At 61.7% G+C, this 57,671-nt stretch carries 45 protein-coding genes and 3 pseudogenes (1 of these 48 running past the window's edge); 26 read left to right on the top strand and 22 right to left on the bottom strand.

All coding sequences use genetic code 11. The features are described 5' to 3' along the window. From HV770_RS26355 to HV770_RS26340, 4 genes are all read left to right on the top strand, one after another. A protein-coding gene (locus tag HV770_RS26355) for an ABC transporter substrate-binding protein (RefSeq protein WP_175164518.1) crosses the window boundary here: on the top strand, window positions 1–1,196 show its 3' portion. Its footprint begins 70 nt before the window's first position; the window shows 1,196 of its 1,266 coding nt (coding positions 71–1,266); its start codon lies off the left edge, out of view; the stop codon is at window positions 1,194–1,196. A gap of 156 nt (window positions 1,197–1,352) precedes the next feature. Next, on the top strand, window positions 1,353–2,228 hold the full coding sequence (locus tag HV770_RS26350; RefSeq protein WP_175164516.1) for a branched-chain amino acid ABC transporter permease: 876 nt from the start codon (window positions 1,353–1,355) through the stop codon (window positions 2,226–2,228). Window positions 2,229–2,268: 40 nt separating this feature from the next. Beyond that, complete coding sequence (locus tag HV770_RS26345; protein WP_175164514.1) at window positions 2,269–3,195, top strand: branched-chain amino acid ABC transporter permease; 927 nt, start codon at window positions 2,269–2,271, stop codon at window positions 3,193–3,195. Beyond that, a complete protein-coding gene (locus HV770_RS26340; RefSeq protein ID WP_175164512.1) occupies window positions 3,192–4,706 on the top strand; it encodes an ATP-binding cassette domain-containing protein in 1,515 nt (504 codons plus the stop codon). The genes HV770_RS26345 and HV770_RS26340 overlap by 4 nt, the downstream gene beginning before the upstream one ends. 208 nt (window positions 4,707–4,914) lie before the next feature. Here the strand turns inward: HV770_RS26340 and HV770_RS26335 are convergent, their stop codons facing one another. Next, window positions 4,915–5,325, bottom strand: a complete 411-nt coding sequence (locus HV770_RS26335; protein ID WP_175164504.1) for an SDR family oxidoreductase — start codon at window positions 5,323–5,325, stop codon at window positions 4,915–4,917. Between the two features lie 107 nt (window positions 5,326–5,432). Here HV770_RS26335 and HV770_RS26330 point away from each other — a divergent pair, with 107 nt between their 5' ends. The 3 genes from HV770_RS26330 to dctA all read left to right on the top strand — a co-directional run bounded on the left by HV770_RS26330 (window position 5,433) and on the right by dctA (window position 8,067). Beyond that, window positions 5,433–5,678, top strand: coding sequence for a hypothetical protein (locus HV770_RS26330; RefSeq protein WP_175164426.1), 246 nt, complete (start codon window positions 5,433–5,435; stop codon window positions 5,676–5,678). A 161-nt stretch (window positions 5,679–5,839) separates the two neighbouring features. Beyond that, on the top strand, window positions 5,840–6,769 hold the full coding sequence (locus HV770_RS26325) for a LysR family transcriptional regulator (protein ID WP_175164502.1): 930 nt from the start codon (window positions 5,840–5,842) through the stop codon (window positions 6,767–6,769). Next, complete coding sequence (gene dctA / locus HV770_RS26320) at window positions 6,766–8,067, top strand: C4-dicarboxylate transporter DctA (protein ID WP_175164501.1); 1,302 nt, start codon at window positions 6,766–6,768, stop codon at window positions 8,065–8,067. Before HV770_RS26325 ends, dctA begins: the two co-directional genes overlap by 4 nt. Window positions 8,068–8,082: 15 nt before the next feature. Here the strand turns inward: dctA and HV770_RS26315 are convergent, their stop codons facing one another. The 5 genes from HV770_RS26315 to HV770_RS26295 all read right to left on the bottom strand — a co-directional run bounded on the left by HV770_RS26315 (window position 8,083) and on the right by HV770_RS26295 (window position 16,336). After that, on the bottom strand, window positions 8,083–8,865 hold the full coding sequence (locus tag HV770_RS26315) for a substrate-binding domain-containing protein (protein ID WP_175164499.1): 783 nt from the start codon (window positions 8,863–8,865) through the stop codon (window positions 8,083–8,085). Between the two features lie 44 nt (window positions 8,866–8,909). Continuing rightward, on the bottom strand, window positions 8,910–10,208 hold the full coding sequence (gene tcuC / locus HV770_RS26310; RefSeq protein ID WP_175164497.1) for an MFS transporter: 1,299 nt from the start codon (window positions 10,206–10,208) through the stop codon (window positions 8,910–8,912). A gap of 139 nt (window positions 10,209–10,347) precedes the next feature. After that, window positions 10,348–13,047 (bottom strand): CoA-binding protein, encoded by a 2,700-nt coding sequence (locus HV770_RS26305; protein ID WP_175164495.1) that lies wholly within the window; start codon window positions 13,045–13,047, stop codon window positions 10,348–10,350. Window positions 13,048–13,057: 10 nt separating this feature from the next. Beyond that, complete coding sequence (locus tag HV770_RS26300) at window positions 13,058–14,356, bottom strand: ATP citrate lyase citrate-binding domain-containing protein (RefSeq protein WP_175164492.1); 1,299 nt, start codon at window positions 14,354–14,356, stop codon at window positions 13,058–13,060. 1,053 nt (window positions 14,357–15,409) lie between these two features. Next, a complete protein-coding gene (locus HV770_RS26295; protein ID WP_175164490.1) occupies window positions 15,410–16,336 on the bottom strand; it encodes a LysR family transcriptional regulator in 927 nt (308 codons plus the stop codon). 101 nt (window positions 16,337–16,437) lie between these two features. Between HV770_RS26295 and HV770_RS26290 the strand changes: the two genes are divergently transcribed. The 10 genes and pseudogenes from HV770_RS26290 to HV770_RS26245 form a co-directional block, all read left to right on the top strand. After that, window positions 16,438–17,958, top strand: a complete 1,521-nt coding sequence (locus HV770_RS26290) for a CoA-acylating methylmalonate-semialdehyde dehydrogenase (protein WP_175164488.1) — start codon at window positions 16,438–16,440, stop codon at window positions 17,956–17,958. 639 nt (window positions 17,959–18,597) lie between these two features. Next, entirely contained in the window at window positions 18,598–19,503 is a 906-nt protein-coding gene (locus HV770_RS26285) for a LysR substrate-binding domain-containing protein (RefSeq protein WP_175164486.1), read from the top strand. A gap of 270 nt (window positions 19,504–19,773) precedes the next feature. Continuing rightward, a complete protein-coding gene (locus HV770_RS26280; protein WP_175164484.1) occupies window positions 19,774–22,272 on the top strand; it encodes a CoA transferase in 2,499 nt (832 codons plus the stop codon). A 186-nt stretch (window positions 22,273–22,458) separates the two neighbouring features. Then, window positions 22,459–23,550 carry an ABC transporter ATP-binding protein gene (locus tag HV770_RS26275; protein ID WP_175164482.1) on the top strand — a complete coding sequence of 364 codons (1,092 nt, stop codon included), beginning with the start codon at window positions 22,459–22,461 and terminating at the stop codon, window positions 23,548–23,550. 35 nt (window positions 23,551–23,585) lie between these two features. Beyond that, entirely contained in the window at window positions 23,586–24,623 is a 1,038-nt protein-coding gene (locus tag HV770_RS26270) for an ABC transporter substrate-binding protein (RefSeq protein ID WP_175164480.1), read from the top strand. Window positions 24,624–24,640: 17 nt separating this feature from the next. Then, window positions 24,641–25,903 carry an ABC transporter permease gene (locus HV770_RS26265; RefSeq protein WP_175164478.1) on the top strand — a complete coding sequence of 421 codons (1,263 nt, stop codon included), beginning with the start codon at window positions 24,641–24,643 and terminating at the stop codon, window positions 25,901–25,903. A 4-nt stretch (window positions 25,904–25,907) separates the two neighbouring features. Further along, a complete protein-coding gene (locus HV770_RS26260; protein ID WP_175164476.1) occupies window positions 25,908–26,747 on the top strand; it encodes an ABC transporter permease in 840 nt (279 codons plus the stop codon). An 89-nt stretch (window positions 26,748–26,836) separates the two neighbouring features. Further along, window positions 26,837–28,552 carry a GMC family oxidoreductase gene (locus HV770_RS26255; RefSeq protein WP_175164474.1) on the top strand — a complete coding sequence of 572 codons (1,716 nt, stop codon included), beginning with the start codon at window positions 26,837–26,839 and terminating at the stop codon, window positions 28,550–28,552. Window positions 28,553–28,779: 227 nt separating this feature from the next. Beyond that, window positions 28,780–30,231: a purine-cytosine permease family protein gene (locus HV770_RS26250; RefSeq protein ID WP_175164472.1), complete on the top strand. Its 1,452-nt coding sequence runs from the start codon at window positions 28,780–28,782 to the stop codon at window positions 30,229–30,231. Window positions 30,232–30,614: 383 nt separating this feature from the next. After that, window positions 30,615–30,877: pseudogene (locus HV770_RS26245) on the top strand (IS6 family transposase); the annotation flags it as partial. A gap of 558 nt (window positions 30,878–31,435) precedes the next feature. Here the strand turns inward: HV770_RS26245 and HV770_RS26240 are convergent. The 8 genes from HV770_RS26240 to HV770_RS26205 all read right to left on the bottom strand — a co-directional run bounded on the left by HV770_RS26240 (window position 31,436) and on the right by HV770_RS26205 (window position 40,915). After that, window positions 31,436–32,680 carry a D-amino acid dehydrogenase gene (locus tag HV770_RS26240; protein WP_175164470.1) on the bottom strand — a complete coding sequence of 415 codons (1,245 nt, stop codon included), beginning with the start codon at window positions 32,678–32,680 and terminating at the stop codon, window positions 31,436–31,438. A gap of 29 nt (window positions 32,681–32,709) precedes the next feature. Beyond that, on the bottom strand, window positions 32,710–34,764 hold the full coding sequence (fusA, locus tag HV770_RS26235; RefSeq protein ID WP_175164468.1) for an elongation factor G: 2,055 nt from the start codon (window positions 34,762–34,764) through the stop codon (window positions 32,710–32,712). A 96-nt stretch (window positions 34,765–34,860) separates the two neighbouring features. Beyond that, window positions 34,861–35,706: an urea carboxylase-associated family protein gene (locus tag HV770_RS26230; protein ID WP_175164466.1), complete on the bottom strand. Its 846-nt coding sequence runs from the start codon at window positions 35,704–35,706 to the stop codon at window positions 34,861–34,863. Window positions 35,707–35,725: 19 nt separating this feature from the next. Continuing rightward, the gene (locus HV770_RS26225; RefSeq protein ID WP_175164464.1) at window positions 35,726–36,199 is read right to left on the bottom strand and encodes a ferritin-like domain-containing protein; all 474 of its coding nucleotides are present in this window, start codon (window positions 36,197–36,199) and stop codon (window positions 35,726–35,728) included. Between the two features lie 27 nt (window positions 36,200–36,226). Further along, window positions 36,227–36,988, bottom strand: coding sequence for an ABC transporter ATP-binding protein (locus HV770_RS26220; protein ID WP_175164462.1), 762 nt, complete (start codon window positions 36,986–36,988; stop codon window positions 36,227–36,229). Beyond that, a complete protein-coding gene (locus HV770_RS26215; protein WP_175164460.1) occupies window positions 36,976–38,784 on the bottom strand; it encodes a branched-chain amino acid ABC transporter ATP-binding protein/permease in 1,809 nt (602 codons plus the stop codon). Before HV770_RS26215 ends, HV770_RS26220 begins: the two co-directional genes overlap by 13 nt. A gap of 3 nt (window positions 38,785–38,787) precedes the next feature. Next, window positions 38,788–39,687 (bottom strand): branched-chain amino acid ABC transporter permease, encoded by a 900-nt coding sequence (locus tag HV770_RS26210; protein WP_175164452.1) that lies wholly within the window; start codon window positions 39,685–39,687, stop codon window positions 38,788–38,790. A 25-nt stretch (window positions 39,688–39,712) separates the two neighbouring features. Next, window positions 39,713–40,915 (bottom strand): branched-chain amino acid ABC transporter substrate-binding protein, encoded by a 1,203-nt coding sequence (locus HV770_RS26205; RefSeq protein WP_175164450.1) that lies wholly within the window; start codon window positions 40,913–40,915, stop codon window positions 39,713–39,715. Between the two features lie 281 nt (window positions 40,916–41,196). Here HV770_RS26205 and HV770_RS26200 point away from each other — a divergent pair, with 281 nt between their 5' ends. Beyond that, window positions 41,197–41,973 (top strand): maleate cis-trans isomerase family protein, encoded by a 777-nt coding sequence (locus HV770_RS26200; protein WP_175164449.1) that lies wholly within the window; start codon window positions 41,197–41,199, stop codon window positions 41,971–41,973. Between the two features lie 16 nt (window positions 41,974–41,989). Here HV770_RS26200 and HV770_RS26195 read toward each other — a convergent pair whose 3' ends face one another. Further along, window positions 41,990–44,758, bottom strand: coding sequence for a UPF0182 family membrane protein (locus tag HV770_RS26195; protein ID WP_175164447.1), 2,769 nt, complete (start codon window positions 44,756–44,758; stop codon window positions 41,990–41,992). Between the two features lie 541 nt (window positions 44,759–45,299). Between HV770_RS26195 and HV770_RS38880 the strand changes: the two genes are divergently transcribed. Next, window positions 45,300–45,497, top strand: coding sequence for a hypothetical protein (locus HV770_RS38880; RefSeq protein WP_121324087.1), 198 nt, complete (start codon window positions 45,300–45,302; stop codon window positions 45,495–45,497). Window positions 45,498–45,520: 23 nt separating this feature from the next. On the opposite strand, the gene HV770_RS26190 is transcribed toward HV770_RS38880, so the two are convergent. Further along, entirely contained in the window at window positions 45,521–45,730 is a 210-nt protein-coding gene (locus HV770_RS26190) for a hypothetical protein (protein ID WP_175164445.1), read from the bottom strand. 27 nt (window positions 45,731–45,757) lie between these two features. After that, the gene (locus tag HV770_RS26185) at window positions 45,758–46,003 is read right to left on the bottom strand and encodes a hypothetical protein (RefSeq protein ID WP_175164443.1); all 246 of its coding nucleotides are present in this window, start codon (window positions 46,001–46,003) and stop codon (window positions 45,758–45,760) included. 43 nt (window positions 46,004–46,046) lie between these two features. Between HV770_RS26185 and HV770_RS26180 the strand changes: the two genes are divergently transcribed. From HV770_RS26180 to HV770_RS26160, 5 genes are all read left to right on the top strand, one after another. Continuing rightward, a complete protein-coding gene (locus HV770_RS26180) occupies window positions 46,047–46,283 on the top strand; it encodes a hypothetical protein (protein WP_217468647.1) in 237 nt (78 codons plus the stop codon). Between the two features lie 27 nt (window positions 46,284–46,310). Continuing rightward, window positions 46,311–46,631 carry a hypothetical protein gene (locus tag HV770_RS26175; protein ID WP_175164439.1) on the top strand — a complete coding sequence of 107 codons (321 nt, stop codon included), beginning with the start codon at window positions 46,311–46,313 and terminating at the stop codon, window positions 46,629–46,631. 132 nt (window positions 46,632–46,763) lie between these two features. Beyond that, window positions 46,764–46,949: a hypothetical protein gene (locus HV770_RS26170; protein WP_175164438.1), complete on the top strand. Its 186-nt coding sequence runs from the start codon at window positions 46,764–46,766 to the stop codon at window positions 46,947–46,949. Beyond that, a complete protein-coding gene (locus HV770_RS26165) occupies window positions 46,946–48,571 on the top strand; it encodes a response regulator (RefSeq protein WP_175164436.1) in 1,626 nt (541 codons plus the stop codon). Before HV770_RS26170 ends, HV770_RS26165 begins: the two co-directional genes overlap by 4 nt. Next, on the top strand, window positions 48,568–49,200 hold the full coding sequence (locus HV770_RS26160) for a response regulator (protein WP_175164434.1): 633 nt from the start codon (window positions 48,568–48,570) through the stop codon (window positions 49,198–49,200). The genes HV770_RS26165 and HV770_RS26160 overlap by 4 nt, the downstream gene beginning before the upstream one ends. Before the next feature lie 31 nt (window positions 49,201–49,231). Here HV770_RS26160 and HV770_RS26155 read toward each other — a convergent pair whose 3' ends face one another. After that, window positions 49,232–51,649, bottom strand: coding sequence for an ATP-binding protein (locus tag HV770_RS26155; protein WP_246291167.1), 2,418 nt, complete (start codon window positions 51,647–51,649; stop codon window positions 49,232–49,234). Window positions 51,650–51,796: 147 nt separating this feature from the next. Between HV770_RS26155 and HV770_RS38875 the strand changes: the two genes are divergently transcribed. Then, a complete protein-coding gene (locus HV770_RS38875) occupies window positions 51,797–52,078 on the top strand; it encodes a hypothetical protein (RefSeq protein WP_246291166.1) in 282 nt (93 codons plus the stop codon). On the opposite strand, the gene HV770_RS26150 is transcribed toward HV770_RS38875, so the two are convergent. Beyond that, on the bottom strand, window positions 52,051–53,184 hold the full coding sequence (locus HV770_RS26150) for a substrate-binding domain-containing protein (RefSeq protein WP_175164430.1): 1,134 nt from the start codon (window positions 53,182–53,184) through the stop codon (window positions 52,051–52,053). The genes HV770_RS38875 and HV770_RS26150 overlap by 28 nt on opposite strands. 183 nt (window positions 53,185–53,367) lie before the next feature. Here HV770_RS26150 and HV770_RS26145 point away from each other — a divergent pair, with 183 nt between their 5' ends. Continuing rightward, a complete protein-coding gene (locus HV770_RS26145; protein WP_246291165.1) occupies window positions 53,368–54,267 on the top strand; it encodes an iron-containing redox enzyme family protein in 900 nt (299 codons plus the stop codon). A gap of 177 nt (window positions 54,268–54,444) precedes the next feature. Here HV770_RS26145 and HV770_RS26140 read toward each other — a convergent pair whose 3' ends face one another. The 3 genes and pseudogenes from HV770_RS26140 to HV770_RS38870 form a co-directional block, all read right to left on the bottom strand. Next, window positions 54,445–56,928 carry a phospholipase D-like domain-containing protein gene (locus HV770_RS26140; RefSeq protein WP_175164428.1) on the bottom strand — a complete coding sequence of 828 codons (2,484 nt, stop codon included), beginning with the start codon at window positions 56,926–56,928 and terminating at the stop codon, window positions 54,445–54,447. A 98-nt stretch (window positions 56,929–57,026) separates the two neighbouring features. Continuing rightward, window positions 57,027–57,416 (bottom strand): annotated as a pseudogene (locus tag HV770_RS26135) (MmyB family transcriptional regulator); the annotation flags it as partial. A 107-nt stretch (window positions 57,417–57,523) separates the two neighbouring features. Next, window positions 57,524–57,671: pseudogene (locus HV770_RS38870) on the bottom strand (3-oxoacyl-ACP reductase); the annotation flags it as partial.

Here is a 57,671-nt window from a genome sequence, read left to right as displayed (position 1 = left end):
GGTTCACGGCAAGCGCATATGCAGCGGGGGACCCCATCAAGATCGGGGTAATCAGCGAGGAGTCGGCGGTTGCAGGCGCCTCCATCAGCAAGTCCGCGCAACTTGCCGCGGACGAGATCAACGCCAACGGCGGCGTCAACGGCCGGCCTATCCAGATCATCGCGTATGACGATCATTCGTCGGCGTCCGACGGTGTTCGCGCGTTCCAGCGGGCTGCGAATCAAGACAAGGTAGTGGCCGTGATCGGCAGCTACATCAGTGAAGTGGCGCTCGCGATGGAGCCCTGGTCCGCCCGGCTAAAAATGCCGTTCATTACGCCGGGTGCGGCGAGTAACGACATTTCGAAGCATGTTCATGACGACTACGACCACTACAAGTACACCTTCCACGGCTGGATGACATCGGCTTTCATCGCGCAATCGATCTGCGATTTTTCGCACGATGTTCTGGTTGGCCAGTTCAAGATGAAAACGACCGTCGTGATGAGCGAAGACGCGGCGTGGACCAAACCGCTCGACGAGCGCTTCCTCGAATGTCTGCCCAAAGCAGGCTTGCAAGTGCTCGATCACATACGCTTCAATCCGGACACGTCCGATTTCACGCCGATCTTCAATCAGATCGAGGCAAAGCATCCCGATACGATCACGACGGGCATCAGCCATGTCGGCGTCCAGCCGACGGTGCAATGGCATGACCAGCAGGTGCCGATTCCGATGACGGGCCAGAGTTCGCAGGCCACCACCACGAGCTTCTGGAAGGACACGAACGGCGCGACAGACGGCGTGATCACGGCTTCCGCGGCAGCGCCGGGCGTTGCGATGACGCCGAAGACCGTGCCGTTCGTCGACGCGTATCAGAAGAAATTCGGTGTATCGCCGGCCTATTGCGGCTTCACGAGCTATGACCTCATCTACATTCTTGCGGATGCGATCAAACGCAACAAAGGCTCGACCGACCCAGACCAGATGGTCGATGCGCTCGAAAAGACGGACTATGTCGGTACGATCGGCCGCTGGCAGTTCTACGGCAAAAGCGATCAGTTCACGCATGCGCTGAAGTACGGGCCCGGCTATATCACGGGTATCAACCTGCAATGGCAGGGCGGCAAGCAGGTTGCGCTCTGGCCGAAATCAGTAGCGAACGGCACGGCCAGGTTCCCGGCTTTCGTCAAGGTGCAGCACGCCGCCGCGAACTAGACACACGCCGGGAAATGCCGGAAGTGCCCAGTGCCTGCCGTCGCGCGGATTCAACCGTGCCGGCGGCTGATACTGTCCGAAGCTGTCTGGGCCCGCATGGGCGTGCGTCCAGATAGCCCGTGCATCGATATCCACCATCGACATGAAGGGCGGGGCATGCTGCTACTGCAGATTCTTATCGACGGCTTTGCGATCAGTTCCCTCTACGCGTTGGGCGCCATCGGCTTCACGCTGATCTTCGGCGTGTCAGGCGTGCTCAATCTGGCGCACGGTGGCGTCATGCTGGTGGCGGCATTGATGGGCTGGATGCTCGCCGGCGAAGCCGGCCTCGGCACGTATCTCGGCACGCCGCTCGGCGTGCTCGCCGGATTGATTACGGCATACATCACGTATTTGATGGTGGTGCGCCCGATTCAGCGCTCGGCCGCGATTCCCCGCGAGGAGAAGGAAATCTTCGTGCTTACGGGCACGCTTCTGTGGGGCATCATGATCCAGCAAGGCATGGCCTGGCTCTTCTCCGACAATCCCGTGACCATGCGCCCTCTGATTACCGGCGTCGCAAGCATCGCGGGGGTGCGCGTCCCGTTCAACGAGATTATGATCGCGGTGCTCTGCTGGGTGGTGATCGGATTGCTGTGGCTGTTCGTGAACCGCACGCGCCTCGGCAAGGCGCTGCTCGCGGCGTCGATGAACCCGCGCGGTCTCACGCTGCTTGGCTTCGAACTGTCGCGCATCTATTTGCTCGCGTGGACGATTTACGGTGTGCTGGCGGGCATCGCCGGCGTGCTGCTCGCATCGTTTCTCGGCGTGAGCACCAACAACACCGGTCAGCTCACGGCGAGCGCATTTTCGATAGTCGTGCTCGGCGGACTCGGCAGCGTGTCCGGGTCGTTGATGGCCGCTTATGTGGTCGGGTATCTTGAGACCGTCACCGCCTATCTCGTCGCGCCGACGCTGCGGCCATTGCCGGCGTTGCTGCTGCTGGTGCTGGTCGTGTACGTTCGCCCGCAAGGTTTCCTTGGACGGCGTTAGCCCGGCACATCAACGCGGCGCATCAACGGAGCACATCGTCATGACCGTCCTTCTGCGTTCGCGAGCGATATGGGTTGCCATATTGCTCGCCATGGCCGCGACGACATTGCCCTGGTGGTTGTCCGGCTACATCCTCGGCGTGCTGACCGTCGCATATTATTTCGGCGTCTTTGCGATGTCATGGGACCTACTGTTCGGTTTTGCCGGCGAAGTGAATTTCGGTCCAACTTTTCTGATCGGACTGGGCGCCTATTCTGCCGCGATGATCGATGCCAGATGGGGCCCGCCAATACCCGTGTGCGTGATTGCAGGCGGGTTCGTCGCGCTCATCGGCGGGCTGCTGCTCGCGGTGCCGGCGCTGCGGCTGCGCGGGCCATACTTCGGTCTCGTCACCCTGGTTGCCGTGCTGCTGTTGCAGAACGCCATCGTGATCTTCGCGGGCGTGACGGGCGGCGAGATTGGCATGATGGTGCCGGACGTGATGTCTATCGATGCCCGGTATAACTACTGGATCGCGCTCGCCTTTCTGGTGGTGTGCGCAATCCTGTTGTTCGGCCTGTCGCGCTCGGCAATCGGCCTGATTTTGCAGGCGAGCGGCCAGGACACGATCGGCGCGCAGGCGCTCGGCTTCAATGTGACCAAACACAAGCTCGCGGCGTTCTGCATCAGCGCTGTCTTTTCGGGAGTGGCGGGCGCGATGCTGGTCTTCTATCAGGGCACGGCTTCCGTCAGTACCGTAGTGGATCTCGGCGTGGGGGTTCAGATCATCATCGCGGCGGTGCTCGGCGGACGCCGCACGATACTCGGCGCCGTGCTCGGATCCATTTTTCTCATCGTCGCCGGTGAGTTCCTGCGTCCGCTCGGCCAGATCAACACCTTCGTGGTCGCGGCCGTGGCGCTCGCCGTCATTCTGTTCTTCCCCGACGGCCTGCTCGGTAACCTGCTGCGCGTGGGGGAAAAAGAATGAACGACTCGCCTCTTCTCGCAGTGCGTGGGCTCACGAAGCGCTTTGGCGGACTCGTCGCCGTCAAGGATATTGGCTTCGATATCCGGCCCGGCGAAATTTTGGGGCTGATCGGCCCAAATGGGTCGGGGAAGTCGACGGTGATGAAGCTCATCATGGGCATCGAGCGGCCGAATGCGGGATCGGTGAAGGTAGACGGCGTCGAGACGGCCGGATGGGCGCCGCACCGGATTGCGCGCGCGGGGGTGGGCATCGTGTTCCAGCACTCGCGACCGCTGCACCGGCAGACGGTGCTGGAACATATCAAGCTTGCGCTGCTGCCCGATTCGCTAACGAAGCTCGCCGCCGATCCGCACGTGAACCAGCGTGCGCGCGTGATTGCGGAACGTGTCGGCCTGAGCGCCGTCATGCATCGACATCCGGCGACGCTGCCGTTTGCCGATCTGCGCCGCATGGAGATGGCCAAGGCGATCGCGCGCGATCCGCGAATCGTACTAATCGACGAGCCATTCGCGGGCCTGACTGCGGCGGAGTCGGCGGCATTTTCGGAACTCATCCGCGGCTTTCGCGAGGAGGGCCGCGCGGTGCTGCTCGTGGATCACAACGTGAAGAGCCTGGCGGCGTTAGTCGATCGCGTGCTCGCCATGTATCTCGGCGAGCATGTTGCGGAAGGCACCGCCGACGAGGTGATGCGAAACGAAACGGTGCGCCGCGTTTATCTTGGCGGCAAGCTCGAGGTGCGGGAACGCGCGCCCGCCAACGGGATCAGCAGGCCCGTTCTTCTAGAGCTGGAAGAGGTAGGCGTGCAGTACGATAAGGCGAGGGCGCTCGATGGAGTCAATCTACATGTGGGCGAGGGAGAATTCGTTTCGATCGTGGGACTCAACGGCGCAGGCAAGACGACGCTGTTCAACGCCATCTCCGGTCTCGTACCTTATCAAGGGGGAATCCGCTTCGGCGAACAGAATCTCAGGGGTCTGAGCGGCGCAGCGATCGCCCGCGCGGGCATCGTGCAGTGCCCGGAAACGCGCGAGCTTTTCAGCGATATGACGGTTCGCGAAAACCTCGACCTGGGTGGCTACCATCTCGCCGACAGCGTCCGCGCGGATCAGCTCGCGTGGCTGTTCGATCTCTTCCCGATACTGAAATCTCGCCAGAGCCAGGCCGCCAGAACGCTGTCTGGCGGCGAGCAGCAGATGCTCGCGATTGCCCGGGCACTGATGATGCAGCCGAAGCTGCTGATTCTGGACGAGCCGACACTCGGTCTTGCGCCCGTGATTCTGGAGCATTTGTCAAAGGCGCTGGAATCGATGCAGAAGTCCACGCCGATCACAGTGCTACTCGGCGAGCAGAACGTCACGTTCGCGTTACCGCACGCAGATCGTGTGTATGTGCTCGAACACGCGCGAATCATCTGGGAGGGCACGCCGTTGCGCTTCGAGCGCGAGATGGGGCGCGGCTTTCTGGAGGCGTTGCCGTCATGCCCGCCGCACTCAGTGCAGGCGCGCGCATAAGCGTCCGGGTGAATACCTCCGGGCTCGCAGTGTCGTGCGCGGACAGGAAGCTGCTGCATCCGCAATCGTAGAACTCTTAGGTTGAGCATTGAGTTTTGCGGTGCAGTTCATTTGCAGTAGCGTGCCGGACGTTAGTCGCGGCTGACGGACAAGGCGCGTGCGTTCATGCTGGCCAGACAGCGCGTCAAGGGCGCCGGCTGACGCCTGATTACGGGCGAAATCGGACTCCGCTCACATAGCCGCCGTCTATCGGCAAAGTCGCGCCGGTAATGAACGAAGCTGCCGGCGAAGCCAGAAACAAAGCGGCACCAACCAGATCGTCGACCTCGCCCCAACGTTTGAGCACGCTGCGCGCTGCAATCTTGTTGGCGCTTATGGGGATTTCCCGAAGTGCACGGGTCATCCCGGTCCGATGGTATCCCCGAGCAATCGCATTGACGCGCACTTTGGCCATACCGAAGGTAAGCGCAAGCGCGCGGGTCAGACCGAGTATGCCGGTCTTGCTCGCGCAGTATGCCGGCACCTCGGCATCGCCGATATAGCTGGGCATGGAGGCGATATTGATGATGGAGCCTTCCGAGCGTTCGAGGATGTTCCGGCATGCCATCGAAACGCGCATCGCCGCCGTAGCCAGGGAGAAACTGATCCCTCACTGAATCAGTTGCTCCGTTTGCTTCCGCGACCACCTGTCAGGTGCAGTCCAGGCTAATACACCTCGAGACGTCGATGAGGGAGAAACTCGCGATTCTTTGGCCGAAGGCACCGATGGTCGAAGCGATCGGCTACTCTCTGAACCGCTGGGAGCGTCAGATAGTACTTGAGCAGGTCACCCCGCGCGGCCGTATTGATGGGCACGGCGACAGCGCCAGGCTTACCGGCTGCAAAACACAGAAACAGCTGCTCGGTGCAGTTTTCGATCACCACGGCTGCATGCGAGCGCGACCAATGCCTCGGGCGGATCTGTCAAGTTGATGACGTGTTCGACTATCGCGTCTCGTCGAATTATCGTATCGGGTCGACCCCTTGATCCGACTTCGGTACCCCTCGCGAGCTAATCACCGGGTGTTCTCCTCGATGGGCGCTTTCACCCGCATCATGCAAAATAGCCGCATCGATAATGCGGAGGATGTCCCGTGGGTGTCAACTTCGACCTGAACGATCTGCAGGCGTTTCGAGCTGTCGTGGAGTTGGGGAGCTTCCGCAAAGCGGCCGAGGCCGTCAATATTTCGCAGCCAGCGCTAAGCCGGCGCATCGAGAAGCTCGAAGCGGCGCTCGGCGTGCGGCTCTTCGAGCGGACCACCCGCAGCGTGACGCTCACCACCATAGGTCGCGTATTCGCCCCAAGCGCGGAACAACTTCTCGACGATCTCGATGTTGCATTGCTCGGCATCCGCGACGTCTCCACCAGCCGCCTCGGTCACGTAACCATCGCATGCGTGCCGTCGGTCGCCTACTATTTCCTGCCGAGCGTCGTCGCCGCCTATCACAGCCGCTATCCGCGGATCCGGGTAAAGCTGCTGGACTCGAGCGCCAACGATGTGCTCGGCTCGGTCATCAGCGGTGAAGCCGATTTCGGCGTCAGCTTCATGGGCAGCCAGGAAACCGAGGTCGAGTTCAAGGTCCTGCTGCAGGAACGGTTCGTCGCCGCGTGCCGTCGCGATCATCCCCTTGCCCGGAAAAAGCAGGTGACCTGGAGCGAGCTTTATGAACATGAATATGTATCCGTGGACAAGACTTCCGGCAACCGCCTGCTGCTCGATCAGGCGTTGACCAACGTGGCGCCGGCAGCGCCGAGCGTCTGCGAGACACGCCATGTCACCACCATGCTCGGCCTGATCGAAGCGGGACTCGGTGTGGCAGCGGTGCCTTCGATGGCAATGCCCATGCGCGACCATCCGATTTTGACCAGCGTGCCGCTCGTCGATCCGGTCGTAACGAGGCGAGTCGGTATTGTCAGGCGCCGGGGGCGTCCGCTTGCGCCGGCCGCGCAGCAGTTTTATCAGACGATTCTCGACACGAAGCGCAGCGGCATGGTGCGCGCGGCGAAGAAGACCTCGACATGACACTGCCAAGGCCATTGCGGCTGCTCTACGTCCAGGTCCTGCTTGGAATGGGGCTCGGCATGACCGTCGGCCACTTCTGGCCACAGCTCGGCGCGTCGCTGAAACCGCTCAGCGATGCGTTCGTCGCGCTGGTTCGCATGATGATCACGCCAATCGTCTTCTGCACGATCGTCATCGGCATCACGTCGCTTGCGAGCGGTTCGAAGATCGGCCGGACCATCCTGAAGGCGCTCGCGTTGTTCTACGTTCTCACCATTGTTGCGCTCGTTCTGGGCCTCGCGACCGCGTTTGCGCTGCATCCGGGTGCGGGACTGCACATCGACCCGCATCATCTGGACACGGCCGTCCTGGCGCAGTATTCGACGCGCACGCAGTCGCACGGGCTCACCGAGTTCGCACTGCATCTGATTCCGGAGACGCTCGTCGGCGCCTTCGACAAAGGCGAGGTTCTGCCGGTCCTGCTGCTTGCCCTTCTGTTCGGCTTCGCATTGAACGCCAGCGGAAACGCCGGACGGCGAGTGCAGGAATTCATCGATAGCGTCGCACACGTGCTGTTCCGCATCCTCGCGCTGATCATGCGGCTTGCCCCCGTGGGGGCATTTGGCGCGATGGCGTTCACGGTGGGCCGTTTCGGCATCCATTCTATTGGCTCGCTCGGCATGCTGATGTTGTCGTTCTATGCGGCGTGCCTGCTGTTCGTCGTCTGCGTGCTCGGCCTCCTCGCACGCCTGCATCGCTTCTCCCTGTGGCGTTTGCTGCGCTACATTCGCGAGGAACTCGTCATCGTGCTCGCGACGTCGTCGACCGAACCGGTGCTGCCGCGCCTCATCGTCAAGCTCGAAGCGCTTGGCTGCGACAAAGGCATCGTGGGTCTCGTGCTGCCTGCCGGCTATTCCTTCAATCTCGACGGTACGGCGATCTATCTGACGCTCGCCTCCATGTTCATCGCGCAAGCGTGCGATGTACACCTTTCGGGCGGCCAGATCGCCACGATGCTCGCGGTCATGCTGCTCACCTCGAAGGGCGCGGCGGGCGTGTCGGGCAGCGGACTGGTTGCGCTCGTCGCGACGCTCGCCGTCATTCCCGATCTGCCGGTTGCAGGCGTCGCGCTACTGGTCGGCATCGATCGCTTTATGTCCGAGGCGCGTGCCCTCACGAGCGTAATCAGCAACGCCTGCGCGGTGATCTTCGTATCGATGTGGGAGCACGCCTGCGACCGCACGCGTCTGAAGGATGCATTGAGCCTGTCGCATGAGCCCGAAGAAGCTTTCGATCAGCCCGCCGACCTGCCGGGCTGAATCGTTGCCGTCGTCTCAATGCGTGGCGACGGAATCGAGCCCGGTCGATGTCACCTCCGGCTGCACGGCGGGCGACGCGAGATAGTCGAGCAGCGCTTTTGCTTCCTTCGGATGCTGCGCGCCGACCGGGATGCCGGCTGCAAAGCGCGTGACGGACTGCATCGACTCCGGAATCTTGCCGACGTAAGCCGCGCCCTTCACCGGGAGCAACTCACTCACCTGCTGAAATCCCACTTCATAGTCGCCGGTTGCAACCACTGACGCCACCGGGATCTTCGGGATCATCTTCGCCTTGGTCTTCACCTGGTCCTCGATGCCGAGCCGCTTGAACAACTCGCGCTCGATATAGACGCCGCTCGCGCTATCCGAGTAGGCGATCGACCGGGCATGCAGCAAGGTTTCCTTGAGCGCCGCCTCAGATCCGATGTCGGGCTTCGGCACGCCATCGCGCACGACCATCCCGATGCGCGAATCCGCGAGCTCGACGCGCGAATCGGGGATTACCTTGCCCTGCTTGATGAGGTCGTCGAGTGCATAGCCGACCATGATCACCACGTCGGCAGGCTCGCCGCGCTGAAGCCGGTTCGGAATGGCCTCCGGCGACTTGCCCATCGACGGTCCGAGCGCGGTATCGAGCGTGTTGCCCGTGGACGCCGCGAATTTCGGGCCGAGCAGCTTGTAGGCGGCGGTGAAGCCGCCAGAGCTCATCACGTGCAGATCGGCGGCCTGCACATTCGCCGCAGCGGCGGCGCTGCCGAGGAGCGCCGCAGTGCAGATTTTCAGAAGGATGGATTTCATGGTTGAAAGAACGTCACGCTAAGTTCGAGGAGCGAAGCGATGCTTCAGGAAGCCGCATGCAGCGGAACGGAACGGCGCCGATACAGTGCGAGCGTGGCACCGAGCCCGCACACCGCGGCGAAGCTCATCCAGTAGCCCGGCGCGGCTTTGTCGCCCGTCACGTGAATGAGGGCGGTCGAGATAACGGGTGTGAAACCGCCAAAGACCGCCGTTGCGAGGCTGTAGGCCAGCGAGAATCCAGCGACGCGCACTTCGACCGGCATCACTTCGGTGAGCGCGACAATCATCGCGCCGTTGTACATCCCGTACATGAACGAAAGCCAGAGCAGCACAAGCAGCATGTTGACGAAGCTCGGCGCGTGAGCCAGCAGCGATAGCGCGGGATAGGCGGTCGCAATTGCGAGGATCGTCATTCCGAGAAGGAGTGGACGGCGTCCGATCCGGTCCGACAGGGCGCCACCAATCGGCAGCCAGATGAAGTTGGAGATCCCCACGCACAGCGTGACGAGCAGGCTATCGGCGGTGCTCAGATGCAGGACCGTCTTGCCAAACGTCGGCGCATACACCGTGATCAGATAGAAGCTCGTCGTGGTCATTGCGACCAGCAGCACGCCCGCGATCACGACATTCCAGTTCTGCACGAGCGTCGTAAAGACTTCTTTCATGCTCGGGCGATGCTGGCGCTGTTTGAAGTCCTGCGTTTCCTCGAGATTGCGCCGCAAGATGAAGATGAACGGCACGATCATGCAGCCGACGAAGAACGGCACGCGCCATCCCCACGCGGCGATCGCCGCCGTGTCGAGCCAATGATTCAGCGCGAAGCCGAGCGCGGCAGCGATGACGATCGCCACTTGCTGGCTCGCCGACTGCCAGCTCGTGAAGAAACCCTTGCGGCCCGGCGTCGCCATCTCGGCGAGATAAACCGATACGCCGCCCAGTTCCGCACCCGCGGAGAAACCCTGCAGCAGACGGCCAATGAGAACCAGCGCCGGGGCGAATAGTCCGATCGTCGCATAGCCGGGCACGAACGCGATCAGGATGGTGCCGCTCGCCATGATCGACAGCGTGACAATCAGGCCCTTGCGGCGACCGACATCGTCGATATACGCGCCGAGGATGATTGCGCCGAGCGGCCGCATCAGGAAGCCCGCGCCGAACACTGCGAACGTCATCATCAGTGAAGCGAACTCGCTCCCCGCCGGGAAAAAGACCGCGCCAATCTTCGTGGCATAGAAGCCGAACAGGAAGAAGTCGAACTGCTCCAGGAAGTTGCCTGCCGTCACGCGTAGCACGGCGGATGCCTTCGATTGCCCGGGGGCCAGCGGGGGTGAGGAGGGATGCATTGAGGTGTCTCCAGAAATTTTGAACTTGCAGTGTTCGGGCGATTTGTTGTTTGTCGAATATTCGCCCGAAGCACACGAAACGATAAGTGCTATTTTCGAAACGATTGATGTCCGCTGGTTATCAGCGTGGGCGAAGCGCTCAAGCTACGAAGCGGCACTGGGACGCGGGCGTTCGGGTGTCCATGTTGCGCCCCCGGTTCAGGTGATCGTCGATTTCCGCCGCGCATCCGAGCATGCGGGGATAAAGGAAGATCGTGAATGCGGCGGTTTCCAGATCGGTCTCAGTCAATTCACCACGTTGCAGCGGCTGCCACAGCATCTTCAGCAGCAGCGCCGCGATCACGGCATCGACGTTTACGCAGTACACGTTGCGGGAGACGCCGGCATCAAACAACGCCTGCGCCATTTCGCGATAGAAAGCATGGAACACGTTATATTCCCCACGCTTCTCGCACAGTTCCGCGATGAACACTTCGCGTGGATCGTAGTTGACCGGCCTGTCCTTGAAGACGGGATGGTTCACGCCCGGCAGCTTCGCGATATCGAGGCTGCCGGCATGCTTCTGTCGTGCCTTGTACTGCGCATAGCGCTCGACCGAGCGCTCGGCCAGCGAGCGCAGGTCTACGCCGTGCGCGGGGTCGGACGGATCGGCAAGCCCGCTGTCCCTGAACGCTTCGATCAGGAAAGCGATGCCTTCATAGCCATTGCCGCCGTGCGTATAGCCTGTATGGGTGAGAAAGCCGACCAGCGCCTTGTTCAGTTGCACGCGCTCGGGGCTTTCCGGGCCGTCAGCGGATACCGCGCCCTTTGCTCCCTGCGCCGAGATGGCTCCCGGACCGTTGGTGAGCAGCAGTCCGACGAGCGTCTTGAAGGCGAACAGATCGTTGGGCTCCGGCGCGAGGTTGAGCAACGCGGCGAAACAGATTTCTGTCAGGCTGCGTTCGTTCAGCAGCGCTTGCGTCGTAAAGCCGCAAAAGCCGTCGGGACGGTGTCGCGAGGCGTCCGCCGATGCACCGATCAGCGTCCCGAACAACATGGTCCACCAGGGCAGGCTTTCGGCCGTGACGCGCGAGATGCGCTTGCGCATCAGCGGTCCCCACGCGAGCGTCATGGAGATCGCGGCCAGAACAGCGTCTGCTGTCGGGTGAGCGGGCTGAGACGTGAGCCAGCGCACGAGGACCGATCTGACTCGGCGCTCGGCGAGTCCCGCGAGCATCCCTTCGGCGCGCAAATCGCGTGTGTCGGCAAAGAGCGGCTCGCAGCCGCTGAGGTCGATCAGGGCAATGTCGAAGTTCTCGTCGAGCGCACTCGTAAGGCCGGCTGCCGAGAAGCGTTCGATCATCCATTTCGCGGCATCCCGCGCCGCCCGCTGACGATTCGGCCCGATGATCGAGGCCGCGGCGGCCAGGATGGCGTTGGGTGCATTGCCGGCCTCGCGTGCGGCTTGCGCTGCCGCGAGTTCCGGCGTTCCGTGCAGATTGACGCACGCAGCGATCGCGACATCGATGAGCTTCTCGTCGTTTTCTCCGCCGAACTCGTGAAGCAGGGCAAGGCTGACGTTCGCTTCGAGCGAATGCGTCGCCGCGTCGAGCATCGAGGCGCCATACAGGCTGCTCACTTGCGTTTTCGCATCCATCTGCGATGCTCCCGACGCATCCTTTAACGCCTGACGTGGCGCAACTGCACCGACTTGCCGATTGAGCTGCAGGACTTGCTCGTCGTAAGGCGCGACTGCTCCCACTACAGGGATGGCAAGGTCGGACGGAAGCTGAATTCCCTGGTCGGAGCCGAACCACGGCTTGAGCGCAAGGCTGCCTTCGGGTTCGAAGTCAGGCATCGTCGCGTTGGCGCGCATGATGGCGGTCAGCGCCGCCGGGATATGCGCGATGTTCGTGACGACCGCGCCCTTGGCGGAGCAGCACGGATCGTCAGGCGTGAAGAGGCAGTCCACGCCAAACTTTTCCATGAACCAGCGCTCCTTGGCTTGCGCGTCGTCGGAGCCGCCGGCCATCGCGCCCGCATGGCCTACCGCACGCGTGAGGCGGCTCTTCCACCGGCCCACCACACAGGCGACCACCGGTTTCGTGAAGACCGCATCGGCCTCATAGTAGCCACCCGGTTCGCAATAGAGCACAGCGGCCTTGCTTCGAGCATCGTTGGCAAGTGCGAATGCAAATTCCGGCGCGGCATAGTGAATGTAGACGTCCTTGCCGCTCGAGATGACGGTCGACGTGCCCCAGCCGCTCATGCGCAAGTATTGCGCGATCGTCGTACTGAAGCCGCCGGAGTTCGAGAAGATGGCGATCGATCCCTTGCGCAATGAATCGTCCGGACTATCGCCGCCGAGTGCTCCGCCAATTCTCACGCGATTCCACGAGTCAGCGACGCCGAGCCCGTTCGCACCAAAGATGTCGATGCCCGCTTGCTGACCCATCGCGCGAATTTCGCGGGCGTCGTGTACGGCGATCTTTTCGGTGATGATGAAAATCTTTTTCAGATCGGGATTGACGCGAATCAGTTCGGCGACGCCGTCGCGAGCCGCCGATGGCGGCAGATAGACCACGCCGCAGTTGAACCGATGCCCCGCTTCCAGACCCTCGCGGACGTTGTTGTAGACCGGGATATCTCCGATCGATGTGGTGAGCACTTGCCCGCCTTTGCCCGGCGCCGTGCCGAAGACAATATTCCCGCCTGAGAACGCATGACTGACGGGCGTCACGTCCGAGGACTCACCGCCCAGGATATTGAGCACGCACACGCGATCGTCACGCGTGGCGATCTGCGCCAGCGAGTTGACGCCGACGAAATACTTGAACTGGCTGCTGTTTTGCTTATACATGTTGCTCTCCTCAGGCTTGAGCCGTTTCGGTTTCCGTCGCGGGTACGCCGATCCGTGCTGCGATCTCGGCCCGGCCACCGGCGCGCATCCAGGCATCCGCCTCGCGCGCGTACTGGATGACCTCGCTGATGTCAGAGTCGAATCCGAAGAGCCGATAGGGCAGACCGAGCGACTCGCATGTGTCTCTCAGCGCGGCCATCCCACGCACGAGGTTCGGGCCTCCCCGGCCCAGCACCACGTAAAGCGGCGTCGGCCCATACTCGCTGAAGTGTTCGCGAAGAGCGTCGGCCATCGCTCGCAGCGTCTCGAAGATGTCGGTGTTGTTCGACTTGCCGCCGATGATGAAGAGCACATTCGACTGCTTGAGCCAGTGTTTGAAGCAGATACGGGCCACTTCCTTCATCTTCGCGTACGGCGGATTGCCGCCGAAATCCGACGAAATGATCGCGGCGTCGCCGAGCATTTCCGTCACGAGCGAGTTGGCGCCGCCGCCGAACGTCGGCGCGAGAATCGTGCCTTCCTCGTTGATCACATACACGTCGCTCTGGCCCTGGTGTGTGCGCAACTGATTGATCTCCTGCTCGAAGTCGGAGTAGTCCGCGGCGAACAGGTGTTGCGGCAGCCCGAGGCGCGTCCATCGCGGATCGTCGCGATCGAAGCCGCACTTGAAGTCGCAGGCGACGGCTGTGAGTCGTCCGTTCTTGTCCTCGCGCATGCGGATCGGATTCAACTCCAGTGTCGTCATGCCGAAATCGTGAAAGAGCTCCCAGAGCTTCGGCAACTGCTGCACGAGCGGCGAGATGATCTCCTTCGGGGCACCGATCTCGCTCAGCGCGTTGGCCACGACGAACGCCTTCAGGCCCGTCAACGCGTCAAAGGGCACCATCGCCACGTGCCTCGGGTCGACCTCTTCGATATCCATGCCGCCCTTATGCGAGAGCGTCATGGTCGGCGCACGAAAACGCGTGGAGTCGGTGATCGAGAAATAGACCTCATGCTGGGCCGGAACGCCGGCTTCGAACGTCACGCCATTCGACTTTGCTTTCAGATGGCCGACCGAATGCTCGGCGAAGTACAACCGCTCTTTTTCGATCAACGCCGTCTTGAGATCGGTCGCGCGGCCGAGTAAACCCGCCTTGCCCTTCTTTCCGACTCCGCCTTTGAAGACGGGTTTGATGAAGATCTGGCGATGACGATCGATCATAGTCTTGATCTCCTCCTCGCTGGCGCTCGGGCCGAGGATCTCACTCGCCGGGAATCCGACGAATTGCAACAGACGCGCGCCGTGCAACATACCGGTGATTTGCATGAAGTTGTCTCCTGAAGGGCATAGCGATATAAAAGAAACGGGTGTTCGGATGGGTCGATAGGCGAATGCGCCAGGCGTGACAAGCGTGGTGACGCCGATGGCGTTCGGCGCGCGTGGCTGATGTGTGTTGAGTTGTCCGGTGCTCGAACCGGCTGGGGCTTGAGACTACCCGGCCAAAGGGGCGATCGTTAGCCGCTCCAGGTGCGCCTGGCGTTGTACATAGCCTTGTCTCCGATGCGTTTTACTTTCGTTCTAATCTGGCTGGAATCCTGAGTACACATACTCACGCAAATGGAGTTACGCGATAAGTGCATTTTTTAGAAGTATTGATGTTTCGATGTTATCAATGCATCTGGATGAAACGTGGCATCACCGCCGCGTTGCTCTGCGCTGCGTGGCCGGGCAGACGGGTCCAAATAGCGGACGTCGCGACGGGAAGGGACGTCACGGGGCATGGATCGCTGTTCGACGTAATACGCGGCGGCGGTCGGAGAGCTTTCAACACTGACGTCAAAACCAACGCCACTGCGGTCATTGACACTGGAAAATTCGCGGGCACGAATCCCGGTCAGATCTATTGTTTATCGAAGAAGCCAGATGGACTGTTACGCTTCTTCGATAAACAATTAATGCAGTTCCCAGATACGCGGTTTCGCAAAGTCGTGAGCGAGTAGCATCGGGGCAACCCTGAATACAAGCGGTCCAGTCGGCGCCGTAGGAAGGCGAAACGCTCTTTGCTCATTCCTGCGGAAGTTGACGAGGATCGAGACTTCATCATGGCACCGTTAATCCCGATTCGTGGCCTCCGCTTCCTTTTCGGGGCGAGCAGCGCTACCGGCACCGGGCGTTCACGGCGCCGTTCGGTTTTGGTACTTTGGCGCTTTATGTTTGGTGCCAGAGGTTGTTGTGCGCGGGTAGCCGGCCGCAGACTTCCTGAAGCGTCTGCCGGTTCTTCACGCTCGGCTTGTCACGACCGGGCGCGGATTCCAGTCGTCGTGAAATCTTTCGCCGACTTCGGCGTAATGCTGATAAATGGTTGCCTGTCCAGGGCAACTAAAACCCTCCGGATAATCGCTCGCGTAGATACTTCACCAGTGCGCGCACCGCGCTCGGCACGATCGGGCTGTATGGCCGGATCGCGAAGATATGATCGCCGAATGCGCCCGACGGATGCCACGCGCCGAGCAGCGGCACGAGGTTGCCGGCGTCGATGTCGCGCTGCGCGCTGAAATCGGGCAGCAGCGCGATCCCGAGCCCGCCGAGCGCAGCTTCCCGCATCGCCTCGCTGTTGTTCGCCGCGAAGCAGCCGCGCACCGGCACGCTGACCCGGCTTTTCCGCCGGTCGCGCGGCTCGAAGCTCCATGCTGTCGGCTCGTTGCCGCGTAGATAGCACAGACAGTCGTGATTGACGAGCGCGTTCGGATGTTCGGGCGTACCGCGCCGCGCCAGATACTCCCGGCTCGCGACGAGCAGCGAGCGTGTCTCGCACAACGTCCAGGCCACATGTGTCTGCGGCGCGGTCGTTGTATGACGAATCGCGACGTCGAAGCCCTCCTGGGACAGCGAAAACAGCCGGTCCGACAGCTCCAGCTCGATCCGCACCCCGGGATATCGCTCGATGAACGCCGGCAGCAATGGCACGATCTGCTGCCTGCCGAGCGCAACGGGCGCCGTGACGCGCACGAGGCCACGCGGCTCGCCAGCCAGATCCTTCACGCGCGCGAAATTCACCTCGATCGTCTCATAGGCCTCGCGCGTACTGTCGACGAGCGTCTGCCCTGCCTCCGTGAGCCGCACGCTGCGCGTCGTCCGACGCACGAGCGGCACGCCGGCGGCCTCCTCGAGATCGGCGATGCGCTGGCTCATCGCAGCCTTGCTGATTCCCAGCCGCTGTGCGGCGGCCGTGAAACTCGCGGTCGTGGCGAGCACAGTCAGCGAATGGATGTGCGGCCAAAGCGCTTGGACATTTTGTGGATTCATTCGGTCATTATTCAGTATTCTGAACAGTGAATCAATCATACCGGTCTTCTCCTGCCTGCGTCGTTTCCCTAGACTGGGGCCTTCCCTATCAGGAGACGACAATGAATCCAGTACCCGCCTTCACTTCGACCGACGACGTCGGCCATTACATCAACGGCGAACGACTGCCTGGCCGCAGCGGACGCTTCCAGGACGTGCTCAATCCCGCGGCCGGCCAGGCGGCGCGGCGCGTCGCGCTCGCCGGCGAAGACGAAGTGCAGCAGGCGGTTGCCGCAGCGCAAGCCGCCTTTCCTGCCTGGTCAAACACGCCGCCGATCCGGCGCGCGCGCGTGATGCATCGTTTCCTGCAACTGATGAACGAGTATCGCGATACGCTTGCGGCGATCATCACCGCCGAGCATGGCAAGGTGTTCTCCGACGCGCAAGGCGAAGTCGCGCGCGGCATCGATATCGTCGAGTTCGCGTGCGGGATTCCGCAACTGCTCAAGGGCGACTACACCGATCAGGTCAGCACTGGAATGGACAACTGGACGATGCGTCAGCCGCTTGGCGTGGTGGCCGGCATCACGCCGTTCAACTTCCCGTGCATGGTGCCGTGCTGGATGTTCCCGGTCGCAATCGCGGCAGGCAATACGTTCGTGCTGAAGCCGAGCGAGCGCGATCCGTCGGCCGCGCTGTTCATCGCGGATCTACTGACCCAGGCTGGCTTGCCCGCCGGCGTGTTCAACGTTGTTCAGGGCGGCAAGCCGGCGGTCGACGCACTGCTCGATCATCCGGACGTGCAGGCCGTCAGCTTCGTTGGTTCGACGCCGATCGCCGCTTACGTGCAGCAGCGCGGCGTGCAGCACGGCAAGCGCGTTCAGGCGCTCGGTGGCGCGAAGAATCACCTCGTCGTCATGCCCGATGCCAGTCTCGATCAAGCGGTCGATGCGCTGATCGGCGCCGCCTATGGTTCAGCCGGCGAGCGCTGCATGGCGATCAGCGTGGCGGTGCTGGTCGGCGACGTCGCAGATCGCATCGTGCCCGCACTGGCTGAGCGTGCGCGAAACCTCGTAATCGGCGACGGCATGTCGCCCGAAGTCGAAATGGGGCCGATCGTCACCGGCGAAGCACTGCAGCGCATCGAGGGTTACATCGAGCAGGGCGTGAAGGAAGGCGCGCAACTGGTCGTCGACGGACGCGGCATTCGCGTGCCGGGCCGCGAGAAGGGTTTCTTTACCGGCGGCACACTATTCGATCACGTGACGCCCGACATGCGTATCTACAAGGAAGAAATCTTCGGACCGGTGCTGGCCTGCGTTCGTGTGAAGGATTTTGGTGAGGCGGTGAGCCTTATCAACGCGCATGAGTTCGGAAACGGCGTGTCCTGCTACACCAGCGACGGCGGCATCGCTCGCGAATTCGCGCGGCGAATTCAGGTCGGCATGGTTGGCATTAACGTGCCGATTCCGGTGCCGATGGCATGGCACGGCTTCGGCGGCTGGAAGAAGAGCCTGTTTGGCGATATGCATGCGTACGGCGAGGAAGGTGTGCGGTTCTATACGCGGCAGAAGTCGATAATGCAGCGCTGGTCGTCGAGCATCGGCAAGGGCGCAGAATTCGCGATGCCGACCGCCAAATAAGCAAGGTGATGTCCTGATGCATAGAACGTCGTTGCAGATACTCGCCGTGCAGCGACGACCGGGCTCACCGACCTCGAACTGAGCGAACCGGGATTGGCAGCGCTACAGTCTGCCAATCCCCAAATGAATTGGCCTGGGCAGGGCTGCTCTCTTCGGTTGACGAGATCGCTTGCTTCTGCAAGGTGGACGGAAGGATAGGGTTTCGGTCTCTGCCGGCCATTCCCGGCGACGGTTGAACTATGGCTCCCATTCGAAGAGGCTGGTTCTACCGATTACTCGGGGTCCGCATCGATTCGTATCGGTCGCATATCGTTCGGGCAAACGACCCTGGTCGCCATTGACGCGACCACCGCTCATGGTAGTTCGTGATCCGTGCGGTGCCCGAAAACGGCCTGCGCCAAACGCTTTCGAATGGCTGCTCCGGGGATCTCTGACCAGAGTGCGCTTCCACACATTTCGTGCTTTTATCGAAAGTCGGCGGCATGCGTGGACAGACCGTACTCCCGGCCGCAGGTATGCGACTTATGCATTCTCACGTTGTCACAAGCCACTTCGTCCAACGAGCGACCAGGACAGTGCCGACGCAATAGAATACCAATATCTCCGGTCGCGTCCCGATCCGCCACTGCAATTCGCAAAATGAAACGACTCCCACCGCTCAATTGGCTGCGTGCGTTTGAATCGTCGGCCCGACACCTAAGTTTCACGCACGCCGCGACCGAGCTGAATCTCACCCAGGCGGCCGTGAGCCAGCAGGTGAAAGGACTCGAATCCCAGCTTGGCACGGCATTGTTCAAGCGCCTGCCGCGCGGCATTGAATTGACCGAGGCGGGGCTCGCATATCTGCCGGTCGTCCACGAAGCGATCGAGCGACTCGCTGCCGCTACAGACGAAATTTTCGGGCAAGGGCACCTGAAAATAGTGACCGTGCGTGTCAGTCTCGTGTTTTTCACGCACTGGCTTTCATGGCGTCTGCCGGATTTCCGCCAGCGGTATCCGAACGTCAATCTGCGCATCACGAGCAATATCTGGGGAGGCGACAGCAGTGTCACCGACGTCGAGGCCGATCTGGAGATCCGCTACGGCCACGGGAAATGGACCGGCCTGCGTGCCGAGCGGCTGACCTGGGACACGCTGTTGCCCGTGTGTGCTCCCGGGTTGCCTTCTCCCAACGCGCCTCTCTCCTCGCCGAAGGATCTCGCGCATCACGAACTTCTCCATGTGCTGGGCTACGAGGAGGGGTGGGGATACTGGCTCAAGAGAGCCGGTGCATCCAAAATCGACTCGTCGAAGGGGATGCAGTTCGATACGCTGATTTCTGCACTTAAGTTCGCTGAACTCGGCCAGGGCGTTGCACTCGCCCGGTCATCTCTCGTTGAGCACATGCTGGTTTCCGGACAACTGATCGCGCCGCTAAAACCCCGCCTCCCTACTAGTGAGGCGTTCTACCTGGTCTACTCCCAGCACAGCATTGTTAACCCTCATGCGGCTGCGTTCGTCGCATGGTTAAGCGCACAGGCGCAGGAAGCGCACGCGCGACACTGACTTCGGGGCGGGCTCGCGTATCCGGGGCATAGCGCGATGCCGCGCCCGCAGTCGTCCTCCTCGATTGCCTCGGCCATAAAAAAAATAGACCCACCATCATTATTTTTATTGCTTTACCCACTACGGCTTCTGGCCGAAAGTTGCCTTCATCCAGTTTGACCGCCGTCCAACGCGCATCTCAACGCTTACGGTTGGCAGTCACGGGTTTACCCACAACACGATGATGGAAGGTCGCGCGATGCGACCAGTTTGGAGGCGACTCGCTAGATTATGGGAAAGAACAAGCAATTGCCGTTTAACGGCGTGAAAGTTATCGATTTCGGCCAGTACATTGCAGGTCCCGCTGTCGCCATGATCCTCGCGGACCTTGGTGCCACCGTTATTCACGTCGACCCGCCTGGTGGCCCGCTTTGGGACAGCCCGGCCAATGCGGTACTGAACCGTAACAAGTATTGCTTGCGGATCGACCTGAAGGCCGATAAGGGGCTGGAAGAAGCTAGAAGTCTCATCGGACGTGCGGACATCGTCATTGAGAATTTCCGGCCCGGCGTGCTGACGCGGCTGGGCCTCGATTTCGCGAAGCTGCGTGAAGAGCGCCCGCAGTTGATCACACTTTCAATGCCGGGTTTCGCCAGTAACGACCAACTGCGTCGCGAATGGCGGGCCTTCGAGCCGATTATCGCTTCCGCTTCAGGCGTGTTCTCGGACATGGGGCAGAACCGCGTACTGATGGGAATCAACCCAAGTTTCTCGCCTTTGCCGCTTGCGTCGGCCTACGGCGCCATGCTGGCAGTCTCGGCAGTCGCGCTGGCATTGCAGGCGCGGCAGCACACCGGAGTGGGGGATGAAATTGAAGTTCCTCTGGCTTCGGCGGTGATGGAGGGGCTCTCCTACAATTCGATTCATATTGAGAACTATCCCGAGCGATACAAGACTCTGCGCGAAAAGGAAATTGAGCGACGGCGTTCGAATGATCTTCCGATGGATCTGTCGTACGAAGCTCTTCAGGAGTATCTCGATCCGTTCTACCGGACGTACGAGTGTGCTGATGGTCGGAAGTTTTACGCAGTGTGCCCGTCGCATCGGTCGCACGCGCGGCGCTGCCTGCAGGCGATGGGACTCTACGACGAAATGCTGGCGGCCGGATTGCCGAGGATCGATGACCCGTACTTGCCGATTTCCGAATGGGAAGGGGACGCGTCGTTAGGGGTATATCCGTTGCCAGAACATTGGGCAAAGCGCATCTCGGCGCGCATGAAGGAAGTCTTCCGTACGAAAACCGCAGCCGAGTGGGAAAGGATTTTCGGCGAAGGAGGATTCCCCGGAGCGGCGCACCGTACTACGCAGGAGTGGCTGCACGACGATCATGCCAATGCTGCGGGGCTGGTCGTGGATGTCGACGACCGTGAGTACGGCGCGATGAAACAACCTGGACCGGTTTCGTGGCTCGAAGACTGTGCCGAATCCATGCTCTCGCCGAAGTCCCGCTGTCCGGTGACTTTTGAGCACGCGCTGGGCATTCTCGATGAGCAGCAGGGCGCCGAACTGCCGCCTCCGTCAAAGACAGGCGCGCAGGGCTGGCTCGACGGCGTGCGCGTCCTCGATCTGACCAACGTGATTGCCGGGCCGCATTCGACGTCGTTTCTCGGCCGGTTCGGTGCCGATGTCATCAAACTCGACCCTGTCGCGCCGAATTACGATCCGTGGAATACCGTTGTCTTCGGGATGTCTTCAGCCCGTGGAAAACGCAGCGTGCTCGTCGATCTGAATCACCCGGATGGACGCGAGGTGTTCAATCGCGTTGCGCGGTCTGTCGACGTGATCGTGATGAACGCTCCTGATCGTCAACTCGCACCGCTTGGGCTGGATGAAGCAAGCCTGCGTTCCGTCAATCCCGGCGTGATCTTCTGTCAACTCGACTGCTTTGGCGGTCCGCGACGCGGGCCGCGGACCGACTATCTCGGCTACGACGATCTGATCCAGGCATGTACGGGGATCATGGTGCGATTCGGCGGTGGCATGCAGACACCGGAGGAGCATGCTCACGTCGGAACAATCGACGTCATGTGCGGATTCGCGGCTGCACTGGGTGTCGCGGCCGCGCTGTATCGCAAGGCCAGAACGGGCGAAGTCGGGCGTGCCAGAACCTCTCTCGCTGCGCTTGGCAATCTGGTGCAGATTCCGTTCGCGTACGACTATGCGAACCGCCGCCCGTTCGACGAACCGTCCGGTCGTGACGTGCGCGGCTCTGGCGCGATGTCCCGCTTCTTCCGCGCCGCGGACAACTGGATTTATGTGGATACCAGCGAAAGTGAGCTGGATAAGCTGGATCGGGTGGACGGTCTGAACGGGATCGCCGTCGCCGAGGATCCGGCTGCGTTTCTCGCGTGTGCTCTCGATACCGCCTCCGCTGAAACATGGCAAACCCGATTGCAGGCCGCCAACATTGCTGCGGCGGTCCCGGACAACATCGTCAATCTGCGCCGGCACTACAGCAGGCCTTGCGACGATCGTTCCGGTATCGACAACGGCAGCTACTCGTTCAGCGTCTATGCGGACCATCCGAGTGGCCGATGTGTTACGCAGCTCGATCCCTTTGCAATTCGTCCACGTCACGCGCGGATTCGTGCGCTGCCACCGGCCGAGAAATTCGGCGCGTCGACGCACGCTGTCCTGCGCGAGTTCGGGTATAGCGATGCGGAGATCGAGATGCTCGTCGCTCGACATGCGGTCGGCGATAGCTGGTCTGAGGAGTACCTGCCCAGCTAGACGGGCTTCTACGTCGGGCAGTGCGGCGAGTAGAGCAATCCGGCGTGACGCGTGGTGCCAGAGGAGCGTCGTTGCGACACGCGATGAGAAGGTTGTGCCGACCTTTCTTCAGGTCGTTCGGCGCGAGCACATTTAGCGTGTGCGAGGCCCTAGTGGGATACAAATATTTTTACATTGGAGACAGCCATGCAGGATCAGACCAATTCTCTCGTGAGCTTTCGTCACGTTAAAAAGACCTACGACGGCGAAACGTTAGTTGTCAAAGATCTCAATCTCGATATCCAGAAAGGCGAGTTTTTGACCCTGCTTGGCCCGTCCGGATCGGGGAAAACGACTTGCCTGATGATGCTCGCGGGATTCGAGTACCCGACCGGCGGGGAGATCTGGCTCGATGGTCAGCTGCTGAACCGGATCCCGCCGCACAAGCGCAATATCGGCATGGTGTTTCAGAATTACGCGCTCTTTCCTCATCTAACGGTCGCGCAGAATCTGGACTATCCCCTCAAGGTTCGGAAAATGCCATCCGACGAACGCGATGCCAAGGTAAAGCGAGCGCTCGAAATGGTTGGCATGGAGAAGCTGGGAAAACGGATGCCCAGTCAACTCTCGGGCGGCCAGCAGCAGCGCGTCGCCCTTGCGCGTGCGCTGGTTTTCAACCCTCAGCTCGTGCTGATGGATGAACCTCTCGGCGCGCTCGACAAACAATTGCGCGAACACATGCAACTTGAGTTGAAGGCACTGCATGAGGCGCTCGGACTGACGTTCGTCTATGTCACGCATGACCAGAGCGAAGCACTCACGATGTCCGATCGTGTCGCCGTGTTCGATCAAGGGGTGATTCAGCAACTCGATACCGTGGATCGCCTGTATGAATCGCCGAGAAATCTCTTTGTCGCGAATTTCATCGGCGACAACAATCGAATCAAAGGTACTGTCGTCACGAGGGACGGCGGCTATTGCCACCTGAAACTCGCCGATGGGACGACGGTGCGCGCGCTGAATGTGGCGAGTGCTGACGTCGGGCATCAGGCGACGGCGGTCATCCGCCCAGAACGGCTATCTGTTGAATCTCAGCTGACGGCCGGGCCGAATGCTATCCACACCGAAACACTCGACGCAATCTATTTTGGCGACCACGTCCGGCTGCGATGCCGTGGTCCTGGAGAAGCCGAGTGTTTCGTGAAAGTCCCCCTTGAACAGGATTGGCAGTCTCACGTTCATTCGGGGAACCGGATCTCGCTGTCCTTCCGGGAAGACCACCTGAAGATCTTGAGCTGAAGTTTTCAATTTCCATTACACAGTAGGAGGAGACAATGAAATCGAACTCGAAAATGATCTGCGCCGCGGTGCTGGCATGCTTGTCAACTGCGGCTTTTGCCGGTGCGCTCACGACCGTCAACTACGGCGGGGCCGACGGTAATGCTCAAAAGGCGGCATGGGTGGACCCGTTCTCGAAGGAGAGCGGCATTGCGACGAACGCCATTCAGTACACGGGCGAGATGGCGAAGGTAAAAGCCATGGTCGAGGCCAGGAATGTCACGTGGGATGTCGTAGAGGTCGAGTCGGCAGACGTCGGTCGTGGTTGCCAGGATGGTCTCTTCGAGAAGCTCGACTGGTCGAAGATCGCCAGCAAGGGTGACCTGATGGCCGGGGCTGCGACACCGTGCGCAGCAGGAACGTTTGTGTGGTCGACCGTACTCGCGTACAACCCCGCGCTGAGCAGGAGCACGCCGCACGGCTGGAAGGACTTCTGGGATGTGAAGAAATTCCCGGGAAAGCGGGGAATGAAGAAGGAGGCCCGCTATAACCTGGAATTCGCGTTAATGGCGGATGGGGTGGCACCGAAGGATGTCTACACCGTACTCAGCACACCCACAGGCGTCGAGCGGGCGTTCAGAAAAATGGACGAACTCAAACCCCATATTCAGTGGTGGGAAGCTGGCGCTCAGCCTCCGCAGTTCCTGATTGCGGGAGATGTTGCCATGTCGACCGCTTATAACGGGCGCATCGACGCAGCGGAACGAGAAGGGAATAAAAATCTCGCCATTGCCTGGGATCAAAGTATCTATGAACTGGATTTCTTCGTTATTCCGAAGGGTTCGAAGAACAAGGATACGGCCCAAAAATACATTTCGTATGTACTGAAGCCTCAGCCGCAAGCCGCGTTCGCGCAGCAAATCCCGTACGGCCCAACCAACAAGGCTGCGCTCAAATTGCTTGACGCCGCGACTCTGGCAGCGCTTCCCAATTCAGCTCAGAACGGTAACACAGCTATTCCTAATAGCGTCGAATTCTGGACCGACCATGGCGATGCGCTAGAGCAACGCTTTACTGCGTGGGCTGCCAGGTAACGGAAAAGGGAGGATGTATGAGTACCATCACTTCTCAGCAACAGAGCTGGGACACGCGTAAGCTCAAGAGGTCGCTGCGAGTCGTCCAATTCCGCAAGGAAGTCGTAGCGTTTGCGCTGGTAGCGCCGCTTGCTATCTTTATTCTGCTGGTGTTTGTGATGCCGGTTGCGTCGATGATCTCTCGATCGGTTCAAAATCCTGAGGTGATTGATGCATTGCCGAAAACAACCTCGGCATTAAGACATTGGGGTGGCAAGTCACCTGTTCCAGATGACGCCTATCGTGCATTGGTGCTCGACGTGGAAAGCAACGGCGGAAATAACGATGCGGGCACCGCAGCCGGTCGGCTGAACGGGCGGAAGGATGGTTTTCGCTCGTTGTTTTACAAGACGGCCAGCGCGCTTCCTTTCGGCGATAACGATGCAGCGATTTCTGCGCAGGAGATGAAGAAACGCCTGATCGAAATCGATCCGCGCTGGGGGGACTCGAGTTACTGGCGGGCGATAGCCAGCGAGTCGTCCCGTTACACAAGCCAGTATCTCCTTGCCACGATCGACTATCGGGAAAGTTCCGATGGTCGGATCGTGCCGGTCGATAACGGCGCGTCGGCATATCGCTCCGTGTTCATGCGGACCTTTGCGATCAGCGGATTCGTGACGCTCGCGGCGCTTTTGCTGGGTTACCCGCTCGCCTACTGGATCTCGGTTCTGCCAGCTCGCAAGGCCAATCTCGTGATGATTCTGGTGCTTCTGCCGTTCTGGACCTCGATCCTCGTACGGATTTCTGCATGGATCGTGATTCTCCAGGGCGAGGGTCTCGTCAACAAGGCGTTGATGGCGCTGCATGTCATTTCGACGCCATTGCCGCTCCTGTTCAACAGGACAGGGGTCCTGATTGCCATGACCCACATCCTCCTGCCATTCATGATTTTGCCGCTCTACAGCGTGATGAAATCCGTCCCTGCGAGCTATACAAAGGCCGCGATCTCGCTCGGGAGCCACCCCTTCGGGGCATTCTGGAAAGTCTACGTGCCACAGACGCTTCCTGGCGTTGGGGCGGGCGGTCTGCTGGTGTTCATTACCGCGTTGGGCTACTACATCACCCCGGCCCTGCTCGGCGGGGCGGGGGATCAGATGGTCAGCTACTACATCGCATATTTCACCAATGTGGCACTGAATTGGGGGATGGCGTGCGCGCTCGGTGCAGTCCTCCTCCTTGTGACGCTGATTCTCTTTGCACTCTATCGAAAGATCGTCGGAACAGAAATCAAGGTGGTCTAGCATCATGAAAACCAACATGCCGCGTTTCGCCCCCTATGTGTCGACGCCGGAAGTCGTATGGCATTACGCCTTGCGATCGGCGAATGTACTGATTCTTGTGTTTCTGGTCTTGCCTATATTGGTGATCATTCCGCTTTCGTTTAACGAAAACTCGTTTCTCGTCTATCCGATCCACGGGTTCTCGTTCAGGTGGTATCACGATCTGTTCACGTCAACAGACTGGGCGCGTGCCGGCGCCAACAGCTTTATCGTGACGCCGATCGCCACGATAGTCGCGACCGTACTCGGGACGTTGGCTGCATTAGGATTGAACAGGGCGTCGTTCAAGGGAAAGGGATTACTGGTCGCCGTCCTGATCTCACCAATGATCGTCCCGGTGATCGTCACCGGAGTGGGGATGTATCTGTTGTTTGCCCGCTGGGGATTGGCCGGGACGTATGCTGGCCTGATTTTCGGGCATGTAGTGATCGCCGCGCCGTTTGTCGTGATCACGGTAAACGCAACGCTTGCCGGCTTCAACCAGAACTACGTACGAGCCAGCCTGAGTCTGGGCGCGTCGCCGGTCCGAACGTTCTTTCGGGTTACTTTGCCGATCATCGCACCCGGTGTGATTTCTGGAGCGCTGTTTGCGTTTGCTACGTCGCTGGACGACGTCGTGATCACCATGTTCATCGCCGGCCCGACGCAGGGAACGCTCCCCCTCCAGATGTTCATCGGGATTCGTGAAAACATCACGCCAACGGTCGCTGCGCTTGCATCAATTTTTATCGTCTTTTCAAGTCTGCTGCTTATCACCATGGAATGGTTGCGGTCCAGATCCGTAGCAAAGCAGACGTCGATCTGACGTTGTCGGCACCCATGCATCGGATGTTGTCGGAGCGACAGGGTGCCAAAACGGCCAGGAATCGATATGCACAGATACAAGGAGGCAAGATGTCGGAAGGAAAAATCAAAGGAGCCAGCTCGAAGCAGTCAGTGGGTGAATTCGACTATATCGTGATTGGCGCAGGTACGGCGGGTTGCGTGGTCGCAAGCCGTTTGAGCGAAGATGAAGACGTGTCGGTACTGCTGATCGAGGCAGGTGGAAAGGATGACTACCATTGGATTCATATCCCGGTCGGCTATCTCTACTGCATTGGAAATTCGCGGACCGATTGGCGCTACAAGACGTGCGTTGAGGCAGGGTTGAACGGCAGGGCGTTAGCCTATCCGCGAGGCCGGGTCCTTGGCGGCTGCTCGTCGATTAACGGCATGATCTACATGCGCGGTCAGAGTGAGGATTACGACGAATGGGCTCGCATAGCCGGCGATTCGTCATGGCGGTGGGAGACTGTCCTCGAGACGTTCAGGAAGAGCGAGGACTTCCATGCTGGTGCAAGTGGTGCTCACGGTGCTGGCGGGCCGTGGCGTGTGGAGAAGCAGCGGTTGAAATGGGACATTCTCGAGACATTTTCCGAAGCGGCGCAACAGACAGGTATACCAGCGACGGACGATTTCAATAGAGGTGACAACACCGGAGTCGGGTATTTCGACGTCAATCAAAAACACGGCATCCGGTGGAATGCGTCGAAAGCCTATCTTCGACCTGCAGCAAAGCGCGGGAACCTGACGGTTCTCACGAATGCGCAGACACGACGACTGATGTTCGAGAATAACCAGTGTACCGGCATCGAGTTCCGCCTCGGCGACGAGCCGCGTATGGCGAGAGCGCGGCGCGAAGTGATTCTCTGTGCAGGGGCCGTCAACTCTCCCCAATTGCTGGAATTGTCGGGAATCGGAAGTGCCGCTCGGCTGGCAAAGCATGGAATTGGGGTGGTCAAAGATCTTCCGGGTGTCGGCGAAAATCTGCAGGATCATTTGCAGTTGCGCATGGCATTCAAGGTGCAGGGCGTACGGACATTGAATACCCTCAGCGCTCACTGGTGGGGAAAACTCAAGATCGGCCTCGAATATGGCATGTTCAGAAGTGGGCCGATGGCGATGGCGCCGTCGCAGCTCGGCGTGTTTGCAAAATCCGATCCGAATGATGGAACGCTGACGCGACCTGACGTTCAGTACCATGTACAGCCCCTGTCACTCGAACGGTTCGGAGAACCGTTGCATCCGTTCGACGCGTTCACCGCGTCGGTTTGTCAGTTGCGGCCGTCCTCACGGGGCAGCGTGCACATCACGTCGAGTGATCCGGCGATGGCACCGAGAATTGCGCCCAACTACCTTTCGACCGAGGAGGACCGTCATGTCGCGGCAAACGCCCTGCGGCTGACCCGGCGCATTGTGTCGGCGCCCGCGCTTGAGCGTTTTCGGCCACAGGAAATTCTCCCTGGAATCCAATTCCAGACCGAAGATGAATTGCGGCATGCGGCCGGCGACGTGGGAACAACCATCTTTCACCCGGTCGGAACCTGCCGAATGGGTATGGCGGACGATCCGGACTCCGTGGTCGATTCCCGTCTTCGCGTGCATGGTGTGAACGGCTTACGGGTGGTCGACGCTTCGATCATGCCGACGATCACCTCGGGCAACACTAACTCGCCAACATTGATGATCGCAGAGCGCGCGAGTGAGATGATTCGCATGGATAGAAAGCGAGAAGCCAAGACGGCGGGATGCGTCCCGGGACTGACCTCGGCCTGTCAGAGTTCTCTCTGATTTCCAGCGAAATTGGCTTCGACGAAGTAGTCCCGCTGGCCACGAAGCTGCCCGACGGTCGGTTGCGTGGGCGATCAGAAAACGAAGCATTGGTCTGGACCGCGACAATCTCTGACGCGAGCACTTTCGAGCTACACGGATGATCACCGCGTACGTTCAAGGGTAGGTTACGCGTGAGCGAACGGTGCCTTTACATCACGCCTATATCAAAAGAGTTGGAGACAAACATGCAGCAGACTACCTCGCCCATTTCCCTGGCGCGACCGAAAGCCCGTCTGGCAGTCGAGCGGCGTTCAATTGGCTATGTACCGTCGTCCGAACGGCATGGGAAGGTTTGGCACCTGGGGCCGATCTGGTTCTCCGGCAACGCGCAGATCGCGACGCTTGCAGTGGGAGCGATCGGCAGTACCATGGGCGCCAACTTTCTGTGCACAGCACTCGCGGTTGTGTTTGGTTCCGCGCTGGGTTCGTTCTTCATGGCATTCCATTCGACCCAAGGTCCGCAACTTGGCCTGCCACAGATGATCCAGTCGCGTCCCCAGTTCGGCTACATGGGGGCGCTTCTCGTCTGGGTCGTCGCGCTTGTGACCTACGTCGGTTACAACGCATTCAATCAGGTGCTTGCCGGTGATACGGTTCATCACCTGGTCCATGTCGGCGCCAAAGGCAGCCTGGCCATATTCACCGTGCTGGCACTTACGGTCGCATTCCTCGGACATGATTTGATTCATAAGGCACAGCAGTGGCTTGCCGCAGCGATGATTGTCGTGCTGACAATGTTTTCTACGGGCTTGATATTCTGCGTCCACTTCGACGCGTCGCAATTCAGTCTGAGTGGTTTCAGGACGATCCCTTTCTTCGCGCAACTCTTTGCAGCGGCAGCGTACCAATTGAGTTGGTCAATCTACGTGTCTGACTATTCGCGTTATCTGCCGGCGAACGTTGGTGTCCGTGCGTCGTTCTGGTGGACCTATCTCGGCGCATACATAGGGGGCACCTGGATGATGCTCGTCGGCACGGCGGCCGCCGCGATGTATGCGAAGCTCGATATTTCAGCAGCGGTCCAGGTCGTGGGCGACTCGATCTATCCGGGGCTCGGCACGGTGACTCTCGTGTTGTCCTTGGCAACGTTGTTGACCATGACGAGTCTTAACTTCTACGGGGCGTCGCTCACGCTGCTGAGCATTGCCGATTCGTTCCGACCGTCGCGTCCCACCACAACGACCCGTTTCGTCAGCCTTGCGATTGTCGCTGTCTCGGCGACGCTCATTGCACTGGGCGCGTCGGGCGACTTCATGGCGAAATTCGGCGACTTCCTTGGCATCCTCCTGTATCTGTTCACCCCGTGGACAGCGATCAACCTTGTCGACTTCTACCTTGTGCGCAAGACCACTTATTCGGTCAGGGAAATCTTCAACCCGGATGGAATGTACGGGCGGTGGAACTGGCGCGGGCTGACGGCGTATTTCGTGGGATTTACAGCGATGATTCCGTTCTTCTCGAATGGAATCTATACCGGTCCCGTCGCACGTCTCCTTGGCGGCACAGATGTCGGCATGATCGTCGGGCTTGTGGTGTCGGCGGGTATCTACTACTGGACATGCCAGTCATTGGACATGGAGTCTGAACGAATCCGAGCTCACGCGGCCGACATTGCACTTGATGCCGACACGAGATAGTGCCGTGTTCTGCTGCCGTCTATTACCTCACGTAAGGTCTGTGCTGTCAGGCAGTTGACGTCACCGCGTGGATTCACAAACTCCGTGGTGACGACCGACATGGGCAGGCGATGCTGTCGCTGCACCGGATGCGCGAGCAGATTGTAGAGTTCCGCACGACGCAAATCGCGAGTTTGCGGGGCTGCTCACCAAAGAAGGGGCTCGGCGGCCATTGCAGGTACATCGGGCATCGCGTTGAGAGGGCGGCGCGGCCTTTTCCCCACTAACCCATACGCGGGGTGAGCAGTGGAGCGGGCTCACGAAACTGGACCAGCGGATTGCCGCCATCTGCTGCGCAGCTATCCGGCGCAAAGGCCGAGTTGCCGCAGCCGGCCGATGTGAAGCACGTCTTCGTGAAGGCCTCGGCCCCGGCCAATAACCGCGCGGAGAATAGCCACCAGCCGACGCGTCGGCGTGAGCGTCAGATGCACGGTTTCCGTGACCCGCGGCGCACGCAGCGCTTCTGTCGAACTTCGGCCCGATCCGTCAGCACTTCGTGCTGCCCCGGCACAGGATGAGTGCAGGTGACCATCGCTCACAACTGCGGGCACGCCTGGCCAGGTGGTTCCAGTGGACCGTCGGTGAGCCGACTGACATCGCTCGCTAATCAACAGGAACCCTACACATACTGCATTGGTACATGCCCGCGTCGTCAGCTTGACAATGCCCAGGGAACTGATCGTCGCTTAGGCCGCGGCGGCTGCGGCGTCGCTGCAGGAGCAGGTGGGCGTGCTCGACCGCGCGGTCGCGGTGTTCCGGATGACAGAGCCGCTCGCCTCTGCCAGCCTGAAGACCGGGAAGGGGGCTGAGTGAGTTTCCACACTTTCGCCCGTGTGCGCATGACGGTGCGCACGACATGGCAGTGCAACCCGTGCGGCAATGGCGAGTCCAACCGTACGAGAGTGATGGGCGTGGAGGTGCAACGTGGGCATGCGAGCGATGCTGCGCGAGGTTGCGACCGGTTTGCTGGCGGGGATCGTTCTTTTTGGCTGCAGTGGTTGTGCCGCGTTGAGCGGACCGCCCGCGCCAGAATGGCCGGGACCACATGCACCGTATCCCTTCCCCAACGATGTTCCGCACCGAACGCAGTGAGGCCGGCCACGCACCGGGCTGGTCATCGCGGAGATCTGAGTTGATACGGCATGCATCAAAGGAGACTTGATCATCAGTCGCAAAGCAGCCCCACCGTCGGAATGGCAGGCGCTCGCCCCGCGATCAGATCGGCCGTGATTCGGGCCGAGCCGTGGGACATGGTCCAGCCGATATGACCGTGACCGGTGTTCAGGTAGAGATTGCGATACTTGCTGCGGCCCAAAAACGGCAGATTCGTTGGCGTCATCGGCCTGAGCCCGGCCCACATTTCGGCGCGATCGTAGTTGCCCCCGGCAGGGTAGAGCTCCCGCGTCACGCGCTTCATAAACGCGAAGTCAGACGGTTTGTGGCTCGTGTCGTAACCGGCAAACTCCGCCGTCGCGGTGACCCGGATCCGGTCGCCGAAGCGCGAAATAGCGACGAGATTGTGCTCGTCGACCGCCGCAACGGTGGGGGGCAACGGCTGGCCATCGATGGGAATCGTGAGCGAGTATCCCTTGATCGGGTAGATCGGCAGATCGATGCCGATCTGCCGGCCAAGAAGCGGACTGTACGAACCCAGTGCGAGCACATACGCGTCGCCTGTGACAAGGCCCCGATCCGTTCTGACGCCCGCCACGTTCTGCCCGGCTGTTTCGAAGCCGCTGACGGCGGTGTCGGTCAAGAGCGTACCGCCGCGCGCGACGATCTTTTCCGCCAGGGCGCGGGTGAATTTTGCGGGGTCGCCGGTTTCGTCGGTCGGGCAGTAAATGGCGCCGGCTATTCCGTGTTTTGCCGAAGCCAGGGACGGATCGACCGCGACGACCTGATCGCGGCTGAGCACCCGGATGACTTGCCCATCGGACTCCAGCAACTTCATCTGTGCGACTCCGTGGTCCAGCGCTTCCTGCGTACGATGAAAATACAGAATTCCGCGGTCGTTTCGATCGTATTCGATCGCCTCCCTGGCGATCACCTGCTGCAGCACGCGTTGCGAGTACGCGGCCAGCCGGTGCTTGAGCAGCGTATTGCGGCGCGCCTTCGTCGATGTGCATTCCATCAGGAAGCGCCACGACCAGCTATAAAGCCTGGGATCCGCCGAAAATTTGAAGCGCAACGCCTGATCCTTGAAGACCAGCGATTTGAGCAGAATCATTGGCGCTTTGGGCGAGGACCACACGAACGAATGCCCGGGAGCGATCATTCCCGCGTTACCCCAGCTCGTTTCCGCTGCGACCAAAGGCTGCCGCTCGACGATCACGACGTCACAGCCATCGTTCTGTAACTGGTATGCGGTTGTCACGCCGACAACCCCGCCGCCGAGCACGATAACTTTCATGTTGTCCTCAGATGCAAGGGGCGAAGCCTTCACGACAGCGCGGCGTCGCTCCGGCGCTTATGCTGCGCCACCAGCGATTCCTGCGTGGCAACGGGCACCGGCGCGTAGTGGCTCAGTTGAATACTGTAGCTGCCGTGTCCGCCAGCGATCGCGTTCAGGCGAGACTGATAGTCGTTGAGTTCGGCAAGCGGCACCTGCCCCACAACGACCACGGCATCCCCGCCGACCGGGCGGGAGCCATGAACCTGGCCGCGTCTCGAAGACAGATCGCCGATGATGTCGCCCATTGCGGGTTCTGGCGTCGTCACCTCGATGTCGACGATCGGTTCGAGCACGATGGGCTGGGCTTTGAGCACCGCGTCGATGAACGCTTTGCGCCCGGCGGTCACGAATGCCACTTCCTTGGAGTCGACCGAATGGCTCTTGCCGTCGAGGACCGTGACCCGCACGTCCTGCATTGGAACGCCGGCAAGCGGCCCGCTCTCGATCGCCTGAAGAATGCCTTTTTCCACCGCGGGAATGAACTGGCCTGGGATTGCGCCGCCCTTGACCGCGTCGACGAATTCGAAACCCGTGCCGCGCGGCAGCGGGTCTACGCGCAGCATCACTTCACCGAACTGTCCGGCGCCGCCGGTTTGCTTCTTGTGGCGGCAGTGCCCGTCGGCGCTGCTGCCGACGGTCTCCCGATAGGCAATTTTCGGCGGCCGCGTGACGACTTCGAGCTTGTACAGATCCGACAGCCGCTCCAGCATGTAGCGCAGGTGCAGCTCGCCGAGGCCTCGAACCACGGTCTCGTTGGTGTTGGCTTCCCGTTCGATACGCAGACACGGGTCTTCCGCGGTTAGCGTCTGCAGCGCTTCCCAGAGCCGCTGCTCGTGCCCGCGGCGTGCCGGCTCGATCGCGAGGCCGTAGATGGGCATCGGGAAGTTCGGCGCGACGAGGTGAATGTTGCCGTCCTCGGGCGCGTCGTGCAGCACGGCATCGAGGCTGATCTCGTCGGCCTTGGCCACCGCGCAGATATCGCCTGGACCGGCGCGCAGCACGTCCACATGTTCCTTGCCCTGCAACATCAACAGATGAGCGACGCGAAACGGCTGCCGCTTGTCACCGATATAGAGTTGGCTGTCACGCTCGACCGTACCTTGGTGGATGCGGAACACGGCCATCTTGCCGATGTAAGGATCGACCACGATCTTGAAGGTGTGGGCCAACACGTGCTTGTCGGCGACCGGTTCGGCGTGCACGACTTCCTTGCGGCCGCCGCCGAGATCGCGGTAGAAGAGCGGCGGGTTGCCTTCCATCGGATTGGGCAGAAGCTGAACCAACACGTCGAGCAGTTCCGCAACGCCGGCGCCATTGGCCGCTGACGTGAAGCAGACCGGCACCAGATGACCTTCGCGCAACGCCCGTTCGAAAGGCTCGTGCAACTGCTCCGCACGGATGGCCTCGCCTTGTTCCAGGTAGAGCTCCATCAGGGCCGGGTCGATCTCCACCACCTGATCGACCAGCGCATTGTGCGCGGCCTCCACGGACAGGAAATCCGCGTCGCCGGCAGGTTCGAAAAAACAGTCCACCACCTGATGGCCGCGCTGCGCCGGCAGGTTGATGGGCAGGCATTCCATACCGAACGTCTGCTGGATCTGCGTGAGCAGGCCCGGAAGGTCGACCTTTTCTCCATCGATACCGTTCACGATGATCATCCTGCAAAGCTTGCGTTCGCCCGCCCAACTCATCATGCGCCGGGAAGTCATTTCAATGCCGGTCTGCGCATTGATGACGACGGCAACCGTCTCGACGGCTTGCAGCGCGCTGATCGACGGCCCCGAAAAGTCGGAATAGCCGGGCGTATCGAGCAGGTAAATGCGTGTGTCGCGGTAATGCAGGTGAGTGACGGAAGAGTTCAGCGAGTGGTGATACTTCCGTTCGAGCGCGTCGAAATCGCCGACGGTCGTTCCGCGCTCCACGCTGCCGGGCGCATGGAGTGCGCCGCCGTGGTACAGCAGCGCTTCGACAAGGGAGGTCTTGCCGCACCCGGCATGCCCGACCAGGGCGAGCGTACGGATGGCATCGGGGCTATAACGCATGTTCGCCCTCGCACGGTAAGGGAGGTGGGGCCATTATTGGTGAAATCGGTCCTGTCTGCCGTCCCGGGTAATCGTGCGATGCGGGCCGCAGCCGTCTTACTTCCATTGCGGCTGATCGAGCACCATTCCGTGCTGTCCCTTGTAGGCCGCCACGGCCGGCGGTGTCCACCCCTCCAGGAGGTGGGGCGCGAGCTGCCAGACCTCGATGCCGAGCGGCCGGCACACGTCCAGCGGATCGCGCGCGTCGGGCCCCCACATCGGTACGGACAGATCGCCGCCCGGACAAGTCGACAGCGCGCACAGCAAGTCGATCTCCGCGAAGAATTCCAGGTAATCGCCTTTCTTTGCCGGGCATGCCTTCATGAAGTATTTGTCTTCGAGATTCAGGCCGGTGCACTGGAACACATTGAGCACATCGTGGACGTCGTACTCGGTCAATCCATACGGGGCGATGGCACGCGTCAGGTTGGAGTGGCAGTGGAAATGAAAATCCTCGCCGGTCAGCATCCGGTTCACATAAGGATCGCAGCGCGTGCCGAGCAGATCGTGAACACGGCCGCCGTGCTCGTCGACGCCGTAATCTGACAGACTGTCGTCGGTGATGGTCACCATCGGGCGCAGGAACGGCAGCGTCGACCATAGACGGTCGAACGTGCTCACGTGCGCCTGTTGCAACTGGCGCGTGCGCGATGCCCACATGCGCTCGCGCGGGTCGTGCCGGTTCCACAGGTTCAGATCGGCAACCTGCGGACCTTCGATCGTGACGATCCGAAACACGTGACCAGCCGGCACGGTCCACGCCTGCCCCGAGCGGATCGGCACGACGATCGATTGGACCAGCGTGCGGGCGTCCTGCTGCGAAGCGATGCGCTGATAGAACGGCCGATCGACATCGAGCGCAGAGCCTTTCGTGGACTGATAGGCAGCGGGGTAATTCAGCATGATCGATTCTCCTGCAATTTCAAGCCGACGCCGTATCGCGCTCGGGCGGCGTGGTCATCGTGCCGGGGCGGCGCAGCATCTTGTCGACCTCGCCAGCATGCAGTTCTTCGACGTGGATCATCTGGCGCGCGTATTCTTCCAGCGCGACCGAGCGACCTTCCGTCAGCGCGATCAGTTGCCGGTACAGGTCGAGCGCGACTCGCTCGGCGTCGAGCGATTCACGCAGAATGGAAGCGATTTCGAAGACGTGCGAGTCGAGAAGCGGACCGATCGCGAGAGACGGATAATCGCCCAGGGTGGTGATCCATTCGCCGGCCTGCTGCGCGTGCACGAGCGATTCGTCCGCCTGTTGCCGCAGCCACGCGACAATGGGGATGCGGCCAGATCCGAATACCAGGAATGAGTAATGGGTATACCGGATGACTCCCGCTAGTTCGGCCTCCAGCACCCGGTTCAATACGTCGACGACCTGGTCCTTATCGATCTCTGCCATGTTTGCCTCCATTGCGTTTGACCCGTTTCAACCGATGTCATTCGAATCGTCGGCGGGTGACTCTGCCGCGCCGGCACTGCCGCCCAGGTAGGCCGCGCGGACCCGGCTATCCTGAGCTAACTCGCGGGCGGAGCCCGCGAGCGCAATGCGCCCGCTTTCCAGCACGTAGGCCCGATGAGCGATGCGCAGCGCCTGACGGGCGTTCTGTTCGACCAGCAGAATCGAGGTGCCTTCGTGACAGATATCGGCGATCATCCCGAAGATCGCGCGGACCAGCTTCGGCGCAAGTCCCATCGAGGGTTCGTCCAGCACTACGATACGCGGGCGCAGCATCAGCGCGCGGGCGATCGCCAGCATCTGCTGCTCGCCGCCGCTGAGCGTGCCTGCCAGCTGGCTGCGCCGTTCGCCGAGGCGGGGGAAAGCCGCATAGAGCTGATTCCTTCGCTGTTGCAACGCCGCACTGTCACGCCGGATCAGATAGCCGCCGAGATGCAGATTTTCCTCTACCGTCAGCGCGCCGAAAATGCGCCGTCCCTCCGGCACATGACCGAGCCCCAGCGCGACGATCTGGTGGGCGCGCAGTCCCGTCAGCCGCTGGCCGTCCATTGCGATGTCGCCGGCCCGCGGCCGGATCAAGCCGGAAATCGCCCGCAGCGTGGTCGTTTTCCCCGCGCCGTTGCTGCCGAGCAATGCGACGATCTCGCCCTGTGCGACGTCCAGCGAGATGCCGTGCAGCACTTCGACATTCCCATAGCTCACACGCAGGCCGCGGATTTCTAGGAGTCCCACAGCGATTTCTCCCCGCTAGCATCGTCGCTCGCTTCGTCCTTTTCGGCCGTGCCGAGATAGGCATCGATCACGCGCGGGTCCGTCCGGATCGCAGCGGGCTCGCCCTCGGCGAGGACGACACCATGATCCATCACGATGATCCGGTCCGATACGCCCATCACCAGCATCATGTCGTGCTCGATCAGCAGCACCGTCACGCCATGATCGCGGATTCGCCGGATCAGTTCCATTAGCGCGAGTTTCTCGGTCGGATTCATGCCCGCCGCCGGCTCATCGAGCAGCAGCAGCCGAGGGCTGCTCGCAAGCGCACGGGCGATCTCCAACCGGCGCTGGTCGCCGTAGGGCAGGTCCGCCGCGCGCTCGCCCGCGCGGCCCGCCAGCCCGACGAAGGCGAGCCAGCGCAGGCCCTCGGACGAATGGTCCGCCGCGTCGGCACGCGCGGACGGCAAAGCCAGAAGCTCGGCGCCAAGCGAGGCTCGAAGCCGGTGATCCATGCCGATCAGCACGTTTTCGAAGGCCGTCATCTGGCCGAACAGGCGGATACCCTGGAAGGTGCGCGCCATGCCCTGATGGACGATGCGATGAGGCGCGCCGCCGGCCAGCCGTTGCCCGCACCAGACGATCTGGCCGCCGGTCAGGCGGATCACCCCCGTCAGGCAGTTGAACACGGTGGTCTTGCCCGCGCCGTTCGGACCGATCAGGCTCACGATCTCGCCGCTGCGCACCGTGAAGCTGACACCGCCGACCGCCAGCACGCCGCCGAAGCGCCGCTGCATGTCGCGCACTTCCAGCAGGATTTCGTCGGTGACGGCGTGACTGGGCACTGGCGCCCGATCGACGTCGGCGCCTTTGCGCGGCGGTGCGACGCGGCGCAACGGCGCCGGCCACAGCCCTTGGGGTCTCAGCAACATCAGGATTACGAGCCCGATCGCGAAAGCGAAGATGCGCCACAGATTGAGAAAACGGAGCATCTCCGGCAGGCCGGCGACGATGACGGCGCCGAGGATCACACCGGGAATGCTGCCCCGGCCGCCGAGTACGACGACGATAAGGATCGTGACGGACTGCAGATAGGTGAAGCCGGTTGGGTCGATGGTGCCGAAGCGGGCCGCGAACAGGCTGCCTCCCAGCCCGCCGATCAGCGCGCCGATCACATAGGCGAGCAGCTTCACGCGCAGTGTCGGCACGCCGACAGCTTCGGCGGCGGCCTCGTCCTCGCGGATGCTGGTCCAGGCGCGGCCCAACCGCGACCGGCCGAGCCGTATGGCGAACACGAGCACCAGCACGAGAAACACCATTCCCAGCTCGTACAGCGCCATCGGAGAACTGATCTCGAAACCGAACAGGCTCGGGCTCGCGATGCCGAAAATGCCGTTCGGGCCGCCGGTGATGTCGAGATTGGTGGCAACGATCCGCGTGATTTCGCCGAACCCGAGCGTGACGATCGCCAGATAGTCGCTGCGCAGCCGCAGCGTCGGATAGCCGATGACGATGCCCGACATGCCAGCGAACGCAAGACTGAACGGCAGCGTTTCCCAGAACGAGAAGTGCAGCAGGGTTTCCAGCAACGCGGTCGTGTACGCGCCGATCGCGAAGAAGGCCGCGTAGCCCAGATCGAGCAGGCCGGCATAACCGACCACGACGTTCAGCCCGAGACCGAGGATCGAATAGGTGACGATGGTCAGGCCGACGTCGACGATATAGTTGCTCGCGACAGCGGGCAGCGCCACGGCGGCGACCAGCAGCGCGCCACCGGCAGGCTTGGCCCAACGCGCGGAAGCCCGGGCGGCGCTCATGGCTTACATTCTCTCGACGACGCGTTCGCCGAACAGCCCGGTCGGCTTGATCACGAGCACGCCGATCAGCACGCCGAAGACGAACACGTCGGTCCACTGCGACGACACATAGCCGGCGCCGAAGGCCTCGAGCAGGCCGATCAATATGCCGCCGGCCATCGCGCCCGGAATGTTGCCGATGCCGCCGAGCACCGCGGCGGTGAATGCGCGCAGGCCTAGCACGAAGCCCATGAAGAAATTGATCTGCGTGTAATAAAGCCCCTCCATGACGCCCGCCACGGCGGCGAGCACAGAGCCCAGCAGGAAGGTCAGCTGGATCAGGCGCTCGACGTCAATGCCCATCAGGCGCGCGGCGTCCTGATCGATCGCCAGCGCGCGCATCGCGGTGCCCAGGAAAGTATGGTGAACGAAGAAATACAGTGCCAGCATCAGCGCGAGGCTCGCGACGATAATACCGATCTGCGCGAAGGTGATCTGCACGCCATGGAGTTCGAATCCCGCCTGGCTCAGCACGTGCGGATAGGTGCGAAAGCCCGCGCCGTAGATCAGCAGCACGCCATTTTGCAGCGCCAGCGACACGCCTAGCGCAGTGATCAGAATCGACAGCCGTGGTGCGCGCAGCAACGGCTGATACGCGAGCCGCTCGATCAGGAGGCCGAGCGCGCCGGTGACCGTCATCGCGGCGACCAGCGCGATCAGCAGCGCCAGCGCAAGCGGCAGATGCGCGGACGCCAGCACCATCAGGCCGGTCCAGCCGATGAACGCGCCGACCATGAACAGGTCGCCATGAGCGAAGTTGATCAGCCGGATGATGCCGTAGACCATCGTGTAGCCGAGGGCGACGAGGGCATAGAACGAGCCGGTCGTCAGCCCTTCGATGATGAACTGGAAGAAGTCGCTCATGACGGGGCGGCGCGCGCAATGACGCCTACTTCATCGCTACCCAATGTCCGTTCGCATCCTGCCGCTGATAGGGCTCGAAGTTGTCGTTGTGCACGATGATGGTGATGTATACCGCTTTACTGCGGTCCCCCTTCGCATTGAAGGCGATGGTTCCGGTCGCGCCCGGGTAGTTCGAGATCTTGTGCAGAGCAGCGGTGATCGCGGCAGGCTGTGTCGATTTTGCATCCGCAATGGCTTTCGCCGTGACTCCGACAGCATCGTATTCATAGACCGAGTACGGTCCCGGCCCTTGCCCGTAGGCTTTCGTATAGTCGTCGACGTACGCGTGCGCGCCGCTCAGAAACTGCGCGAGCGGTGCGGTCGTGATGATCATGCCGTCGGCCGCGGGGCCGGCCGTCTTCATCAGCGTGGGATCGTTGGTGGCGTCGCCGCCCATGAAGGTCATTTTTAGGCCCAGTTGCCGCGCCTCCTTGACCATCAGACCGGCTTCGGAGAAATAGCCGGTGTAGTAGATCACGTCAGGTTTCAGCGAGCCGACCCGCGTCAGCGTCGGTGAGTAGTCCATCTGGCCGGGCGTGATCGAATTGGCGTAGACGACATCGACGCCGTCCTTCTTCAGGGCTTGCACGGTGTTCTGCGCGAGACCTTTGGAATAGGTCGTGTTGTCGTCGATCACCGCCACGCGTTTCGCGTGCAGCACGTCTTTCATGAAGCTTGCCGCGAAAGGGCCCTGCTGATCGTCACGGCCGATCGTGCGAAACACGTTGTCGTACCCCATCTCGGTCAGTTGCGGATTGGTCGACGCATCCAGCACGTAGGGAATCCCGGCGCGATGAAAGGTGTTCGATTCCGGCAGCGCCGCGCTCGAGCAATAGCCGCCCGCTACGGTGACAACGCCCGCATCGACGAGTTTCTGTGCCGCCTGCACCGCGGTCTGCGCATCACAGGCGTCGTCCTCGGGCACCAGTTCGATCTGCTTGCCGAGTACGCCGCCGGCCGCGTTGATTCTGGCGGCGGCGAGCTTCGCGCCGTTGACGATGTCGGTGCCGGCATTGGCACTGCTGCCCGACAGCGGAACGGGCACGCCGATCTTGATGGCGCCCCCCTGACCTAGCGCCGAACCCGGAACGATGCCGGCGAGCACGGCCAGTGCCGCCGCCACGGCCGCGACGGTCGTTTGCCACAAGCCACGTTCTGCACTGGGCCAGCCAATCTTCTGAGCAATCATGTTGGTGACTCCTTATTGTGAAAGGGATCGGACGATCCGCCACACGGACATGCCCGGTGACATCAGAAAACGGACGGAAATGAGCGATTGCGCGTGCTGGCTTCACCGGCGCGCTGGCACTAAAAGCGCTCCTTTCATGATAGGAGCCGGTGTGCGTGGGGACGTATAGGGTATTTGCGTATAAATCGTTACACCAGGGCGCCGGCAATCCTCTACCTTTAAAAAGACAGTGAGGGCAGGTACTCGCGAGCCCGAACGTGACATGACAGGATGACGCTGAAATGAGTGCGATTGAACAGCAGGACGACGCGTACACGAGGCTCGAATTCACACTGGACGACGGCATCTGCCGGCGTGCCGCGATCGGCCTCGTGGTGCTCGCCACCGATCATACGATTGAGCATGAGTGGCGGGGTTTGCTGAGGCAGGACGGCGTGGCGTTCTACGAAAGCCGCGTGTACAACTCGGCGGACATTACGCCCGAACGGTTGGCGGAAATGGAGGATCGCATTGCACCGGCGGTCGCGCTGATCCGCCCGGGCGAGCGCATCGATGTGATGGCGTTTGGCTGCACGTCTGCGTCGATGGTAATCGGCGAGGACAAGGTGTTCGCGCGAATTCGCGAAGCGCGTCCCGATGCCGCGAGCACTACGCCGATCACCGCTGCGCTAGCGGCGCTTCGCGCACTAGGCGTTGAGCGCACGGCCCTGCTGACCCCCTATGTACGGTCGATCAACGATTACATGCGCGACTACATCGAGTCGCGTGGCCACGCGATTACGCGCATGGCGTCGTTCGAGCATGTCAACGATAACGAAGTGGCGCGGATCGATGCGGCGTCGCTGCGAACTGGCGTCGAGCGACTTGCGCGAAACGATGACGTGGATGCGATTTTCGTTTCGTGCACGAGCTTGCGCATTGCCGGATTGATTCCGCAACTCGAGGCGGCGATCGGCAAGCCGGTCATCTCGAGTAATTACGCAATGGCCTGGCACGCGTTGCGGCTCGCCGGCGTCGGGGATCGCGAGCCTCATCTGGGGCGGCTGTTTGCCCTGTGACGAAATTTCACCCGGGTCACTTCCGGGCGTCGGAACGGCCGGCGCCGAGCGCCTCGAGCAACGGCCGCAGGGCATCCAGTTCCGTGCCGAAGCCGCTCCAGTCTCCGGCCTTCAGCCGCTCGATCGCGCGGTCATAGTGCGCAAGCGCCTCGCGGGCGCGCGCGTTCGGCGCGTTCGTCGTGGCCCCGGCTGGCGATGCGGCTTGCGCGGTCTGCTTGAAAAGCGCCGCCAGCGCATCGCCCAAGCTGTCCTCCATCACCACGCGGTCACCATAGGCGGCGATCACCCGCTTCAGTTCCGGCAACTGACCGGACGCCGCACGCAAATAGAGCGGAGAGACGTAGAGCAGCGAGTTCTCGATCGGCACGACCACGAGATGACCGCGAATGACGCGTGAGCCCATCTGGTTCCATAGCGAGATCTGCTGCGATATCTCGGTGTTCTGCTGAATGCGCGCTTCGATCTGAAACGGCCCATAGACCAGCTTGTCCTTCGGAAACGTATAGACGATGAGCTTGCCGTACCCAGATGGATCGCAACGCGCCGCGAGCCACGCGATCATGTTCTCCCGTTGACTCGGCACCATCGGCAGCATGAGGATGAACTCGGCGCGTGCGTCGCCGGGCAGTCGCATGATCGTGTAGTACGGCGGCATCGTGCTGGCGGTGTTCTCGCTATCCATACCGGCGAGCTCCCGGGGAAACTGCCACAGATCCTCGCGGTTGTAGAAGACCTCCGGCGCATCCATGTGATAGGCGCGGAAGAGTTGCGCCTGGATCAGGAACAGATCCTCGGGGTAGCGGACATGCTGCCGAAGCTCCGGCGGCATCGCGGCCAAAGGCTTGAACAAAGCCGGGAAGATGCGCTCGTAGGTCCGCACGAGCGGATCGGCGGGATCGCTGAGGTAGAAATCGACGGTGCCGTTGTATGCGTCGACCACCACCTTGACTGCATTGCGGATGTAATTCGCGCCGTCGCCGTCGCCGAAACCAGGCCGGGAGTAAGGAAACCACTGGCTGACGGTATAGGCGTCCTGGATCCAGAACAGACGCCCCGCGCTTGCGACGAGATAGGGGTCATGGTCGAGAGTCAGGAACGGCGCGATCCTACGCACGCGCTCCTGAATGTTGCGGTGAAGCAGGATTCGGCTCCGGTCGGTGAGATAGCCGCTCAGGAGGATGTTGGGATCTCCGAGCTGCCAGGCGAACAGACTGCGTCGCAGCGCACCGCCGATGGCGACGCCGTCGCGCCCGCTGTACGTGGTGTAGGCATTGTCCGCGCCTTTCGGATAGTCGAATTCGGCTACGTTGCCCTTCACGATCACATAGTTCTGCCGGCCTTCGCCGAAATAAAGACGTGGTTCGCGAATGACCGGGCCGCCGTTGGAGACTGGCGGAATATCGTGCAGATAGAAGAAGGGCAAGCCTTCGGTGGATTTCTCGGTGACCGGCGACATCACGACGCCGATACCGTGGGTGAAGATAAGGTGCAGGTTCACCCAGGTCTGGGCGTTGGGCGGCAGCATCGCCGGCTCCAGTTCGCGCGCCGACAGCATCACCTGCCGATACCCGGCATCGAGCTGGTAGCGGTCGATGTCCACCGAGAAAAATTTGTAGTAAGTCCTGATCTCCTGCAACTGCGCGTAGGTATCCATCAGCGGTTGCACATCCCATAACCGGATGTTGTCGATCGTCGCACGATTGGCCCGCAGCGAGTCGAGCGTCAATCCCGGCTCGGCGTCGAACGGCTTGACGGCGATCTGTGCGAGGTTGTAAGCCTGTCGCGTCAGCGCGATATTGTGCGCGATATAGGGTGCTTCCAGTTTCAGTTCGCTCGGTTTGACATAGAAACGCTGAAATAGCGGCGGATAGATCACGCCGAATACCAACGCACAGCCGGATACGAGCAGCGCGACGGCGGCAGGCAGCCGGTAGCTGCGCCGGCGCATGTTGAGCCAAAGGGCGACGGATGACGCCGCGGCGAGCCCGACAAGCATCCACAGGATCGGCACCTGAACATGGACATCGGTATAGCTGGCGCCGACTACGACGCCGTTGTCGTCATAGAGCAGCAAAAAGCGGTCGAGCCACCATGACCAGGCCATTAACGCAAAGAACAAGCCAAGCAGTGCGGAACCATGCGTGATCGCGGCGGCCGAGAGCGTCCGTGGCGGCCGCTCCAGCGCGATATCGCCGCGCAAGCCGTAGACAGCGACTGTCACGATCGCGCTGCAGAAGACCAGCCACAGCAGCCAGTTCTTGAGCGCGACATACACGGGCAGCGAGAAGAGATAAAAGCCGATGTCCCTGCCAAAGATCGGATCGCGCTCGCCGACAGGCACCTGGTAAAGGAAGCGAAGCGCGATGTCCCAACTAGAGATCACGCTGGCCGCGATGACCAGCCCAAAGATGATTGCGGCGCAGGCAATACTGGCGCGCCAGGGAATGCGCGACGCGACCAGTTCGGCCAGATCGTCGGTGACTTCCGTCGCACCCGACCGACCGGGTGCTGCCGGCCGCAAGATATCGACGCGCTGCGCGTAACGATGCGCGAGGATTCCCGAGAGCCATATCGTGCCAGCCGAGACCGCGAACACGGCGGCGAACAGCAGCCCTTTCGCGCAGAGGATGGTCCAGAAAACGCCACCGTAGCCGATCGATGAGAACCACAACCAGTCGACCAGGACGCTGGTGATGCGTCCGACGACAATCAAGCCGGCAATGATCGCCGTTGCCGTGATTGCGTAACGCCTCAGACGCACGCCGGACTTCACTCCCGAGTGCATAGGCCCTCCTGTGCTGACGGGGCAGTCCAGCGTGCTCAATGCCGTGGTTCTGTTTTCACAGACCGCGCAGCTGTTGCGTTCTCAGTCATTGCGCGTCGCCGCTGGTCCAACGGCAGTCAAATCGTCTGGCAGGTCGGCCGCTTCGTCGCATGGCACTCGCGATCTGATTGGCTTCATCGCCGTTCTCGCGGATCGTCAACATCATTGGATGAAGAACATCATAGTCGACGCGCCCGACAAGTCACACGCCTTGCAACCGGGATTGGCTGTACCTACGTCGATGAGCCCTTCGTTTCCGCAGCCCACTGAGCATAAGCATCCATTTCCCACATATTGGGGAAACTCCCTGGCGCGTGGAAATGATAGTCCGACTTAACAAAGTTAGAATGTTTGCTCTAAGGCCCGACTATTTTGCCGTATCCGTTCCGACCAACCTGATGCAACCGTCCGACCAGTTCCGCGCCGCACCTGGCGTCCAGCCGATCCAGCCGTCGCCGGCGCTGGTTACCCGTTCTTCGTTCCCGCCGGGAGGTAAAACGACATGTTGAGCCCGCACGAAGTGGCCACGTTGTTACTAGTGAAGGATGCGCCCGAACGGATCGATTCGGACCGGGTGGAGCTTGGCGCGCTCCGCGAACTGCAGTTGATCGCGAACGAGCCAGCTGGTTCGGGCTTGCGGTTTCCTCGCGTGACGCCGCGGGGTGACGCCGTATTGCGTGCGTTTGGGCGGTTACGCTGACCGGCGCAGATTGCTCGCGCCTCTCAGTGCACGAGGCCGAAGAACGCAATCGCGCCTTCGGCTGGCGTCAGTCCCGCCTGGAAATAGCCTTCGAGCCGATCAGCAATCGCCGCGTCGAGCGCGAAGGGTGGGCAGACGTAGCCGACCTTGAACGCATGGTCGTACCAGTCGCTGATCCAGGCGCGCAGTTCGATTACATATTGCGGCAGTGTGTCTGAAGCGTCATCGAGCATGGGCGTCTCCCTCGGCTTGCTGAACGGTCAGGCCGCTTTGCGGCTCATCCCCATCGCCGGACGGTGCTGGCCCGGCGGAAACACGTGCCACGTGCCGTCGGCATGGCGAAAAAAGAAAAGTGAAAACGTCCCGGTCGGCCGGTCGATCTGAATGCACACTCGGCAGGTGCCGCCCGAGCGGGTGCGCTCCAGCAGGCGCACGCGCGCCGCTTGGCCACGCGTCGAGCCAATCAGTTTTTCGACCTGAGAACGCAGCGATCTGTCGCCCGCCATGACTTTCCCCGCGATGCACGATGAATCGATGCTATGGCGATCGGTGCGCGCGACCAATCGGCTTCGGCGGAATGTCACATCAGGAAGCGCTGATTTCGGCCGTCAGGATTTCCTGAACCGCGAGCAGCATGAAGAATGGCATACAAGGGTTTTCACCCATCTGGGCCTTCTTTGCGTGAATGGCGTTAAGGATTTCCTGACGCGCGAATCAGGATGTCACACCCTGGTTTTCCAGCTTGCGCTGAATGCGACAGACATTCTGCTGGCAGATGATGTGTGATCGAAACGCAATTCATACCGATGCAACATGATCGCCTATCTGTCGGAGCGGGAGAACATCGTCGAGCAAGTCAACGCAATCTGTCTGCGGCTGTTCGATACCTGGTGCGAGACGCGCAGCGTGACATTGCTTGCGTATCTGATGCACTGCTGGCCGTTGGTCGACAGCACCCCCGACGCGCTCAGGCGCCTGGGCGAAACGATGCACGATTTGCGGCGCTATCACGCGGATCAAATGGACGATCGGGGCTTCCAGACGCTCTGCGAAATGGCGGATCTGCTCGACGAGCTGATCGGGCATCCGGCGCGCGCGGTCCGGCTGGTGGCGGTGGGCGAGGCGACGGAATAGCGAACGGGCAACGCAGGCAAAACCGCAGAAAGGCATGCAGGCAGCGCGCAACGGCTGTGAGGCCGCGGTAGACCCGGCTTTGGCATCGAGTGCAGAATAGAACATCCACAACGGCGGCACTCGCGGGGAGATATGGCTCTCGACAGGTTCGACGCATGGTGGAGCGGGCTTCGGTACGTGCGGCGCAGCGCGGTGCTGCGGCTGCTTGCGACGGTGCCCGTGTTTAGCTACGCGATCACGCTCGTGCTGATGGAGCATCAGTCGAAGGCGATCGCGCAACGGCTTGTGCGGTACCTCGAAAGGAACACCGCGTCATGAGCCATCCCGCCGCTCCAGTTGCGCATAGGGGAACGATCCTGATCGTCGACGATACGCCGGCGAATGTCGGCGTGGTCGTCGACAGTCTCGAGGCACGCGGCATTCGTGTGCTGGTGGCGCTCGACGGTATCGAAGCGTTGGAGCGCGCGGCCTTCTCGCAGCCCGATGTGATCCTGCTCGACGTGAAGATGCCGGGCATCGATGGTTTCGAGACCTGTCGGCGCCTGAAGCACGATGAGCGCACGCGCGATATACCCGTCATATTCATGACTTCGCTAACGGCCAACGAAGATCGGGTCGAAGGCTTTTCGGCGGGCGGCGTCGATTATGTGACCAAGCCGTTGCGCGTCGACGAGATGCTGGCCCGCGTTGGCGTACACCTCGAACTGCGCGTGATGCACAAGCAGGTTCTCGCGCAAAACCGGCGACTGCTCGCGGAAGTGGCCGTGCGCAAGGAAACGGAGGCTGCGCTCTCGCAAGCGCGCGACGATCTCGAACGGCGTGTCGCGTTGCGCACCGGAGAACTGGAGCGCGCCAACGCGAATCTGCAGGCGCAGATCGACGAGCGGCGGCGCGCGGACGCGCGCCTGAAGGCAAGCGAGGCGCGCTTTCGCGCGATCGTCGAATCGAGTCCGGTGTCGCTGTGCATCACCTCGATGCCGGAGGGGCGCATCCTGTACACGAACCAGCCGCTGCGTGAACTGTTCCGCATGAGCGAAGCCATGTCGGCCAATATCGCGGACTTCTACGCCGATCGAGACGAGCGCGAACATCTGATCCAACATCTGAAGACGGAAGGTAGCCTGCGCAATTCGGAGGCGCAGTTCCGGCGCGCCGACGGCACACAGTTCTGGGCGATGGCGACGGCGCGCGTGGCGACCTACGACGACGCCCCGGCGATTTACGTCGGCCTGAACGACATCACGGGGCGCAAGCAGACAGAGCAGGAACTCGTCGAGTCCCGCGAGCAGCTACGCGAGCTGTCCGCGTACATGGAAGCGATCCGTGAAGAGGAGAGAAAGCGGATTGCGCTGGAGATTCACGACGAGCTTGGCCAGTTGCTGACTGCGCTCAAGATGGACGTGTCGCTGCTCAAGATGCGGATCGCGGACGACCCGGAAGCAACGAAAAAAGCCGACGACATGCGCGAACTGGTCGAGGGCACGATCTCGATGGTGCGCAATGTCGCGAGCCATTTGCGACCGGCTGCGCTCAACTTCGGTATCGTGTCGGCGCTGGAATGGCTCGTCGATGACTTCAACCGGCGCAATGCCATTACCTGCGAGTTGCGCATCGAAGGCGGTGAGCCCGTGCTGCCGGACCCCCATGCGACGGCCGTGTTCCGCATCGTGCAGGCGTCGCTGACGAACGTCGCGCGCCACGCGGATGCGGCGCGCGTGGAGGTGATGCTGATTTCGACGGCGGCGAGGCTCGAACTGCATGTGCGCGACGACGGACGCGGCTTCGATCTGCAGACAGCGCGCCGCGACTATTCATACGGGCTGCTCGGCATGACCGAGCGGGCACGAATGATCGGCGGATCGCTTTCGATCGACAGCGATCCGGGTGCGGGGACCACGGTTTCGATTAAAGTTCCGCTCGATGGCGGACCTCAAACATGATCAGAATACTCATTGCAGACGATCATGCGATCGTGCGTGGCGGACTCAGGCAGATCATCGCAACCACGAGCGATATCGTCGTTGCGGCCGAAGCGGCGCAAGGCTCGGAAGTGGTCGACAAGCTGCGCTCATGCGCCGTCGATCTGCTGCTGCTCGACATGACGATGCCCGGCATCAGCGGCGTCGACCTGATCCGGCGTGTGCGCGCCGAGCAGCCTTCTCTACCCGTGCTGGTGCTGAGCATTCACGACGAGGCCCAGGTCGCCTCGCGCGCTTTGCGCGCGGGTGCAACCGGCTATCTGACCAAGGACAGCGACCCGGAACTGCTGCTCGCTGCGATCCGCAAGCTCATGGACGGCGGCCGCTTCATCGATCCGAAGCTCGTCGATGCGATGGTCTTCGAAACGCAGCGCAGCGACGTGCCGCCGCATGAAGTGCTGTCGGACCGCGAATTCCAGGTGCTGCAGATGCTAGCGGCGGGCAAGACCATCAACGAAATCGCCGACACATGCGCGCTCAGCGCCAAAACGATCAGTACACACAAGATGCGACTGATGCAGAAACTCGGGCTTTCAAACAATGCCGAGGTGATCCGCTACGCGATCCGGCATGGGTTGGTCATCGAGTAGAAGCGCGCTTGCCCGGTGCGATGCAGCACGATCATCGAGTTTGTCTCGTTTCCAGATATTGCTCGACGAAGCTGAGGACTGCCTTGGACCGGTACCCCTTCGCCAGCCGGCACAGGTGGTCCGCGAAAGGACGATAGCGCTCGTCAAGCTCGGTCACGTGCGCGGCGTACTGCATGATGGCACGCATGTCGCCGAGCCGCGCCAGGTGGTGCAACGCTTCGATCTCCGGCGGCGGCGGCGCGATCAAGGTCCCGGTGAAAGGGCCAGCAGCGGTAACAGCCGTTTGGCCCGGGCCTGCATCCGTAGCTTCGTCGTTCCACTCGACATTCAGCAAAGCCGCGACCTGCGTCAGTAACCCACTCAAGTCGATCGGTTTGGCGAGAAAGGCATTCGCTCCTGCGGCCAGACTTTGTGCCGCATCGGTCCCCGAGGCGCCTGCGGAAACCGCGATGATCGGCAACTCCCGGAACTCGGGCATCTGGCGCAGGCGACGCGTGGCCTCGAGCCCGTCCATCCCGGGCATGATGACATCCATCAAGACGAGCGCAGGATGGAGCGCTCTGGCTTTCTCCAACGCTTCTAATCCATTTGCGGCCTCCGCGATGATGAAGCCGAGCGGCCCAAGCATATCCACCATCAACGCACGGTTCTCCGCCACGTCGTCCACGACCAGGACAGTCTTGCGCGGCCCCTCGTAGCCGCTGACGAGCCGTTCGGACGCGGCCACACCCGCCGGAGGCGCCACCACCTTGACGTTCAGTTCGAACGAGAAGCAGCTGCCAGCGTCGCGCCGGCTCTCGACATGAATCTCGCCTCCCATCAGGCGCACGAGTTGGCGGCTGATGGGCAGGCCGAGCCCCGTGCCGCCCAACCGGTGGCGGGCGTCGCTCACTTGCTCGAAAGGCCTGAAAATCGCGTCCAGGTGCGCTTCGTCTATGCCGATGCCGGTGTCCTGCACTTCGAAACGCAGTCGCGCGGACGGCGTGAACCCGACGCTAAGACGCACGCTCCCCTGGTCGGTAAATCTGATTGCATTGGAAAGCAGGTTGAGCAGCACCTGGCGCAGCCGTAGCTCGTCCACCAGCACAGCCGCGGGCACGTCGGGCGCCATCTCGCAAGCGAAGGTCAGGCCCTTTTCCGTTGCCTTTACCCGAATCGTCTCGGCGATGAAGTAGACGAACCGTTCGAGCGGAACGTCGGAGAGATTGAGTTCCATTCTGCCGGCCTCGATTTTGGCCATATCGAGGATGTCGTCAATGAGCGTAAGCAGATGTTCGCCGCTGCGCTGGATGACTGTGAGCCCGTCGATCTGTCGTTGATCGAGGCTCTTGTCGCGTCTGAGGATTTGCGCATAACCGAGAATCCCGTTGAGCGGCGTGCGCAGTTCGTGGCTCATGTGCGCGAGAAAGTCACTTTTGGCCTGGTTGGCCGCATCCGCATGGTCCTTCGCAACGGCCAGTTCCGCCGTCCGTTCGCGGATCATGTCTTCCAGGTGCTCGCGATAGCGCCGCAATTCCTCTTCGGCACGCTTGTGCTCGGTGATGTCGCGCGATATCCCGAGCAGGAACTGCGGCTCGCCGCGCACATCGAGGATCGGAATCTTCATCGTGTGCACGAGGCGCAGCCCGTAACGCGTATGGACCGGCTCCTCTGGCACGTCGATCATCTGTCGCGACTCCAGCACGGCATGATCCTTCAGCGCGAAGAATTCAGCCTCGCCCGCGGGAAACAGGTCGTGAACTGACCGGCCGATGAGTTCCTCCCGCCCGTAGCCGAGCAGTTGCTCTGCAGCCTTGTTCAGGCGCACGAAGTGCTGCGTCGACGCCTCTTTGACGAAGACCACGTCCGGCATGTTTTCGATGATGTTGTTCAGGAAGTTCTCGCTCTCCCGGACCGCCTCTTCGGCGTGTTGGCGCTCGACGATCTCGGCCGCCTGGCCCGCGAGCGCCGCACTGAGTTCGGCCGTGCGCTGCGCGACACGCGCCTCGAGTCCGGCGTTGAGTTCCTTCAGCGCATCCTCGGCCTGACGGCGCTGGCGCCGGTCTTCGAGGAACTGCTCGACCGCGCGCGCCATGTCGGCAATCTCGTCGCCGCCTTGCACGGGAACACCCGCCTGCATATTCCCGGCATCGCCGTGCCGCAGGAAGTGGCTGACCCGGCGCAGCCGCGTCACGACATGGCGCCCCAGAAATTCGCGGGCGATCAGCCAGGCGAACAGCAGGCTCACCACGACTCCACCGCCCACCCATGTGCGGATGCGATCGGCCTGATCGGCTAGATGCTGGACTGCTTCGCGGTAGTCGCGCGTCAAATAGTCCGACTGCTCGTGAGCCGCGACAGCGAGGCCGTCGGCCGCGCGGCGCAGATCGTCGTCGAGGCCGGCCAACGACACGCCTGACCGTTGCGCGGACGCCGGCGCAACTCGCTCACCGAGCGCGGTTTCACGCACCTGCGCCTCGATGTTGACGATGTTGCGAAAGCGCTGGCTCGAGCGATATAGCGCCAGCGCGTCGACACCTGGCTCGTCACTTGCAGTCGCGGAGGCGAGACTGTCCACGAGGCTGTCGAAGGATGCCAGCTGTGCAAGCACATGCCGATGCGTCTCACGCACGGCCTCGACCGTGTCGTCACGAGACAACTGCAACGCGAGGCGTTCGATTGTCAGCGTGTGTTGCGCAAGATCCTGCGCCTGCGCGAGGCGGGCGAGCCGCTCGTCGGCCAGCTGGCGGATCGAGTGAGCCGACCCGGCCAACGAGTATATGGTCGTGGCACCGACCATGACCACCAATGCGGCGAGGCAGGAAACCACGAGCGCGAACTGCGCGGTGAGGGACTGTGGGAGCGGGAGTTTCACGGGCGGTGCCAGATCCGACGGTAGATGTCGCGATAGCCGTTGTTAGGGTCGTAGAGTAGACGATCGCCGCCGTCCGCGGCGAGGTTGTCCGCGGTCACGAGATGCACGGGGCTCACGTAACCCGTGACGCCTTCCCCGGCGAAGAGCCGGTTCATTTCGTCGACCAGCTGCCATCCGTGCTGATTCAAGGGGTCGGCCACGGTGCCCGTCTGGAACGTGCCCGTGCGGATGCGCAGGAAGGCAGACTCGCTGCCGTCGCCGGCCGACAGCATGATCATTGCAGCGTTTGACATTCCCGCCTGGGTTAGCACCGGGACGGCATAGTCAAAGTAGATGTCGTTGATCGCCAGCGCACAGGTCCAGCGCGAGCCGTAGTGCGCGAGCAGGGCGCGTGTCGTGCCCGGCATGAGGTGCTGGCTGTGCGAAATCGCCACGTCGCGCACTTCGAGCAGGGTGCAGCCGCTGCACGCGCGCACGACGGCAGCCATCGTATCGGCCTTCTCCTGTGCAATCCGGAAACTGTTATCGGTGAAGATGACGACGCCCGCATGCCCGCCGGACTGCACGATGGCCGCCAGCGCCGTCACCCGCGCGACCTGGAGCGGATCCGTGGACACGTTCATCGCGACGGGTGTACCTGGCACGGGTCCAGGCTGAGTCGCGACATGCCAGCCGACGATCGGAATGCTTCGCTCCGCAAACGGCCGCAGCCCGGGCAGCAGGGCGTGTGCGTCGCCGCCCGCGATGATCAGACCGTCGGGGCGGCTTGCCAGCGCATTCGCAAGCATCTTCAGCCGCAGGTCGGCCGCGCCGCCGGAGTCGAATATCTTCACGCTCCAGCCTACGACCTTGGCCGCCTCCAGCACACCGTCGACCACACCGAGGATGCCGCCGTTGCGCAAATCCTCGGCGACGACGGCGATGCGTTTCCCGGATTGCGCGCGGGGCCCGCTGCGCGGCCCGCTCCAAGGTGCGGCGGGTCGCGTGGCGGCGTCGACCACTCGCTTCGCCTGGGCAAGGAAGTCTTTTCCGCCGACGGGCGCTACGGGCGCGGGGGCGGGCAATAGATCCTGCATCGTGGCGACCGACAGCACACACCCGCATGCCAATGCCAGAAGGAAGCCCCTCATGCTGTTCCCCATGGGCTCCATCGAGGTCGATTGGTGATCGTAACCAAGCGCCGCTCACGGAGGACGTTGTGACCAAGATATTACACCGCGGTGGCGGATTGTCATCGGTCACGCGCCGGCGGTGAGTACCGAGGCGACGCCTTGGCAACGCAAAGCAAGTGTGGCGATCAGTGCCTGCGGCGAATGGCCAAGCGTGAGATGGCGCGCTACGAGCCTCGCCGCAAGATCGACCTGTCGCTGCCGGTCGAAGGCGTCGAGCAGGGCGGTCCGGATCGTCTCCTCATCGGCAGGAAGGTCGTCGAGCGGATCGTTGCCGTCGCCCGGGATTCGGGCCGGCGGCACATTCAGATACCGCGCAAGGGAGAGCGCCATGGCGGCGTGCAGGATGCCGCGAGACGCTGGCTCGCAACCGAAGCGCTGCTCACGACGCGGCTTGGCGGCGACGTGCGTACCGCGCACGACCTGACCGATGCCATCCGCTCGGTATCGGCGCAGCATCGCGCGTCAAAGCATCTGCTATTCGATTTCCTTGAAAAAGACGCCACGCGCGTGCAACTGTCGGCGTTCTTTCGCAGCGACAGCACGCTCAATATCCGCTTCTTCGACCTGATCGTGCTCGCGTTGCTGGGCTCGGAGCCTTCCGTGCGAGGCGAGCTGTCGCAGAACTTCTGGGACGAAGCAGGCAAGGGCGATCCGCAGCGAAGCCACGTCACGTTGTTTCGCCACCTGTTGCAGACGGTGGATATTCCTCATGCGGACGACGATCACGCGTCCCTGCTCGGCTGCCAAGGACTGGCCGGCTATAACCTGTTCATGATGACGGGTCTGAATCGCAGCCAGGGTCTGAAGTCGCTGGGCGTGATGGCCGTGACGGAGTTGCTCGATCCGACGCAATACGAAAAACTCACGCGCGGATGCCGGCGTCTCGGCCTGGGTGGAGAGGGTGAATTCGAGTACTACGACGAACACGTTTCGATCGACGTGGTGCACGCGGAAGGCTGGCTGTCAACGTCATCGTGCCGCTCGCTACGAAGTTCCCTGCGCAAATGGACGACATCTATGCGGGCGCGCAATGGCGTGTGAATACGTGCGCCGCTTACTATGACGCGCTCTATGAATGGCTGCTCGCGCTTGGCTGAAAGCTCGGCTGAGATACAGCGCGTGACACAGCACAACGCGGCGTGCCAGCTACCACGTTGTGCCGCATCTGTTTTGCAGAGCACGCGTCCGGAACCGGACAGGCGCGCGCCGCAAGCTTCCTCAGTTCCCCACCGGCGAAGCCAGATAATTCCAGTCGTGCAGAAAGATCTGCTCGAAATAGGCCGCGGCATCGGCGCTATGAATAATCAGACCCGCATCGCGATTACGCAGCGTGCCGTCCGCCGACCAGTTCTGACTGCTGACCATGACGACTTTTCCGTCGACGACAATCCCCTTGTTGTGAACATTCGCCTGCCGGCGCAGCACCGACGACGGCACGCCCGCCGCGACCAGCTTTTCGACCCATGCATCGTTCTGAAACTGACTGGTGATCAGACGCACGTCGAGGCTACGGTCGACGAGCGCCTTCACCGCCGCAATCAATGCATCATGTTCTGCATCGTCAGGGCGTCCGCTCGGATGGATATATTGGGTTTGCATATAGAAGCGCTGCTGGGTGGACCCGATAAGCGCCAGAACATGCGGCTGATAGTTATCGGGCGTGAGTAGCGGCTGGATTTCTACGGTATCGCTCAACGTCTTCGGCGCGAAGAACTGGCGCGGGGCCTTGCCGGCTGCAAACGCTTCGATCGGAACGTCGAGCGCGGCGCCCCCGGCTCGCGGAATATCCAACCCCTGTGCCTTGGCTTCAGTTATCGCGTCGTGAGAGACCGCATAGTCGTGCTGCAGGAATGCGCGGAATGTATTTGCCAATGCCTTGCTCGTGACAATCACATGCCAGTCCCGATCGCTCTTCTCGGCGAGCTTGCGTGCGGCCGCGACGTCCGACAGATCGATCTCCGGCTGATTGCTGTTGTTCCAGTTGCCCGACGAGAGCCAGAAGGTATCGTCTTCGCGCACAGCGACCTTGATGTGATACGCGTTCGGATAGATCCAGACCGGCGCCTTCGGGTCGGCGTTGGTGAGCGCCCAGGTGCCGTCGAAGCGATCGCCGAGCTTGGTCGAGAGATCGGCCTGGGTCTGCTCGTCGGTCTGGTCGGCCGTGGGATTCTTCGCGGGATGGTCGAGCGTGAGCGTCAGCTTCTGGTTTCCGGAGAACGCGGACTCGACGGCGGTGAGAATGTGCTCGGACGTGAAGTCGTACATGCCCACCACCAGTTCTTCGCGAACGCCGGCGATGAAGTTCGATAGCTCCGCCCATCCGGCGTCGGGACTCACATGCAGCACCAGAGAGACCTCCGCCGTGACCGCATCGAGACTCGCATCGGGCGCCGGTGTGTACGCAACCTCCACCTTGCGCGCACGGGCAGTGACGAACGCCTGTAGCGGCGCTGGCGGACTCGCGAGTGCGTTGCCTTGTCCATCGAAGAACACCTGGTCCGCGAAATCGGGTTGGCGCAGTTCATGGCGAGCTTCAGCCAGTGCGCAATATCGCGAAGGATCTAACGCCTGCATCGATTCCATGGTGTCGGCAGCGCGTACATCGACGGGAACGCCGTCGATCTGCTTCGGCAGGGCGGCTTGCAGTGCTGTGAGCTTGTCCGCCACCACGGTGACGACAATGGCACGCATCACCGCGCGCCCCGGCGTCGCCCATTGCAAGCCGCTACGCACGGACAGCACACCCGCTTGCCGGAACGACTCCGCGTGCGTGTCGAGCATGGACCGGATGTTGATCGGCCGGGTTTCCTGTTCTGAATCGGCGGTGGCGCCGGCGGAGTCCGTCTTGAGGCGGGCGAGCGCCGCCGAGAAAAGGGCCGCACCGGTTGGCAGCGCACTGGCGAAGTTCATGCGGCGCGCGTCTCGCCGTTCCACGGCCGGCGCGCTGGCTTTGAATTGCGAGAGCGGCTGAGGCAAATGCGTGAGACCGTCGACGAAGCTGCGCAACGACCGTCCGCCCGTCAGCGATCCGCCACCGGGTTGCCCGGATGCCAGATCGACAATTTCGGGGGCGCCGAAATGCCTGACCTGCTGCAACTTGTTGTTCTGCGGGTTGAACCAGGTGAGGTAGCCATTAGGCAGCACCTGACGAGGCCGCGTGATCTTGCCGCTGAAACTGTAGCGTGCGCCCGACGTGCCGGCTGGGTCGAAATAGTTAGGCGTGTAGAAGTCCGAGACCAGCACGGTGTCGATGAGATAGGCGCAGGTTGCGTCTTCGGGTGGATCGCATATCTCGACCAGATATTCGACCTTGCCGTCACCGTCCTGCACCTCGTTGTCAATGATCGCCACGGCATTGGCCGCGGTGAGGCGGTTGCCGCCCGGATCGACGAGCATTTCGAGTACTTCGTGACTCGCTGACAGCGACCATGTATTGCCGGCGAGGACAACCGCGAACGGCTGGTTGTGCTCGCTCAGATGAAAGCCGGCAGCGCCCGCTTGAACCTCGTCTACCACGTACACCGGCCAGACGCCTGGGTCGAGATGGTCGGCGGACTCCAGCGCGACGACGGTGCCCGACACATTCCAGATCGGTGCGAGATCGCGGCTGATCTGCAGGTTGAGTGCCTGCGCGACACGGACGACATCGGTGTAAGGTACGGCGGCGGACTGCGACACGATTCCAACGCGAGCGGTCAACATGGCATGTCTCCTGGGTGAGGACGGAACGGCTCATGCTCAGGGTGACGCGGTGTTATGGCGCGGCCATGACAGCAGCGTGACCACCCGGCAAAGCGGCCATTGACATGACAAGTGCGTGCGTATGGATTAAGGAGCACGATGCGCAGCAGATTGCGCTGCTCCGGCGGCAACAACCCATAATCACTCAGCATGACGGTCGCCGCCCGATTCCAGGCGAGGACACCCCATACGGCGGTTCTTGTGAGGGCGGCCTTGGGTCCAGCGCGTCGAGCACGCGTTGCAAACGTGGCGTCACGCCGTTGTTCTTGTGATAGCGTGCCTCGGGTGGACGGCCGAGACCGAGCAGGAAGAGGTGCTCACGCTCGGCATCAGTAAGCAGAAGGGCCCGCGCGATGCGGTCGAGCGCGCCGGATGACGGTGCGCCCCGCGCCCTGTTCAAGGCATGTGTACCAGGTCCTGCTGATGTTGGCGCGTTGGGCTACTTCCTCGCAGTACCGCATCGGGGCGGACGCCTTCTCCCGACCTTGCGCTGCTAGCCGTGCAGGCCAGAGACCATTGACCGCATGGACGACATGGCCTGTTCGTGCGCGTTCACCTAGATAAACATGCCGCCAGAGGCTTCGATGCGCTGCGCATTGGCCCAGCGGCTGTCCTCAGCCAACAACGAGGCGATCAGCGGACCGATGTCATCCGGCACGCCAGCGCGGCCAAGCGCTGTGTTGCTGGCCACGAACTGGTTGAGT

Origin of the sequence: Paraburkholderia fynbosensis, from assembly GCF_902859935.1 — a bacterium.
GTDB classification, from domain to species: domain Bacteria; phylum Pseudomonadota; class Gammaproteobacteria; order Burkholderiales; family Burkholderiaceae; genus Paraburkholderia; species Paraburkholderia fynbosensis.
This window is presented reverse-complemented; position numbering and strand designations above follow the sequence as displayed.

Coding starts and splice junctions, on each gene's coding strand:
- HV770_RS26350 (WP_175164516.1), top strand. CDS start 1,353: ATGCTGCTACTGCAGATTCTTATCGACGGCTTTGCGATCAGTTCCCTC.
- HV770_RS26345 (WP_175164514.1), top strand. CDS start 2,269: ATGACCGTCCTTCTGCGTTCGCGAGCGATATGGGTTGCCATATTGCTC.
- HV770_RS26340 (WP_175164512.1), top strand. CDS start 3,192: ATGAACGACTCGCCTCTTCTCGCAGTGCGTGGGCTCACGAAGCGCTTT.
- HV770_RS26335 (WP_175164504.1), bottom strand. CDS start 5,325: ATGCGCGTTTCGATGGCATGCCGGAACATCCTCGAACGCTCGGAAGGC.
- HV770_RS26330 (WP_175164426.1), top strand. CDS start 5,433: ATGAGGGAGAAACTCGCGATTCTTTGGCCGAAGGCACCGATGGTCGAA.
- dctA (WP_175164501.1), top strand. CDS start 6,766: ATGACACTGCCAAGGCCATTGCGGCTGCTCTACGTCCAGGTCCTGCTT.
- HV770_RS26315 (WP_175164499.1), bottom strand. CDS start 8,865: ATGAAATCCATCCTTCTGAAAATCTGCACTGCGGCGCTCCTCGGCAGC.
- tcuC (WP_175164497.1), bottom strand. CDS start 10,208: ATGCATCCCTCCTCACCCCCGCTGGCCCCCGGGCAATCGAAGGCATCC.
- HV770_RS26305 (WP_175164495.1), bottom strand. CDS start 13,047: ATGTATAAGCAAAACAGCAGCCAGTTCAAGTATTTCGTCGGCGTCAAC.
- HV770_RS26300 (WP_175164492.1), bottom strand. CDS start 14,356: ATGCAAATCACCGGTATGTTGCACGGCGCGCGTCTGTTGCAATTCGTC.
- HV770_RS26295 (WP_175164490.1), bottom strand. CDS start 16,336: ATGAATCCACAAAATGTCCAAGCGCTTTGGCCGCACATCCATTCGCTG.
- HV770_RS26290 (WP_175164488.1), top strand. CDS start 16,438: ATGAATCCAGTACCCGCCTTCACTTCGACCGACGACGTCGGCCATTAC.
- HV770_RS26285 (WP_175164486.1), top strand. CDS start 18,598: ATGAAACGACTCCCACCGCTCAATTGGCTGCGTGCGTTTGAATCGTCG.
- HV770_RS26280 (WP_175164484.1), top strand. CDS start 19,774: ATGGGAAAGAACAAGCAATTGCCGTTTAACGGCGTGAAAGTTATCGAT.
- HV770_RS26275 (WP_175164482.1), top strand. CDS start 22,459: ATGCAGGATCAGACCAATTCTCTCGTGAGCTTTCGTCACGTTAAAAAG.
- HV770_RS26270 (WP_175164480.1), top strand. CDS start 23,586: ATGAAATCGAACTCGAAAATGATCTGCGCCGCGGTGCTGGCATGCTTG.
- HV770_RS26265 (WP_175164478.1), top strand. CDS start 24,641: ATGAGTACCATCACTTCTCAGCAACAGAGCTGGGACACGCGTAAGCTC.
- HV770_RS26260 (WP_175164476.1), top strand. CDS start 25,908: ATGAAAACCAACATGCCGCGTTTCGCCCCCTATGTGTCGACGCCGGAA.
- HV770_RS26255 (WP_175164474.1), top strand. CDS start 26,837: ATGTCGGAAGGAAAAATCAAAGGAGCCAGCTCGAAGCAGTCAGTGGGT.
- HV770_RS26250 (WP_175164472.1), top strand. CDS start 28,780: ATGCAGCAGACTACCTCGCCCATTTCCCTGGCGCGACCGAAAGCCCGT.
- HV770_RS26240 (WP_175164470.1), bottom strand. CDS start 32,680: ATGAAAGTTATCGTGCTCGGCGGCGGGGTTGTCGGCGTGACAACCGCA.
- fusA (WP_175164468.1), bottom strand. CDS start 34,764: ATGCGTTATAGCCCCGATGCCATCCGTACGCTCGCCCTGGTCGGGCAT.
- HV770_RS26230 (WP_175164466.1), bottom strand. CDS start 35,706: ATGCTGAATTACCCCGCTGCCTATCAGTCCACGAAAGGCTCTGCGCTC.
- HV770_RS26225 (WP_175164464.1), bottom strand. CDS start 36,199: ATGGCAGAGATCGATAAGGACCAGGTCGTCGACGTATTGAACCGGGTG.
- HV770_RS26215 (WP_175164460.1), bottom strand. CDS start 38,784: ATGAGCGCCGCCCGGGCTTCCGCGCGTTGGGCCAAGCCTGCCGGTGGC.
- HV770_RS26210 (WP_175164452.1), bottom strand. CDS start 39,687: ATGAGCGACTTCTTCCAGTTCATCATCGAAGGGCTGACGACCGGCTCG.
- HV770_RS26205 (WP_175164450.1), bottom strand. CDS start 40,915: ATGATTGCTCAGAAGATTGGCTGGCCCAGTGCAGAACGTGGCTTGTGG.
- HV770_RS26200 (WP_175164449.1), top strand. CDS start 41,197: ATGAGTGCGATTGAACAGCAGGACGACGCGTACACGAGGCTCGAATTC.
- HV770_RS26195 (WP_175164447.1), bottom strand. CDS start 44,758: ATGCACTCGGGAGTGAAGTCCGGCGTGCGTCTGAGGCGTTACGCAATC.
- HV770_RS38880 (WP_121324087.1), top strand. CDS start 45,300: ATGTTGAGCCCGCACGAAGTGGCCACGTTGTTACTAGTGAAGGATGCG.
- HV770_RS26190 (WP_175164445.1), bottom strand. CDS start 45,730: ATGCTCGATGACGCTTCAGACACACTGCCGCAATATGTAATCGAACTG.
- HV770_RS26185 (WP_175164443.1), bottom strand. CDS start 46,003: ATGGCGGGCGACAGATCGCTGCGTTCTCAGGTCGAAAAACTGATTGGC.
- HV770_RS26175 (WP_175164439.1), top strand. CDS start 46,311: ATGATCGCCTATCTGTCGGAGCGGGAGAACATCGTCGAGCAAGTCAAC.
- HV770_RS26170 (WP_175164438.1), top strand. CDS start 46,764: ATGGCTCTCGACAGGTTCGACGCATGGTGGAGCGGGCTTCGGTACGTG.
- HV770_RS26165 (WP_175164436.1), top strand. CDS start 46,946: ATGAGCCATCCCGCCGCTCCAGTTGCGCATAGGGGAACGATCCTGATC.
- HV770_RS26160 (WP_175164434.1), top strand. CDS start 48,568: ATGATCAGAATACTCATTGCAGACGATCATGCGATCGTGCGTGGCGGA.
- HV770_RS38875 (WP_246291166.1), top strand. CDS start 51,797: ATGCGTCTCACGCACGGCCTCGACCGTGTCGTCACGAGACAACTGCAA.
- HV770_RS26150 (WP_175164430.1), bottom strand. CDS start 53,184: ATGAGGGGCTTCCTTCTGGCATTGGCATGCGGGTGTGTGCTGTCGGTC.
- HV770_RS26145 (WP_246291165.1), top strand. CDS start 53,368: ATGGCCAAGCGTGAGATGGCGCGCTACGAGCCTCGCCGCAAGATCGAC.
- HV770_RS26140 (WP_175164428.1), bottom strand. CDS start 56,928: ATGTTGACCGCTCGCGTTGGAATCGTGTCGCAGTCCGCCGCCGTACCT.